The organism is Thermostichus sp. OS-CIW-29 (assembly GCF_054058195.1).
This window is the reverse complement of sequence record NZ_JBSSAB010000030.1, coordinates 1-43,669: the sequence shown is the minus strand read 5'-3', so window position 1 is coordinate 43,669 and position 43,669 is coordinate 1. Positions and strand designations below refer to the sequence as shown.

Here is a 43,669-nt window from a genome sequence, read left to right as displayed (position 1 = left end):
GAACTCGGACGTGAAACGCATCAGCGGCGAACCTACTGGCAGGGCGACCTGCTGGCAACCTAGCTCGGTGCCAGGCCCACCACCCTAACCCAATCAAGAGGAACCCAATCAATAGGGGGGTTGGCTTCCGTCAAGCCTCTCTACCTGAAAGCTGACACTATTGGGTGAAGGCAAGCTAGTGAGGTAACAGTTTTGTCGACCATTAGCTTGCCATGTTACCTGCTCTACACCAGTTGGCTCGTTCTGCCAGAGCGGTCTTCGTGTACGGCATGGGAGAGGGGGGGATGTAATCCAACTTCACGATCCCTATCCGTAGTTACTCTTGGCATCTATCGACATCTAGCAGCAGCAGTGAGCTTGCAGTCGGGGTTACGAGGGATCCTCAGCCCACAGGTGATCGACGAACCGAGGGGAGTGGGAGAATCCCTGGCGGACACGGAGGATTTGATCCAGGTTTGGCATGGACGCGGGGAGGGGCAAATTTACATCTGGGTCAGGTTCCATGCTCCTTATTCTGGCCATCCTGAGAGTTTTGTCCAGGGATCCGCTCTAGCCCAAAGGTATGGAGTGGGGCTGCACACCCACTTGGCGGAAACTCGCCGAGGAGTGGAAACTCTACAGGCTCGCTATGGATTGACCCCGGTGCAGTGTTTGAAACGCTGGGGATCCCTGAGTGCTCAGACCTTGGCCGCCCACTGTGTGCATGTGGGGGCTGAAGAAATCGAATCGAGGAGATGCGGTTGGCGGTGTTTCTGCAGCGGTTGGGATCGGGGGATGGAGCTGCTCTGCCGGCGCAACAGGCTTTGTGGATGGCTACACAAGGCAGTGCCGCCTGTCTGGGTCTGGAAGGGGAAATCGGCAGCTTGGAGGTGGGCAAAAAAGCGGATTTGATCTTGCTGGATTTGCGCGTGGGCACCGCTAACCGCTATGCCAAAAAGCTCGCCACCTGCTTGTGAGAACCTGTGGGCTGCATTTTGACCGTGACTCTATTGCACAGCTCAAAGCGGCCCTCGTCGGGCATATGCTCGAAGAATGTGTTAGGCGTCAGAGGAGCAGCGACAGCCTGGATCACAGATATAACCCCTGGTCATTCGTCAGTGGTGCGGAGCGAATTGGGGGCATCCTAACCCCGCCAGCGGGCTTTTGGAGCATCCTGTGAATAGCTCTCAGGGTGCTTGCACGGGCGGTGGGTTGTTGCGCAAAAACGGCTGTACGGCTACAAATCCCAACCCAAACGATCCAATGACTAAGACGACTGCAGCGGCCATCCAAAGTACGGCAGAGCCCTGGGATCCGTGATGTTGCTCCCGTACCCGCTGATAAATGCCGGTGGAATAGGCTGAGGAGTCTGCCTCGCCGAGATAGGGATCCGGGCCGCCCCTATCCTGCATCAACTCGTCCAGGGAAGGAACCTGGTAGCCAGTGCGGGGGTAGGGCTCGGCAGAGGTGTGGGTGGAAGGGTGGCGAAGGGAATCAAAGGAGGACGGGGCAAAGCCGTTGGATGAGAAGGAGGGGGTCTCGTTGCGGGTCTGTCGGCGCTTGAGGCGATTCAAAAAATCGTAGCTGGGAGGGGCTTCCGGTTGGCCGGGATTGGCAGTCGGGCTGTTCTGTTGGAAAGAGGCTTCAGAAGCTGCAGCAACTTGGGCAGCCTGGCCATTTGCGTCAGCAAGCCGTAGGCTGATTTGCTGCAGGCGCTTCAGGGTGTGGCCCAATTGCCCCTGGAACTCTCGGGTGATGGCAGCGAGCTCTCCAGACAACTGCTGATGCAGAGCGCGCAGGTGCTGGTTTTCCGAGGAAAGCAGGCTTACCTGCTGACGGGCAGACTCCAACTCTTCGGCCACTTGTTGATACACCTGAATCGGCACCACCCCTGGCCCCGTCTCCATTGCGGCAGGGGAGCGAAAGCCACTGGGGTTACTGTTGCTGTTGCGAGCGCCAGAGGGGCTAGAACCCCGAAAACCGTATTGCATAAATTGGGATCGACTCGGAAGGACAGGGGGCTGGGACAGCTTGACACAGAGGGATCCAAGATATCAGGGATCTCCAAGGATAGTGCTGAACACCGGCAATCTAAAGGCGTGCAGCTCTAGCTTTAGTGTAAGCCGCGATTGCTACCCCAAGCATACCGCTAAGCCTTTGGAATGGGCGATCCCTTCACAGCAATTTTTCCCGCCCACAAGCGCCATTTCCCCGCTGCTTCCAGGGAGGGCCGGCTTGCGCTGTCGTTCCCACGTCACGAATACTCCCCCACCAAGTCCGGGGAGCCTGAAGATTCGGAATCTGAGGCAGAGGAGTCCCGCAGCAGCCGCTCCAGATCCCGTCGCAGAGGTGGTTCCAACTGTTCCAGCTCATTGACAAAGTCTTTTATACCCTGAAACTGGCGATAAACGGAGGCAAAGCGCACGTAGGCCACCTCACTTAGGTGTTGCAGGCGCTCCAGCACCATCTCGCCGATGCGCAGGCTGGTTACCTCTTGGGCATCTTCCAATTGCAGCTTTTCTTCGATCTCATTGACCAGCTCTTCCATCTGTCTGACGGTGACGGGGGTTTTTTGGCAGGCACGCATCACCCCTTGCAGGATCTTGTTGCGGTTGAAACTTTCGCGGGATCCATCTCGTTTGATGACCATGATGGGCATGAACTCGATGCGCTCGTAGGTGGTGAAGCGGTAGCCACAGGACATGCATTCTCGCCGCCGCCGCACACTCTGGCCACCTTCTGCCGAACGAGATTCCAAAACTCGGATTTCTTGTTTGCTGCAGCGGGGACATTTCATGGCTTGCAGTCCTTACAAAGCGACAGGTGGGTAGGAGGGTGCCTCAATTTTACCGGATGCTTAATCTTCTGGTGCTTAGACAGATTGCGAATGAGATGGACTCTGTTCGTCGAGTGCAGATTGCAAGGGATCCCACCAAGCAGCGGCTTGCGCCTGGATCTGGGCCTTCAGCTCCGGTTCCATGCGATCCAAATGGATCAATACCCATTTCATTCTGCCCAAGGGGGCTAAGAGGGATCGCTGACGCAACAGGAAGTCCCAATACAACGTATTGATGGGGCAGGCTTGTTTGCCAACCTTTTCGCTGGGATTGTAGCGGCAATGGCGGCAGTAGTCACTCATTTTGCGGATGTACTGAGCAGAGGCGGCATAGGGTTTGGTGGAGAGCATGCCCCCATCGGCAAAAAGGCCCATGCCGATGACGTTGGGCTGCATCACCCAGTCGTAGCTGTCGATAAACACATCCTGAAACCACGCTTCTACTGCCTGGGGCTGAATGCCACTGATGAGGGCGAAATTGCTGAGCACCATTAGCCGCTGGATGTGGTGGGCATAACCATGACGGCGAATTTGATCCAGGGTGTGCTGCAGACAGGCCATGTCGGTTTTGCCCGTCCAAAAAAACTCTGGCAGGGGTCGCTGGTGGCCAAAAAAGTTGTTCTGGGCATAGCCGTTGGGCATCTGGTATTCGTAGAAGCCGCGCATGTACTCCCGCCAGCCCAGGATCTGGCGGATGAAGCCTTCGGCGGAGGGCAGGGGGATCCCGCCGCGATGGTAGGCTTGTTCGACGGCAGCGATGACTTCGTGGGGGGTGAGCAGGCCCAAGTTGAGGTAGGGAGAAAGCAGCGAGTGGAAAAGGAAGTCTTCCCCGGCTTGCATGGCGTCTTGCCAGGGGCCGAAGTGGGGCAGGCGCTCGTGGATGAAGTGATCAAGCACTTGCAGGGCTTGGGCGCGGGTGACGGCCCAGCCAAATCCTTCTAGAGATCCGAAGTGATGGCCGTAGTGTTGCTTAACTTTTGTGATCACGGCCTGGGTGATGGCGTCGGGGGGGAAGGTGAGGGGCTGGGGGTAGCGCATTCCGGGTTTGGGGGGATGGCGGTTTTCCCGGTCGTAGTTCCAGCGCCCGCCCAGGGGCTTGGGGCCATCCATGAGAATGCGGAAGCGTCTTCGCCCTTCGCGGTAAAAGTCTTCCAGAAGCAGGCGCTTGCGGCCTGAGGCCCACTCGATAAATTGATCAGCTGTCCAGAGGAAGTGGTTGTTTTCCAAGATCAGGAGGGGGCAAGGGAGGGTGGATCTCAGCTTTTCTATTTCATCTCGGACGGGAATATCGGCGGGCTGCATGAGGCGGATCTGCTGCAGTTGATGCTGCTTGGCCCAGGTTTGCAGCGGCTCGGCAAAGCCTTCCGCTTCCACATAGGTGACCGGGTAGCCCCGCTGTTGCAGTTCTTGGGCAAAGTGACGCATGGCCGACCAGACCAGCACCAGTTTCTGCTGATGGTGGTTGCGGGAGCTGGCCCACCGGTGAGATTCGATGAGAATGACGGGAACTCGGTCTGGGGATAGGGTCGAGAGGGAAGCGAGGGCGGATTGCTGGGGGTGGAGTTGATCCGCAAGGATCCAAACCCCTTCTGGGCCGGCAGATGGAGCGATCATGGGATGCTGAAGCTCTCGGTCTATGGGAGGAGCGCTGAGAATGACACAGGTTGAGTTTAGCTCTGGGGGGCAAGGCCAGGTGGCAGTTGCAAGGGATCCCAATGTCTGCTGAATCTCTGCGGATTGTTTTCAAAGCATGAACGGTACAGACGAGGAGAGAGAGACATTGCCGGAGAGACCCCACAGGCCGGGGGTCCCTTTCCTGCGGTGGTGGGCCGGGCTGGGGATGGTGGCCCTGCTGCTGCTGGTGATCTGGAATTGGACGGATCCCTTGCCGCCGGCGTGGGATGAGGCGCAGCATCTGCTGCAGGCGCAGGCTTTTGGGCTTCACCTGGGACGGTTTCGCTGGGATGGGCTGTGGGGGCAGCAGTTTTTGCATTTGAACCAGCGCTACCCCCCTTTGGCCTATTGGCTGGGGATCCCCTTGGCAGTTCTACATCCGTTCAGCCGGGCGGACGGGCAGTTGCTCAACTTGGGGTTGCTGGGGGTGCTGGTTCTGGCAACGCAGCGGCTGGGACAGCGGGTCTATCGCTCTGGGGAAGTGGGCTGGCTGGCGGCGGCGCTGCTGCTCCTCTATCCGGGGATCACGGCTTTGGCCCATGTCTACATGCTGGAGCTGCCGCTGGTGGTGGCGGTGACGCTGGCGTTTTGGGCGCTGTGGGCCTATGGGGAGAAGCCTTCCTGGTGGGGGGCGGTGGGGGTGGGGGCGGGGGTGGCGGCGGTGCTGCTCACCAAGTGGACAGGGGTGCTGTTTTTGCTGCTGCCTTTGGTGGGAGTTGCAGGTCAGGCCCTCTGGCGCTCTGGGAAAGCGGTGGGGTGGTGGAAAGGGATCCCTTGGCCGGCGCGGCTGGCCCACTTGGCCTTGGGGATGGGTGTGATGCTGCTTTTGTGCTGGCCCTGGTATGGGGCCAATTGGCTGTTTGTGCTCAGCAATGGCTGGGCTTACGCCGAGACTGCCCACTACTACATCACTTGCCCAGCGGGATCCCTGTGCTGGTGGACTGCCTACTTGCGCTTTCTGCCCCTGCAGATGAGCCCTTTTTTGTGTGGGTTGCCGCTGCTGAGCGGGTGGGGATCTCTGGACAGGCGAGAGGCAGTCTTGTGGGCCACCTACGGTTCGGGCTACCTTCTCTACACCCTGGTGGACATCAAAGATGTGCGCTTCACCCTACCCCTGCTGCCTCTCTTGGCCGTGTTATCAGCAGGCGGGATCCAAAAGGCTTGCCGGTGGTTGGAGGAACGCTGGGGTGCGTGGGCTTTGCAAAGGGGAGTCTGTGCAGGGCTAGTTCTGGGCTGCTTGGCCTTGGCCAATTTGGGTCGGCCCCTCACCCCAGGCGTGGCTCCTCTGTGGAAGGGGATCCAAATGCATTGGCAGGGGCAGCACCCCACACAGGAGCTGACGCAGTGGATCCAATCCTTGATCCAGCCAGGCTTGACCACCACGTTGGGAGTTCTCCCCAATACAGAGCTGATCTCTTCCGAAACCCTCACCTACTTAGCAGCTCTCCAGCGCTGGCCGGTCACATTCCGCGCTGCCGGGCAAACCCCCTGGCCGGAGCTGGAGCTCTCCTTGCTGGATGGGTTTGTGGATGCGGAAGGGGAACAGGGGATTATCGGCCCCTATGGCCCGACTAAGGAGCAGATCCGGCAGCACCTGCGCAGCAGCCCAGACTGGCGACAAGATCCGGCGGTGGAGTTGCCTACCTTGGGTCGGCTGCACACTTACTTCCCTCGCTTTTCAAAGGTGACGGTACAGGAGTGGCCTCTGGAAGCTGGGGAGGTGGAGCTGGTGGAGGTTGAGACGCTGTTGGAGCTGGGGATCCCCGCCTGGAAGTTACGCTGGCAAGGCCCAGCTCAGAACTTGGCCCAGACGCTGGTTTGGGCGCGGCTGGAAGATGGGCAAGGACGGGTTTTGGAGAAGCGGGCCTGGGTGCTGGGGCAGAATCGCCTGCAGCTCAACTCAACAGGCGGCTGGCTGGTGGAAGAGATCTTGACGCTGCCCACAACCGACTTCCCAAGAGGTGGCCTTCTCCACCTGGAATGGCAGTCGCCCAAAGGGATCCGCCATTCCCTACACCAATCCTGGAGAGGATCCCTGTCGAGCTTCCCGAAGGAGGGATCCCCCCTTGTAACGGATCCCTTGTTTCCTCTCCGCGAGGCGGCCAGAGCTGCTGCCGCTGGGGATCTGCAGGCCCTCTCCCTTTACCTCAATGCCTGGACAACCCTGCAATACCCGACTTTTTTGACGGATCCAGATCGCATCCTGGTACGGCAATTGCTGGAGAGGGAATGGCAACAGGCTGCTGCCCAAGGCCAACTGAGCCAGCAAATCCAGAGCCACTACCAACTGGGCTTGATGTTGGCGGCGCTGTTACAACCAGAAGCAGCTCAGTTGCATTTTCAACAGATCGTCGAGCTGGATCCGGAAGACGAGTGGGCGCGGGCTTACCTGGGGTTTTTGCGAGTATTGTTCACTCACGACTTTGAGGGGATCCGGGGGTTGCGACAAGAGCTCTCGGCTGTGCTTCAGCCTCTTTGCCAGAAAGCGGATTTGGATTGGGATTTGAATTGGATTTGTGCTGCTCTTTAGCCACAAAGTCCAGCTCCATTTGAGAAACCTGGGAAAGAAGAAAGTCGGCAAAAGCTTTGGCCACCACCGAAAGACGTTTAGAGCGCAAATAGACCAAATGCCAGAACCCCCGAATGGGAAACTCTTCCACATCCAAAATAGCCAGATGATGCTGCCACCCCCCCAAGGCCAACACATGCTGAGACAAAACCGAAATGCCCAATCCACCCACAATGCCCTGGCGAATGGCTTCGCTGCTGCCTATCTCCATGCGGATGTTGAGTTTCAGGTTATGCTTGTCGAAGAGCCGCTCTACAGCCATGCGGGTGCCGGAGCCGGGTTCACGGGCTAAAAAAGGTTCTTGGGCAATGCGCGCCAGAGGGATCCCCTTTTGGCCCACCAGGGGATGATGAATGGGGGCCATCACCACCAAAGGATTTTCCAGAAAAGGTTGTGCCACCACGTCCAGATCTTCTGGCGGCATCCCCATCACGTAGAGATCGTCCATGTTGTTGCTCATCCGCTCCAAAACCTGCTGGCGGTTGATCACCTTGAGAGCTACGTCGATGCCGGGATACTGCTGACAAAATGGCCCTAGAAGACGAGGAATAAAGTATTTGGCAGTGGTGACCACTCCAATGCTCAGCCGTCCCTGCTTTAACCCCTTCAGGTCGGCAAGGGTCATCTCAAATTGATTCAATTGTTCAAAAATCTTCTCGCAGGTTTGGTGTAAAGCTCGCCCCGCTTCGGTGAGATACAGCCGCTTGCCCACCTGTTCAAACAGCGGCAACCCTACAGCTTTGCTCAATTGCTTGATCTGCATGGAAATCGTGGGCTGGGTCAGGTAAAGCTCTTCGGCAGCGCGGGTAAAGCTCAAGTGACGAGCGGCAACCTCGAAGATTTGCAGTTGATGCAGGGTAATGGCCTTCATGGACAATCAAGAAAAGCTAAAGGTTTACTACTAAATCATAAGCGCTAATCTATGCCTTTTGGCGAGATCCCTAGGAGAACCTGGCTAACGGTCACAGTGGCGAAAGGGGCAAAACCGAAGAGCAAACCCCTGCCACTGGGATCGGAGGTCTAGTCATTCTAAACAGGAATGAAACATTTCTGTTGCACTACTCCCCAACTCCCCTCTCCCGGATGGAGAGGGATTAGAGGTGGCTGTAGAAGCGGCGCAGAGCGCTGAGAAGGTGTCTCAATCTAGATTGAAATAACTATAGAGATTGGCCAAGGGATTGCGCCGGTGTGGGCACGGGCGGCTGTTTTTTTTCAATAGCCGCTCTCTGGGCAGGAGAAGAGTACGATCGCAGACATTCTCGTGGAGGTTGAGAGTGCTAAGACTGCCAAAAAACAAAGGGAGCCGCTGGCTTGCGGGTGTGCTGGGCGCGCTGATGTTGCTGGGATCCGGAATCACGGCCCAGGCTCAGTTCTTGTGGCCCGGCCATTCCCTTTTCCCCAGCTCTGGTTCCGTAGACAGTGCGGAACAGAGGGGATCCCACTTGGCCGCTCGGCTCGACGCCTACTGCCGACAGCCGCCCGAGGAGGTAGCGCGCAAGGCTCAACTGCGCCAGCAGGCTGCCCAGTCGAATGCTGCTTGGGCCGAGTACACCCAAGTTTTGGCCGAACATGGCGCTGCCTTGATCGCCTGCCGCAGCCAACGCTGGCCCCAGATCCAGGCTATCTGGGTACGTCTGCATCCCTGTGATGCCAATCCGGGCGTGTTGGATCAGGTGTTCGACCAAGTGGTAAACCTGGGCTACAACCGCGTCTTTATCGAGACCTTTTACGATGGCCGCTCTATTTTGCCGGATGGCGCAGGGGGGATCTGGCCCAGCTTACAGCCCAACGCCGACTTGTTGGATCTGGCTCTGAAGGCGGCACGACGCCGCGGCTTATCTGCCTATGCCTGGGTGTTTTCCCTCAATTTCGGTTACAGCTACGGACAACGGCCCGATCGACAGGTGGCCCTGGCCCGCAACGGTCGTGGCATAACCACTGTTCTGGATCCGGCAACAGCCCTTGGGGAAGATTTGGGCAGCCCGGATGAGGTGTTTGTGGATCCCTTTCATCCCCTGGCACGGCGGGATTTTGCCGAGTTAGTCCGCCGCATTCTACAGCGACAGCCAGATGGGATCCTTTTCGACTACATTCGCTATCCGCGTGGCTCAGGGGGATCCAGCGTGGCAGCCACCGTCCGAGACTTGTGGATTCATGGAGAGGCCGCCCGGAAAGCCTACCTCGATTTGGCAGAAAATCCAGCGGGTCGGGCGCTGCTGGAGCGCTATTTGAGCCAGGGCTACATTGCAGTGGCAGATGTTCTCCATCTGGATGCCACCTATGCCGAAGAGCCCAGGTGGCGGCAGCCAGGGGATCCCTGGCCCAGCCCGACCGAGAAATGGGCGCTTTCCCCAGAGTTACTGGACTGGGCTGCCCAAGACATGGCCAGCAGGAATTGGCAGGGGGATCAGCTTTCCTCTGCAAAAGATTTACCAGAGAGTCTGGAGAAACCGGCGGATTCCAGTTCTGAGGCAGCAGCACCAACTCCTGCCCCTTCCCCCACCCCCAGCGCCGCCGTTCGCCAAGAACGTTGGCAGCAGCAGCTTTGGCAGCTGAGCGTCGAGTTTGCCCGCTACGGCGTTCTCGATTATCTACAGCAGGCCGCCCAACCCGCCCAGAGGCTGGGGATCCCGGTGGGGGCTGTCTTCTTCCCAGAAGGCAACCAAGCAGTAGGAGAAGGGTTTGACGCTCGTCTGCAACCCTGGGACCGCTTTGATCCGGGTATGGAATGGCACCCAATGGCCTATGCCAAGTGCGAGGATAGCTCCTGTGTGGCGCAGCAGGTGGAGCAGGTCCTGGCTGTGGCCTCTCCCCAAACCTTTGTCTGCCCGGCCATTGCCGGTCTATGGGGACAAGCCCAGCGGCAACGCCCCAGCCTGGAAACCCAAACAGCAGAGCTGGCCCGCCGCTTCCCGCAGTTGCCCTGTGTGAGTCACTTCGCCCTCTCCTGGATCGAGCCGGAGCTGGAGCGCAGCCGTCGCACCTGTCAACTCTAACGCCCATCCCAATCTGAAAGTTAGGAATTCTGAACTTATGAGCCCTGAGCAATTTGATCTGATTAACCGCCTGTTTCAACTGACCTTTCAGATTGGGGATCGCTTGGGCTGTGAATCCTCAGATCCTGCTCAATTGTTGCTGACCAACCGGCCCAGCCTGGAATCCAGTTGCACATTCTTTCCTTCCGATTTCACCTACGAAGCCTTGGATCCCCAAGTGTGGGCCGACTACATGGCGGAAGTTCCGGCCTTAGCGCAGATGGCGAATATTTTGCAACCTTATCCTTTCACCTGTGGCATTTATCGCCAAGACGAGGTTTCGTGGTGGATTTGCGCCTTTTGGGCAGCCCAAGAGGACTTGGGAACCAACTTGCTCTTGCGCGCCCACAGAGTCGAAACTTAGGCGCTTGAGCCCTATCTCCTCTCCCTCATCGAGACGGGGATCGGCGTTACCGGAATCAAAGGGGCTGATAGCAGTCGTGGTTTTTATTACCATCTATTTCAACTGATCGCGCTAGCGGGCCAGAGGCCTTAGCAGGAAGCAACCGGTCGTTTGTTTCACCTTGACGGTGAGATAAATGACTATGCGTTGTGGAACGGTTTATTGCAATTGACCTACTCGCGACCGCTATAGCTGGCTTCCGCCCAGAGCGTGAGCTGGGGGCCTTACGGCACTCCTTCGTAAATCACATAGACTCCGGCGCGCTCAGGCCGAGAATGCCGGTGAGGACGTTAAACAAAACCTGTCGGGTAGCTTGCACCAACTGAATGCGAGCCTGAGCCAAGGGGGGATCCTCTTTCAAGAGCGGCAAAATACGGCAGTTGTCGTAAAACTTGTTGAAATCGGCGGCGATGGCTTCTGCATAGCGGATGATCTTGTGGGGAGCGCGCTCTTCGGCAGCGGCGATCAGCTCATCCGGCAAGGCCAACAAGCGCAGCAGCAGGGCCCGCTCTTCTGGCTCTTTGTAGGGCAGTTTTTGTTGCTCCGTCAAAGGGACTTTGTTGGTTAGTTCAACCTTTTCTTCTTCCTGTAGCCGCCGCAGCAGAGTGCAACAGCGGGCATGGCTGTAGTGAACATACACGACCGGGTTATCGAAAGTTTGCTTGACGGCCAAATCCAAATCGAAGTTGATGGGACTGTCCATGCTGCTGCTAAGCAAAAACCAGCGGGCTGCATCGACCCCCACGCCAATTTCTGGATCTTCGATCAGGTCATTGAGTGAGACAAAGTTGCCGGTGCGCTTGGACATGCGCACTTCGGTTTTCTCACCGGTTTGCGGGTCGGTTTTGAACAATTTGACAAATTGTCCAATCAAGATTTCCAGCTTGACATCTGGGCTGAAGGCACCCACCGCCGCCTTTAAGCGGCCGATATAGCCATGGTGATCCGAGCCAAGAATGTTGATCAGCCGGTGATATCCTCGCTGCACTTTATCCCGGTGGTAGGCAATATCGGCGGCTAGATAAGTGAACGAACCATCGGCCTTTTGCACCACCCGATCCTTGTCGTCGCCAAATTCTTGGGTTTTGAAATAGACGGCCTCTTCGGCCCCTGGCTTGGGATCCTCACCCCGCGGCGCTTTGGCTTTGTAGAGAAAGCCGCGCTCTTGCAGCTCCTGCAAAGCTTGCTGGATGGCGCTCAGGCCTGTCTGGGGATCGGGGGTGTGCAGGCGGCGCTCGCTAAACCAGTGATCAAACTCGGTGCGTAGTTGTTGCAGGGTCTGCTTTTGCCAGGCCAGCATTTCCCCATAGGCAAAATCGGTGTACTCCTCTAGGGTGGTGGGCAGAGGGCGGATCCCGGCTTTCACCTGCTCCAAGAGACGTTGGGCCATCTCGATCAAGTAGGTGCCGTGATAGGCATCTTCCGGCAAAGCGATGTCTTCCCCCTGCAGTTGCCGCACCCGCACCTCGAGGGACTGGCCCAGGAGCCGCATTTGGTTGCCGGCATCGTTGATGTAAAACTCCCGCTCCACCTGGTGCCCCGTCCAGCGCAGCAGGTTGGCCACTGTGGAGCCGACGGCAGCCCAACGCCCATGGCCCACATGCAAAGGCCCCGTCGGGTTGGCGGAGACAAACTCCAGCAGAATGCGCTCGGGATGGGGGGTGGCTGTTTTGCCGAAGTGTTCTCCCAGATGCAGCAGCTCTTGCAAGCGCTTGGCCAAAAAGGGATCCCCCAGCCGGAAGTTGAGATACCCTCCTCCCGCCACCTGAGTTTCGATGTCCGGCAGATCCAAGTGTTTTTGCAGGGTTTGGGCGATCTGGGCCGGTGCTAGGCGGCAGAGCTTGGCCATGCCCAGGGGGGTGGGACAGGCGTAATCGCCGTAGCGAGGGTCGCTGGGGATCTGGATCACGGGGGCAATCGCTGTGGCTTGCTGGGGGGCCAGGGATCCCAGTTGCCCCGCCTCTGAGGCCCGTCGAATGCTCTCGGCTACGGCGGCGGTGAGAAACCGAATCAGCGAGGTGGATACGGGTTGAGTGGCCATGGCTGTTCGTGTCGGCAGACGTCGAGAGAGGTTCCAGGGATGCCTGGGGCAGTAAAAGCATCATCATATCGACAGCCAACCGGCTCTGACAAAATCTGACAAAAGATAAAGAATAGATGCTCCTCCAGCCAAACTTTGCTTTTGCTCGCCTGCTTTGCGAAGATGGCTCTGACAAATTGACGGGACAGAGCTTTAGGCCAAGCTTTTGGGTACAAAGTATCACCGAATACAAAAGTTTAACTCTGCTTTGCTAAGTTGTTTGGCGGTAATGCTCGCCTTCCCGCTTGCGGATTTCTGCTGAGACAGCTGCTGTGGAGTTTACTAGTATGTCCATCCCGAAATCGTCGCGTCGTCAATTCCTTCAATCTGCTGCTGCGGCTGCCTCTTGGGTTGCCGTTGGAGGGCTAAAGGCGAGGGCTCAGAGCCGCGGGCCGCTTCTGGTTTCCCAGGGACTGACGCCCCTGAAGTTTACCCTCTCTTGGTTGCCCTCTTCGATGGATACCCCCCTTGTAACGGCGATCTTGAAGGGCTACTTCGCCGAAGAGGGGCTGGAGGTCACCTACGAGCGCGGCTATGGCTCCGCCGATTCCATCACCAAGATTGCCGCTGGCCAGTACGACCTGGGGGAAGGGGATCCCTACTCCATGATCGAGTTCAATGCCAAAAATCCGGACGTGCCCTTGGTAGCGATTTATGTCCACTTCAATCGCTCTCCCTTTGGCATCTACACCTTGAAAGATAAGGGCATTGGGGAGCCGGCCCAACTGGCGGGCAAGAAGCTAGGAGCACCGGCAGGGGATGCGCCGCGTCGGCTCTGGCCGGTCTTTGCCAAGCAAGTCGGCATCGATCCGGGCTCGGTGGAGTGGGTAACTATGGAGCCGCAGTTGCGCGAACCTTTCCTCATCCAAGGTCGGGTGGATGCCATCAGCGGCTTTATGACCTCAGCCATGCCCAATCTGGTGCGGGGCGGCGTCAGCTTGGAGGACATCACGGCTTTCCTTTACAACGACTATGGCCTTGAGCTGTACGGCAATGCGCTCATCACTCGTGTGCAATTGCTGCAGGAAAAACCGGAGCAGCTCAAAGCTTTTTTGCGGGCGTATGTTAAGGGTTGGCAAGACACCATCCGCGACACCGATGGCAACATGTTGGCCCTTCTGGACAAAGCCAAAGCCGAGGGGCAGGTGCTGGATATGGCAACTGAGAAATTGCGCCTCGCCCTGGCCATGCCGCGCCTGTTTGTTACCGATGAGGTGCGAGAAATTGGCTTGGGGGATGTGGTGCCCGCGCGTATGGAAACCTCAATTGCTCAGGTGGTGGATGGCTTTGGCTTGCCCACTAAGCCCTCTCTAGAGCAAGTGTTTGATGGAAGTCTGCTCCCACCCAAGTCTGAGCGGATGATTGGATAATCTGGGTTAGGCCAGCAACGATTTTGAAGCCTCTGTCTATTGGCTTGCCGGTGCAGGCCAACTTATCCTGCTTGCTGGGAGGCTATTTCTGGCTGCAGGTGTGGTCTGCGTCCTTATTGGATCCCTCATCCGCGAATTATCCCCAAAGCTTTTCGTGGCAGGGATCCCAGGCTGCTCCTGAAAGAGGCCGACGGGAGACCTGTTCGCGTTGGTGGATGGGAGACCGGAAGCGGCATGGAGCAGTAGGGGAGTGTCTCGAACTTTGTTTAGGGTTACCCAAGAACGCCGTAAGGCCCCTGCCTTTGGGCATGGGGAGCATGTCAATGAAATCAAACCTGAGAAACAGATGTATTGGGAAGAGTAGCTTAGGGGTGCTTGAAGTCGAGATAGCTTTTCCGATCCCGAAAAAAAGCTGAATAAGTTTGTGGTGCCCAGGGATCCCTTTTAACCTGGAGGGGATCACTAGGGAGTTTAGGCCCTTGGAAACTTTTGTTCTGATTAAGCAAGTTCCCGATCAAAACGCCAAGGCCGGCATCAACAGTGACGGCACGATCGATCGCGCCAAGGCCAAGCGGATGTTAAACCCTTTTGATCGCTATGCACTGGAAGCAGCTCTGCAAACCAAACGGCAACACGGGGCAAGGGTAACGGCAATTACAATGGGGCCACCCCCGGCCATTGAGGTGCTCTACGAGGCCATTGCCCACGGGGTGGATCGGGGTATTTTGATGACCGACCGCCGCTTGGCCGCTTCCGATACCCTAGCCACTGCCTATACTCTGGCCCAGACGGTTCGCTATGCTGGCCGGCCCGATGTGATCTTCTGCGGGCTCCAGACCACCGACGGCGATACGGCCCAGGTGGGGCCGCAGTTGGCGGAGCGGTTGGGGATCCCTCAGGTCACCTATTGCGAAGCCTTCGAGATTCGGGATGGGATCCTGGTGGCGCGGCGGGCCATCGAAGGGGGATCCCAAATCGTGATGGTGCCCCTGCCGGTTTTGATTACGGTGGCCAATTCCGCTCGGCGTTTGGCCTACCCCACTCTACGGGGTGTGCAGCGGGTGCAGCGGCTAATGCGGGATGAAATGGCACGGGCCGAGGCAATCCAGATCCTCAACTTGGACGATGTGGGGGCAGACCCGGAGCGCTGCGGTCTCAAGGGATCCCCAACCATCGTGGCTGCCACCGAAAAAGTGGGGGAAATTGGCGGCAACTGTCAGGTCTTTCAGGGACAATCCGTCCCCCAACTGGTCAACCAACTGACCCAGGCCGTTGACCTCTCCCGCTACGCCGCAACCTCCTAGATCTTTACATCTTGCGTCCCACCGGCCCCCCATCGCCCCTCAATCATCACTGTCTGATCATCGACCCCAGGCCAGCTGGCTGGAGTGAAAAGTTGACCCAGAAGGACTCTGCTGACATCGTCGCAACCCCAACCCGATTCAATCCCGATCTCAACCTAGGAGTCACAGTTTTATGGATCGCAAGCGGATAGTGGTCTTCGCCGAGCAGGTGAACGGGGAACTGCAGCCCATCGGCTTAGAGTTGTTGGGGGCCGGGCGGCGGCTGGCCGATAAGCTGGGAGCCACCTTGAGCGCTCTTGTGCTTGGATACAACATTGCCCACTTGCCCCCAATTCTGATCGGCCACGGGGCAGATCAAGTCTTCATTGCCGATCATCCGGAGTTGGCCGAATACCGCACCTTGCCCTACCGCCGGGTGATCACGGACTTGATCAAAAGCTGGCCCCAACCACCCCACACCATCCTGCTGGGATCCACCACCACCGGGCGAGATCTGGCCCCCCGCTTGGCCGCCCACCTGGAGACCGGCCTGACCGCTGACTGCACCGAGCTGGACATTGGCCCCTTCGAGTACACCAACAGCAAAGATCCCAGCAAGTCCGGCCTCTTCCCCGACTGCCTTTATGCCATCCGGCCCAGCTTCGGCGAATCTCTCAAGGCTCGCATCCTTGGCCCCTGGAAAAACCCGCAAATGGCCACAGTACGACCAGGGGTGATGGTGCCCCTGCCCTGGGACAGATCCCGCCAGGGGGAAGTGATCCCGGTGCCGGTCAACTTGGATCCCGGCGATCTGCGCCTGCAGATTGTGGAAACGGTGCGCAACCTGTCCCAGGCGGTAGATCTCACCCGCGCCAAGGTAATTGTTTCCGGCGGCTACGGGCTGGGATCCCCAGAGGGATTTGAGCTGTTGAGGGAGTTGGCCGCTTGTTTCCCCAACAGCGCTGTCGGCTCCTCCCGCAAGGCCGTGGATTCTGGGTGGATCCCCTATGCCCACCAGGTGGGCCAAACCGGCAAGACCGTCCGCCCCCAGCTCTACATCGCCTGCGGCATTTCTGGGGCCATTCAACATCGCGTGGGCATGGACAAATCCCAGACGATCATTGCCATCAACAAAGACAGCGCCGCTCCTATCTTCAAATTTGCCCACTACGGCATTGTCGGGGATCTCTACCAGGTGGTGCCGGAGCTGATCCGGCAACTGCGACAGAGACAGGAGGAGCTCCGAGAAGGCGCCGAGGGCCAGCCTTTCCAGAGCCTCGGCGAGCGGATCCCAATTTTGCAGAGTCGATGAGAGATGGTTGGCAAAAACGCTCTCAGTGCAGGGCCATTGTCAGCAGCCCCTGCTGCCCCAGCAACACCTCCCGCAACAGGGTAACCAGGCCCACCCAAACCACAGGGGCCATGTCCACACCTCCCAGAGGCGGGATCAGGCGACGGGTCGGGCGTAACAGAAACTCCGTCAGGCCGACCACCAGCGAGTAGGGCAACCGGGAAGTATCCAGTTGTGGATACCACGACAGAAAGATGCGCAGCACAAACAGGAGGGTGTAGAGCGCCAACAGTGGGCCAAGCACCCAAGAGGTGAGAATTGGCAGCATAGGTTACTCAAAGAACAGGTTTACTGGTGGCAGTTCTCTCCATTCTGCTCTAATTGGGAGGGTCTGCTGGAGTCCAGAGATACCTCGGGGAATGCAGGCGCTCGGCCCAAGTCAAACCCCAACTTTTTTAAACTTTAACCCTCTTCCCGAAAATGGCCTTACCGGCGGGGCAGCAACAGTTAAAGACTAGCGTCATAATGGACGTATCTTGCTGGACTGCAGGCAGGGATCCCATGCAAGGAAAACTACAAGAGATCGATATCCGCAGCATCCTTCAGCTCATCGAGCTGGGCCAGCGCACCGGTGAGCTTTTTGTAGAGGCCAGCCCCTCTGTCTACTGGTTTGTCTTCTTCCTGAATGGGCGGATTATCTACGCCTCTGAAACCGAAGGGAACATTGCCCGCCTCAGAGACTATCTGCACCGCTTCAAGCTGGAAGCCGCCCTGGAGGAAATTCAAATTCCCCACAAAGCCGCGGTCAACGCCCCCGAATACAACCGCCTCTGGTCTTTGCTGGAAAGCCACAAGCTCAACCCCAACCAAGGCAAGCAAATCCTGCTGGGCATGGTGCGGGAAGTCCTCTTCGACCTGCTTAGCCTCCACCACGGCTCCTTCATTTTTGAGGCCGGATCCCCCCTGGCCCCCCAGTTGACCACCTTCCCCGTTACCCCCCTGCTCACCGAGATCGTAGCCCAAGTGCAGGAGTGGAAAAAGCTGCACCCCTACATCCAAGCTCCCAACCAAGCTCCCACCATTGTCAACCCCCTGCCGCTCCAGCAAAACCTGCCCGCCCCCGTCTTCAAAGCCCTGAGCGAGTGGTCAGACGGCAAAACCAGCATTCGCCAGATGGGTCGCTACCTGGGTCGAGACACCCTCACAGTGGCCAAGGCCATCTATCCCTACGTCCGCCAAGGGGCCATTCAACTGTCCGAGCCCGTCTTGATCGCGGAGCCCAAGCCCAGCCGTCCCCTCAAACCCAGCGATAAGCCCAGCCACATCCTTTGCATCGACGACTCCATGGCCATCCAAAAAACCGTAGAGTTCATCCTGCAAAACGAGGGCTACCAGGTCACCACCATCGGCAATCCTCTCAAAGCCTTGGGACAGGTGTTTCTCCTCAACCCAGATATGATCCTCTGTGATGTGGCCATGCCCAAATTGGATGGGTATGAGCTGTGCGCCATGTTGCGCAAATCCAGCCAGTTTCGCGAAACCCCCATGATCATGCTGACCGGCAAGGATGGCTTCACCGATCGGATTAAGGCCCGCATGGCCGGAGCGAACGAATTTTTGAGCAAACCCTTTGCGGAAAAGGAGTTGTTGACCATTGTCGAATCCTACGTGGGCCCTCCCCCCAAACGGGGCGGTGGCGAATAGGCGTTGGGGTAGCCAAAATGTTGGCACAGAAGACTGTGGGCGGGGTACTGGACAGAAGAGTGGCCTCACCGAAACAATAGGGGTAGCATGGCTGACTTGGAGCCATGGAGCCGGGTGAGGTTAGAAGGCGAAATCTCAGTCAAAGCAGCCCGACGGTTGCGCGGGAGTGCAAAAGGAGCAAGACGGCGATGAGCAAAGTGCTGGTGGTGGATGACAGCCGTACCTACCTGGAGACCATTTCCAGCTTGCTTTCCGAGAACGGTTTGGAAGTCTCCACAGCAACAGACGGCGTAGAGGCAATGGAGTGCATTCGCCAGCAGAAGCCTGATGTGGTGGTGCTGGATATTGTCATGCCGCGCATGAACGGCTACGAGGTATGCCGGGAAGTGAAGGGGGATGAAAGTACCAAACACATTCGCATCGTCATGTGTTCCACCAAAGACCAGACCTTTGATATCGAGTGGGCCAGGCGCAACCAGGCGGATGCCTATGTAACCAAGCCCTTTAAGCCCCAAGAGCTCCTGGCGACCATCAAACATCAATTGCGGGAGATGAATCGGAAATGAGTCGCGTTTTGGTGGTGGAAGATAGCCAATCCCAGCGGGAGATGATCAGCAAGCTGCTGCAGGAAAACGGCTTCGAGGTGATGACTGTGGAAGACGGGGTGGAGGCCGTAGAGGCGGTGAAGCAAAACAAACCCGACCTGATCGTGCTGGACATCGTCATGCCGCGCATGAACGGCTATGAGGTGTGCCGTCTTCTCAAGGCCGACCCTCTCACCCAAAAAACGCCCATCGTCATGTGTTCTTCCAAGGGCGAAGAATTTGACCGCTACTGGGGGATCCGCCAGGGAGCGGATGCCTACATTGCCAAGCCTTTCCAGCCCCAGGAACTGGTGGGTACGATTAAGCAATTACTGAGAGGCTGAGAGCTGCCCCTTCTGCTTCCACGCCTTTCGGTAGGTCCTGAGAACGACTCTGCGTTTTAAGCAGGGAGGGGGGCGGGATCAACAGTCCACAAGACTATCCATGCGGGGGAGCATCATGCTGGGGGATCTGGATTTATTGATGGGGGATGAGACCCAAGAGTTGCGGGAGATGGAGGCTCCCGAAGGTGAGCTATTCCTAAAGTTCAAGATTGCCACCGGGGAGGAATTTGCGCTGCCAGCGGTATCGGTTGTGGAGGTGATGAGCATTGGCCCAGAGAAAATCACCCCCATGCCCAATGTGGCCCCAGTTTTGCTGGGCACGCTGAATTTGCGGGGCGAGATCATCTGGGTTGCAGACCTGGGGCAATTTTTGGGGATCAGCCCGCCCCTGAACATCGACCGAGCCGAGATTCCTGTGGTGGCCGTGATGGATCAACAGGATTTGCTCATGGGCTTGGCTGTGGATTTAATTGTAGGCATGGAGTGGCTGAAGACTGAATTGGTGCGGCCTGCCCTCACGGCTCCTGAGTCCATGGCTCCTTTTTTGCGAGGGGAATGGGTGGTGCCCGGAACGGGATCGCGCTTGCCATTGCTGGATCAGTCGGCCATCCTGCGATCCAATCGTTGGGGTTGACAGACGGCCCCCTGGGAGCTCAGCGGGAGGAAAGTGTATAGTTCCTATCAAAGATCCAAGCTAACTCCAGCCACAATGGGGAAAGTTGGACCAAATCTATCCCCTACCGATGCGTGTCGAGGCTGTTGAGGGTAAGCCCTGAGACGGCGGCAGAAAGGCCCACTCTTGCTTGACTGAATGTGGAAAAGGGGGGATAGCCTGCATCCATGGGGTTTTGAGGTGTTGGGGGCGTTCCGTTTGCATCTGTGTTGACGCGTGAACAGAGGTAGGCAAGCAGTGAAGGGAGGATCCATGGTTCCGAGCGCGAACAGTCAGAGAGACTACACCGATGCGATGGCCGCCTTTTGGCAGGGAGACTACGTCCGGGCGGTGCGGTTGTTCAACCAAGTGGCCGCTGCTGAACCGCAAGATACTGCTGTCAAGCTGCTGCTGGCTTTGGCACAAAAACAAGCTGGGCAGTTGTTGGAAGCTCGCCAAACCTACAACACCATTTTACAAACAGCCAGTGATCCCGATGAGCTGGAGTCGGCCCGGAAGGGTCTAGAAGAGCTGTTGCAAATGGCACCGGAGCTGGCGGATCTTCCCGATTCCCCAGAAGCGGACGAGTTTCGCTCTCCAGATGAGTTTGCCCGTGGGTCGGATGCCTTTTCGGAAGAGGCTTTCTCTGCTCCCGATCCCTTCTTGCAGTTCGAGGAGATGGGGGAAGAGGAGGCGGATCCCTTTGCTCAAGATCCGTTTCCGCTGGAGGCGGACAGCCTTAGCGGCGATGGCGAAGTCTTCATGGGAGAAGAGAGATTCAGGGATCCCTTGGAGACCGGGCTGCAAATGCCGGAGGCTGATCCGCTGGGTTTATCTCACCCGATGCCGACCCATTCTCGGGTAACACCACCGGCCACCTCGCGACGGGTAGGCTCGGAAGAGGGCGGGCCTCAAACCGATCCGGTGGTCGAAGATGACTTTGCCTTCCTCAACGAGTTCGATCGAGAGCATCTGGAAGCCCTAGAAGGCGACTCCGACTCCATTACGCAGTTGGCCGGCGATGCCGATTTTCCCGATGAGATGGGCTTCTCCCTGCCCGGTCTTGAGGAAGAGGAAGGGGGATCCCTGGAAGAAGGCCTGCCGACCGAATTGGCTGCCCCCATGAGTGAGCCGATCCCCGCTCCCGACGAAGATACTGCCAGTCCCAGCCCTGGTCTTTTCGATCTTGACGAGCTAGACAGCCTGGATCGCGAACTTGCCGGCATGGATGGCGGTGAGCCGGTGGGGGCCTTCCGCCCAGATGAGGGGGCGACCGGGGGGATGAGCCCAATGGCGGAGACCGGTAGCGGAGCGGCCCAAGTTCTGCTGCCCACGGCCTCCCTCCCTATTCCCAGTGTAGGTGAACAAGGGGCAAGAACCTCTGCCGGGATCGCCAACCGACCGATTGGGGATCGGCAATTGGCCATAGCGCTTATCCAAGGAGCTGTGAGTTTGGCTGCCGGCTTGGCGATTGGCCTTGGGATCCCGGCCAATGGGGGAGCTCGCTTGATTGCCGGGGTGATTGGAGGCGGGCTGATCGGCACAGGAGCAGGGGTTATCCTCGGGGCCAGCAGTGCCAAACAAATTCGCTCCACCGCCCAAGAGCTGGCCGGCCACTTTGCCGCCTTGGCCCAGGGGAATTATTCAGTACGAGCCACAGCCAACACCCACGATGAGCTGGGGCGCTTGGCCGACAGCTTTAACCAGATGGCGGCTGCCCTTGAAGCCAACTTCGCCGAACTGAGCCAGCGGGCTGCCGAGCAAGGGCAAGCTAAGGAAGACCTACAGCGCCAGGTGATTCGCCTGCTGGACGACGTGGAAGGGGCTGCCCGTGGAGACCTGACGGTGCGGGCAGAGGTGACTGCCGACGTGCTGGGGGCTGTGGCCGACTCCTTTAACCTGACCATTCGCAGTCTGCGAGACATTGTCAGCCAGGTGAAGCGGGCCGCCGCCGCCGTGAACGATGCCGCCTTGCAGAACGAGGACTTTGCCCGCAGCCTCTCTGCCGACGCCTTGCGCCAGGCGGAGGAGATTTCCAACTCCCTCAACTCCATTCAGGAGATGACGGACTCCATTCAAGAGGTGGCCAGCAACGCCCGCGAAGCGGCCAACGTGACTGCCCAAGCCACAGAAGCAGCCGCTCGGGGTGGAGAAGCTGTGGATCGCACGGTAAGTGGCATCCTGGAAATTCGCGAAACCGTGGCAGAAACCACCCGCAAAGTGAAGCGATTGGCGGAATCCTCGCAGGAAATTTCCAAAATTGTGGCTTTGATCTCTCAAATTGCCTCGCGCACCAACCTGCTTGCCCTCAACGCCAGTATCGAGGCGGCACGAGCCGGGGAATCGGGACGGGGCTTTGCCATCGTGGCCGATGAGGTGCGACAACTGGCCGACCGAGCTGCCAAAGCCTCGAAGGAGATCGAGCAGATCGTGTTGCAGATTCAATCGGAAACCGGCAACGTGATGACGGCTATGGAAGAAGGCACCCAACTGGTGATCGAGGGGACGCGGCGGGCCGAGCAGGCCAAAAACAGCCTGGACGAGATTATCGAGGTCAGTCGCCGGATCGACGAGTTGGTGCGGGCGATCTCTCAGGCCACCGTGCAACAAACGGAAACCTCTCGCTCTGTGGCGCAGGTGATGCAATCGGTGGAGTTGACCGCCAACGAGACCTCTAAGGAGGCGCAGAAGGTGGCAGCTTCGCTCCAACAGTTGGTGAGCATCGCCCGCGAGTTGCAAACTTCTGTCGGTCGCTTCCGGGTTGGGGATGAATGAGCAAATTTGCTGTTTTGAGGGCATTCTAGGGGCAAGGATCCCCATGAAGGAGAAGTCCCCGCTCTTCAATGGCAGTGGGATCCCCCTGTTGCAACTGTTGGCCGGACTTTTCGCCCAGGCGAGCCTCACCCTGTCCGGTCTGTTATTACTGAATGAAAACTTGTGGGCTGTAGGAAGGGCCTCCTGCCATGAATGAAGAAGCACAGAAGCGGATCCTCAGTTATTTCATCGAAGAAGCCCGCGACCACTTGGCAACGATTGAACAAGTGCTCCTCAGCCTGCGGGACAGCATGAGCGATCCCGAGCTGATCAACGAGCTGTTCCGAGCTGCTCACTCCATCAAGGGGGGAGCTGCCATGCTGGGCCTCACCAGCATCCAACGGACGGCCCACCGCATGGAAGATTTTTTCAACATCTTTCGCTCTCGCCCAGGCGGAGTGCCCGTCGATCAGCACCTGGAAACCCTGCTGCTGCGGGCCTTTGATGGGCTTTCGATGTTGTTGGAGGAGCTGCAGAGCCCCCGCGGCCTCACCCAGGAAGTCAGCAACACCACCCTGGCGGAACTGGAGCCGGTTTTTCAAGAGACCGAAAGGCACATTCAAAATCTTCTCGGCGAGGGCCCTGTCTCAGCTCCCGTCTCGCCGCCGGCGGTTCGCACCCTGCAGCAGGACATGGCGGAGGTGGTGCCGCAGCAGTTGCGCCAGATGCTGGAGCTGTTTAAACAACGGGATCAGGCAGATGTCCGAGAGCGTTTGGTGGCGGCGAACGCCGTTCTCAAGGAGATCGGGCAAGTCCATCATCTGGCGGGCTGGCAACAGTTGACGGAAACCTTCGAGCAAGCCCTGGGCAACCCCGATGCCGACCTGCGAACTTTGGCTTTGGTTGCCTTGCGGGATTTGAAGCAGGGACAGCAGCTCATCCTAGACGGCAAGGCCGAACAGGTTGCCCCTTCTTCAGAACTGCAACAATTGGCTCGCCCTGCCGCCCCTCCTGCCCCGCCGGATCCCCTTGAGGTGGTGGTGCATCAGCAGATCCCGGCCCTGCTGCGCCAGATGCTGGAGCTGTTCAAACGTCCTGACGACCCGGCCACTCGACCGGCTCTGCAAGCTCTGGCCCAATCTTTGCAGGATTTGGGGCAATCTTCGGCTCTGGAACTGGGAGGCTGGACAGACTTGACCCGCTTGGTGGGCGAGATTTTGGCGGATCCCAGCCAGGATTTGCGGCAGTTGGCCCTGCCGGTGCTGCGAGATCTGAAGCAAGCCCACCAGGCTCTGGCCAATGGAGCGGCAAACACCATTCAGCCCTCGGCTGAGCTGCTGGCTTTCCGCCCTGTTCCGGCAGCCCCTGAAGAGCCAGAAGTCCCTGAGCCCTTCGAGCTTGGTCTGGCTTGGGAGTCTGAGGCAGAGCCGCTGTTCCCCCAACCCGAGGAGGGTGCCTCGGAGGATTGGGCTGTGGCTGCTGGGATCCCTGCGGAGGAAGGCGCTACCCCCGATCTGAGCTGGGAAGCGGTAGCCCTCGCCGAGACATCCTTTCAAGAGGATGAGCCCGGAGCTGCCCTGTCGCCGGAGCAGGAGAGCGCAGAGGCAAGCGGAGATCTGGCGGCGGAACAGCCCTCATCCCTATGGGAAGTGGGCACTGCTGAGGACTCCGTCCCGCTGGCGGGAACAGATTCAGAGCACCGATCTGCTCCCGCGGAAGAGGGGGATCTGGATCTGAGTTGGCCAGGGATCCGAGCCGAAGCGGCTTGGGAGGAAGACTGGAGGACAGCTGCCGTGCCGGCAGAAAGCCCAGAAGAGGACGGGCAGGGAGCTGACTTGGCCTCTGTTGCGGACGACTTCGGTCGCGTTAGCGGAGCGGAGCTCTATGCCACTCCCTTGGATCTGGAGGAAGAAGCCACCTCAGCCTTTGACGAGCTGTTTGCCAACGCAGAAGCGCTATCCGATATCGAAGAGTTCCCAACGGAGCTGATCCCCTCCTCTCCTGAGCCCCTCTTGCAGACCTTTGAGGATCTGAGCCCAAGGTTGGATGAGGAGAGAGCTGAGGCCGATCTGGCGGAGCTGTTTGCCGAAGTGGTGGGTGAAGGGGCAGAGGGGTTTGTCTCTGCTGAGCCTGCCTGGGATGCTGAACAGGAGCCGACTGCCCAGAGCGTTGCTGCGGAAATGGGCGAGGGATCCGGCTTTGTCCCAGACGAAGCCGCAAGTGCCGGGGTAGAGGCCCTATTTGAGCTGGAGGAACTTCCCGTAGAGAGTGCTTTCCGGCAGGAAGGGTCTCAGCTTCCGGACTTGGAGGCCGTTCCCGCTGGTGAGCCGGAGGCCGATCCTTGGGCGGCTGAACCGTCCCCACCCCTTCAGGAAGCCCTTGAGGATGGGGAAATCGCAGCAGATCTCTGGGCTGAATTTTCCGCGGATATCCAGCCGGAGGATTTTTCCATCCCAGCAGATTATCTGGCAGAGTCGGGATCCGACGAGGTGGGATCCTCAGAGTTCGCCGGCTCTGCTGCCTTCGATACTGCCGAAGACAGCCTGGAGAGCTTTTTTTCCACCCCTGCGGCAGAAGCCGATCCGGCTTGGTCGATGCCGGAAGCAAGTGAACCTTCCGTATTTTCTTTGGACATTGCCGAGGCTGAGCAGCTTGGGGATCTCGCTGTTGGCGAACCCTTCCCCACGTTGGACGAGCTTGCCTCTCTACCCGACATGGCCAATGAGCCGAGGGAATCGCCAATTCCAGACTTCGGAGCCGAGCTGAGCCTAGGGGATCTCTTCGCCGGCGAGACCCTCGAGGAGGCGTCCGATGGGGACTCCATCCCCCTGACCCAATCAGCAGCCGGGGACACAGCAGAAGCCCAGGAGTGGGCGCTTCTGGAGGATCTGTTCCCGGTCCAGGAGGAGTCTTTCGCAGACCTGCAACCCACGGCTGAGGAGGCAGTCGCCCCTTCCCCCGAGCTCTCCTTCGACCGTCTCGATGCCCTATTCACCCAGGAATCCGACCCAGAAGAACTGAGCCTGGGGGCCAGGGGATCCCTCTCGGCCATGGATAGCGACAGCCAGGTGGATCTGGATGAGTTGAGCCAGTTCTTTGCAGAAGGGGAAGCGCCCCAAGAAGAACCCCCCTTGGATCTTGCCACCTTCCTGGAGGACACAGAAGCTTTGCAAGCGAGCAGCCTGGCGGAAGTGCCCGTGTCTGAGCCAGAGCCGCCGGTTGCCGCACTGGAGGAAGAAAATGCCCTCCAGCCTGCGGAGGACGATCTGGAAAGCCAGTTGGCCAGCCTGTTTGCAGAGGATGAATCCTTAGCCGTTCCTGTTGGCGAGGCCGAGACCCCAGAGGAAGAGGCGCTGGAAGCTGCTCCGGCTCCCCGTTTGGACGATTTGGCCGCCCTCTTCGACGCTGCCGAGCCGGCGGTAACCCCTGAGCTAGAAAAGGCTATCGCCCCCCTTGTGGGATCCCCTGCAGCCGCGAGCGGCGAGGCTGCTGACGACTTTGCAGCCCAGCTGGAATCGCTCCTGGGCGATCTCGAGGTTCCTGCCCAAGCACCTGCCGCTGCTCCTACACCTTCACCATCTGTTGCTGCTCCCGCTCCGGCGGCAACTGGGCCGACTTCACGGCGAACTGCTGCCCTCAGCAACCCTGTGATGCGGGTGGAGGTGCGCCACCTCGACTCCATCAACAACCTGGTGGGAGAGTTGGTGGTCATCCGCAACAGCATGGAGCAAAACCAAACCCGTCTGCGCCAGTTTCTGGATGGCCTGTTGGGCCGTGTGCAACAGCTAGGGGATCTGGGCCAGCGCATGCGGGATCAGTATGACCGCTCCTTGCTGGAATCGGCTTTGTTCTCCAGCCGCAGCAGCTCAGCCTATGGCGGCACGGTAACGGTGGGCTTCGGTCGAAATGGGGAGGGGTCCAGCCGAGGAAGGCGGAGTCATTCCTCCGGCCAAGAGTTCGACAAGCTGGAGATGGATCAGTTTACGGCCTTCCACGCTCTGGCCCAGGAGATCATTGAGCTCATCGTGCGGGTGCGCGAGTCCTCCTCCGACATCGAGTTTGCCGTGGATGAGGCCGAGCAGATCACCCGCCAATTCCGGCAGGTAACCACCCAACTGCAAGAGGGCCTGAACCGGGCGCGCATGGTGCCCTTCTCGCAAGTTGCCGATCGGTTGCCCCGCGCCATTCGGGATCTCTCCATCAAAACGGGCAAGCAGGCCAGCCTGGTGGTGGAAGGCCGTGACACGCTCATCGACAAGGCCATCCTGGAGGAGCTCTATGACCCCATGACCCACTTGGTGAACAACGCCCTGGTACACGGGATCGAGACCCCTGAGGAGCGGCGGCGGGCGGGCAAGCCCCCTGAGGGCAAGATCACCGTCAAGGCCTTCTATCAGGGCAACCAAACCATCATCATCGTCTCGGACGATGGCGCCGGGATCCCGGTGGAGAAGGTCAAGGCCAAGGCCCAAAGGCTGGGGCTGCTGTCGGAGCAAGCCGACGAAGACGAAGTGTTCAACGTTCTCTTCCACCCCGGCTTCAGCGTTCGCGAGGCCAGCGAGGTGGACGATCTGGCCGGGCGGGGGGTTGGCTTGGATGTGGTGCGCCGCAACATCACCGATCTGCGCGGCAGTATCCAAGTGGATTCTGTGCGGGGCAAAGGAACCACCTTCACCATCCGCCTCCCCCTCACCCTGAGCATCTCCAAGGCCATGGTGTGTGTCAGCGACAAAGCCCTGATCGCCTTCCCCCTGGATGGCGTGGAGGAGATGCTGGATGTTCCTGCCGACGAAGTTCAGCCGGATGAGCAGGGGCGGCCCTCGATTCTCTGGCGGGATCAGCGCCTTCCCTTCCAGCCCCTCTCGAATCTGCTGGCCTACAGCCGCAGCCACAGCCGCAGCCGTTCTGAGGTGTACAGCATCACTCAGGATGAGGGCATCATTCCCATTGTCATCCTGCAAAGTGCCGGCCAGTATGTTGCCCTGCAGGTGGACAGCTTCGTGGAAGAGCAGGAAATCGTGATCAAGCAACTGCGCGGGCCTGTGCCCAAGCCGCCGGGCATTTCTGGGGCAACGGTGTTGGGGAACGGGCGGGTGCTGCCGATTGCCGACATCATCGAGCTGGTGGACATAGCCCACGGTCGCCGTCGGGATCTCAACCGCTTCTGGCTGGATCACCGGGATGAGGAGCCGACCCCGGAAGAGGTGCGTCAGACCACGGTGCTGATCGTGGACGACTCGATCACCGTTCGGGAGCTGCTCTCGATGTCTTTCCAGAAGGTGGGCTACCGGGTGGAACAGGCGCGGGATGGCCAGGATGCCTGGGAAAAGCTGCGCGGCGGCCTGCCCTGCGACCTCATCTTCTGCGACATCGAGATGCCGCGGATGGACGGCCTAGAACTGCTCACCCGCCTGCGGGAAGACAGCAACTTCAAGCATCTCCCGGTTGCCATGCTCACCTCGCGGGGGGCAGAACGGCACCGGCAAACAGCACGGGAGCTGGGAGCAACTGCCTACTTCACCAAGCCCTATCTGGAAGAGGAGCTGCTCAGCGCTGCTGCCCGCATGTTGAGGGGGGAACAGTTGTTGGCGCCCAACCCAACTTCCTAATCGCGACAGCGGTGCAGTTCCCGTTCAGTGTGGCGCAGCAACATAGGGTGCTGTAGGCATGGCACTCTCCCATCAGCGGGTGCCGAACAGGCGATCCCCTGCATCTCCTAGGCCGGGGAGGATGTAGCCGTGCTCGTCTAGGCCATCGTCTACAGCAGCGGTATAGATTGGCACATCTGGGTTCTGTTCGTGGAAATACCGGATCCCTTCTGGGGCGGCCACCAGGCAGATGAAGCGGATCGACTGGGGTCGGGTTTGGCGTAGGCGCGCTACAGCCGCTGCTGCCGAATGGCCGGTGGCCAACATCGGATCCACCACCAGCACCTCACGATCTTCGATATCGGTGGGCACCTTGAAGTAGTACTCGATGGGGATCAGGGTATGGGGATCCCGATATAGGCCGATATGCCCCACCCGTGCTGATGGGATCAGCTCCAGCATGCCGTCGAGGAGCCCTTGGCCGGCCCGCAGGATGGAGACAAGCACCAACTTTTTCTCTGCCGCCAACATCGGCGCCAACATTGGGGCCATCGGGGTTTGAATGGGCTGTAGCTTGAGGGGCAGATCGCGGGTCACCTCGTAGGCCATCAAGAGGCTGATCTCCCGCATCAGCGCTCGGAAGTCGGCGGTTGTAGTTTCAACACGGCGCATGAGGCTGAGCTTGTGCTGCACCAGAGGGTGATCGATGGTAATCACCTGGGCCACCATGCTGTGCTCCTGAAATAATCGGGATCCCGTGATGGATGCCAGAATAGCAGAAGCGCTTGTCCCCCCGGTGGGCCGAAGGCTCTATCTGCTTGCTGTTGTCAAGGGGAGTAATCCGTGCAGATCCGCTTTGCTGTGGTGAGCGATCCCCACGTCACCCTTCCTTCTACCCTTTGGGATCACCCCAGCCGGTTTCACTTGGTAGAGGTGAGCATTCCGGCTCTGGAACAGGTTTTGCAGCATCTGGTGCAGTTGCCTTTGGATTTTCTGCTGTTGCCGGGGGATCTGACCCAGCATGGGGAGCCGGAAAACCATGCGTGGCTGGCGGAGCGGCTGGCTCGGCTGCCCTTTCCGGCTTTTGTGGTGCCCGGCAACCACGATGTGCCCCAGCCCAAGGCCAACGGGCGCTCCATCGGTTTGGCTGATTTTCCCCGCTACTACCAAGCTTTTGGCTATGAGGACGGGCAGTCTTTGGATTACAGTCGGCTGTTGCGGCCAGGGATCCGTTTGATCGGCCTCAATTCCAACCATTTTGATGCTCAGGGTCAATTGGTGGGGTGTCTAACCCCAGAACAACTGACCTGGCTGGAGAAAGAATTGGCGGCAGCCGAGGAAGAGCTGGTGCTGCTGATGGTGCACCATAATGTGGTCGAGCATCTGCGCGGCCAGTCTCTCCATCCCTGGGGGCGTCGCTACATGCTGGAGAATGCCTCTCAGTTGCGGCGGCTGCTGCAAGCTTATGGGGTGCAACTGGTGTTCACCGGACATCTGCACATCCAGCACATCGCCCGACGAGGGGGGGTTTACGACATTACCACCGGCTCTTTGGTCAGCTTTCCCCACCCCTACCGCCTTGTCGAGATCCGGTCGGATCGAGAGACCGGAATCCAAGTCCATATCCAGAGCTACCGGGTGGGATCCCTGCCGGATTGGCCCGATTTGCAGGCGTTCTCGCGAGAATGGATGGCCCAGCGCAGTGAACCAGCGGTGGTTAAGTTTTTAACTTCTGCGCCGCTGAATCTGCCTCTGGAACAGGCACAAGCCTTGGCCCCACGATTGCGCTACTTTTGGGCAGCGGTGGCTGCCGGGGATCCAGACCTCACTTTCCCAGACTTTCCCCAGCCAGCAGGCCGATTTCTGGAGCGTTTCAGCCGTTGTTTTCGCTGCCCGCCTGATAACCAGGCCCAGCTTCAGTTCGCTTCCAATTTCTTTTCCAATTTCTTTTCCAATTCTTTTCCAATTTCTAGGGATCCCCCCGAAGGGGGAACATCCCCATCCTGAGCCGGTGTTTGGAGCGTACTGGCAAGTTTCCAATTTCTAGGGATCCCCCCGAAGGGGGAACTTGAGCAGTTAGCCTAACCTCAACTAACTGCTCAATCTCATCAAGTTTCCAATTTCTAGGGATCCCCCCGAAGGGGGAACTTTTCGTAGGGCCGCGGCCGTATGGCCACCAGCCTAAAGTCGTTTCCAATTTCTAGGGATCCCCCCGAAGGGGGAACCCTGCGGGGAGGTGGGCTGTGTAATGCGGGCTACCCCGGTTTCCAATTTCTAGGGATCCCCCCGAAGGGGGAACACGAAGCGCTCGACATGGCCAAAGCGGCCTACGAGTGTAGTTTCCAATTTCTAGGGATCCCCCCGAAGGGGGAACCCACACTGGGCGATAGCCTGTGCGCTTGAATAAATTGTTTCCAATTTCTAGGGATCCCCCCGAAGGGGGAACTTCGGGGCAGTAGCTGACCTTCTCGATGTGGCTAGCAGGTTTCCAATTTCTAGGGATCCCCCCGAAGGGGGAACGTTCCCCCTCCTCCTCCGTCACCGCCCGTTGTGCCCTGAGCTGGGTTTCCAATTTCTAGGGATCCCCCCGAAGGGGGAACCACCCCTGTGGGTGCCGTGCCTGTAACACCTAAATCAAGTTTCCAATTTCTAGGGATCCCCCCGAAGGGGGAACTTCATCCCAATAAAGGGAGGTAGTTATGGAACCAGTGAGTTTCCAATTTCTAGGGATCCCCCCGAAGGGGGAACACGCCAGAACGTAGTCCGTAAGTCTAAGGCGTTAACCGCAGTTTCCAATTTCTAGGGATCCCCCCGAAGGGGGAACCAGTCTAACTCTGGAGTGTCCCCAAGGCATCACCAGAAGTTTCCAATTTCTAGGGATCCCCCCGAAGGGGGAACGTCGAGTGCACGTCTCGCACATACCCTACCAACAAGAGTTGTTTCCAATTTCTAGGGATCCCCCCGAAGGGGGAACAAGACTCTACCCTGGAGGGTACTATGATTTCTAAAGTGTTTCCAATTTCTAGGGATCCCCCCGAAGGGGGAACATTCATTCTGCAGGGAAGTGGTATCCTAATCCACCCTGTTTCCAATTTCTAGGGATCCCCCCGAAGGGGGAACGCTCTGCGTTAGCGTGACCAGATAGGTTTAACTTGACGAGTTTCCAATTTCTAGGGATCCCCCCGAAGGGGGAACACCATCCGGGAAGCTCTCCGGATGGTCCAGCTAATCTAGTTTCCAATTTCTAGGGATCCCCCCGAAGGGGGAACGCGATGCAAATCTTCTCCGCCGGGGGCTTTGTGCAATGGTTTCCAATTTCTAGGGATCCCCCCGAAGGGGGAACAACTCAATGACAAACAAATTCAGTTGGCTAAGAGCTGGCTGTTTCCAATTTCTAGGGATCCCCCCGAAGGGGGAACGGATGTAGAAAGAAACGGCTATAAAGCCGCCCTTGAGGTTTCCAATTTCTAGGGATCCCCCCGAAGGGGGAACTGAGGCCAACGAGATCTTGTACACTTTGGGTATCCGAAAGTTTCCAATTTCTAGGGATCCCCCCGAAGGGGGAACCCTTATCAAAGAGGAAGGAACGGCCAGTGGCGAGGTGATGTTTCCAATTTCTAGGGATCCCCCCGAAGGGGGAACCCTCTAGCTGAGGTCCTCCAACCAAACCCCCTCGACCTCTCATGTTTCCAATTTCTAGGGATCCCCCCGAAGGGGGAACTGTAGTCGATGGGAGCACCCCAATGGTCAAAATTACCGTTTCCAATTTCTAGGGATCCCCCCGAAGGGGGAACTCGGTATATCAGGTTACAGTCTTCCGGCACCTAGAAACCGGAGCCTGTTTCCAATTTCTAGGGATCCCCCCGAAGGGGGAACATGGGCGGGGACTTCGACGGGGACCCAGTAAACCTCCTCTTGTTTCCAATTTCTAGGGATCCCCCCGAAGGGGGAACAGGATACTGGGTGTGAGAGAAGTGTGGTACTATTCAAGTTTCCAATTTCTAGGGATCCCCCCGAAGGGGGAACTTGGCTGCCTTAATATTACGTTGACCGATGATTATCAGGTGTTTCCAATTTCTAGGGATCCCCCCGAAGGGGGAACGGTATTTAATCCCCTGCTTGGTGTACACTGTATGAAGTTTCCAATTTCTAGGGATCCCCCCGAAGGGGGAACGTGGCAGCCATTTTTGGCCATTCCAGTAGCGGGCGCGAGTGTTTCCAATTTCTAGGGATCCCCCCGAAGGGGGAACTCCACCCCTATTAAAGCCAAGCAGGGCAAGGGATGCAAGACCCGTTTGCGAGGGATCCGGAAAAAAGGGGGCAAAAAGAGTTTCGGCGAGGGGGTTTTGGGGCCGGAAAGCCTTGTGGCACAAGGCGTCGAGGGATCCGACGAAAGAATGGGCTTTTCCGAGATTTTGAGGGACGCTCGCAGAGGCGTTGATACCGTTTTGGTGTTCTTTTGGAAACATCAGGATTCCTGAGGTTTGGCTAGGCTATCTGTTGGCAGGTGGCAAGCTCTCGCTAGGGTTGTTCGATATGGGAGCGGGGCTCCAGGTGGATGAGGATCCGCGCTGGCCCGTAGCGCTCCTGCAAGAGGCGTTCAACTTCCTCAGTGAGGCGGTGGGCGGACTCGATATCCTGCGGCTCCACCACCAGGTGCATCTCGATAAAGACCATTTCCCCGGGGATGCCGCGGGAAGTGATGTCATGGCAGTCGAGCACGCCTGGCACGCTCAGGATCAGATCCCGCAGGGCCTCAGAGGGGATCGCCACCCGGTCGGTGAGGTAGGGAAGATTCTCCTGCAGCACTTCCCAGCCGCTTCGGAGCACCAGCAGCGCCACCGGCAAAGCCAGGGCTTGATCCAGCCAAGGGATCCCCCAGTAATGCACGCCGGCCAACCCCAGCAACACCGTCAGCGTTACCCCAACGTCGCTGAGGGTATGGCGCGCATCGGCCAACAGCAGCGAGCTGGACAGAGCTTTGCCCCAGCGGTGCTCGTAGAGGGTGACAAAGACATTAATGCCCAGCACGCCCACCATCATCCCCAAGGTCAGCTCATCGATCTGCAGGTGGGGCTGGGGCTCCCAAAACCGCTCCACGGCTGTGCGCAGGATCTCCAGGCTGGCCATCCCCAAAAAGGCGGCGATCCCCAGCGCTCCAATGGCTTCAAACTTGCGATGGCCGTAGGGATGGTCGTCATCGGGCTCTGGCGAAGAAAAGCGCACGGCCACCAAGCCCAAAATGTTGCTGGCGCTGTCGGTGGAGCTGTGCAGGGCATCGGCAATTAGGCTTAGGGATCCCGTCGTCAGCCCCAGGATTAACTTGATCAGAAACACCAGGACATTTAGCCCTAGCGTGACGTACAGCACCCTCTGCACTTGGCGCTGACGGCGGCTGGCTATGGCAGCAGAATCCAGAAAGCTCACTGCAGCTCGAGCGGGGATCCACAGATATCCTGCTTTATTCTGTCACCGACCTCAATAGGGGTAAGGGAGGGTACCCTAAAAGCAAGCTGCTAAGGCTTAGTCAAGTGGCCGCCGATTGGGGAGCGAACTCTGAGTATGCACGTTGCTGTGGTAGGCGCTGGCTATGTGGGCCTGGTAACAGGGGCTTGCCTGGCTCACCTAGGAAATAGCGTTATCTGTGTGGACAACAACTCCGCCAAGATTGAAGGGCTGCAGCGGGGTCGCCTGCCCATCTACGAGCCCGGCCTGGAAGAGCTGGTGCGGGAGGGAACTGCGGCGGGTCGGCTGCACTTTAGCACCGATCTGGGCTCTGGGATCCAGGCCAGCGAGGTGGTGTTTATTGCCGTGGGCACCCCGGCCCTGCCCAGCGGGGATCCCGATCTGCGCTATGTGGAAGCGGTGGCGCGGGAAATTGGCCAGCATCTGGACGAGCACTATCGAGTCATTGTCAACAAATCCACTGTGCCCATTGGCTCTGGGGACTGGGTGCGCATGCTCATTTTGGACGGGGCCGCCGAAGCCGCCAAGCAGCGGCTGAGCAGCCGAGAAGTGGGGAGAGATCCAGAGGCCAGATCCCTGACCTTGGAGCTCTCGCCTTGGACGCCGCAGTTTGACGTGGTGAGCAACCCCGAGTTCCTACGGGAGGGCAGTGCCATCCAAGATACCTTCTACCCGGATCGCATTGTGATTGGCTCCAACAGCCCCCGCGCCATTGAAATCATGCGGCAGCTGTATGAACCCATCCTCAACCGCCAGCAGGGCCTGCAAGGGGATCCCGTGCCTTTGCTGGTGACCGACCTGGCTTCTGCCGAAATGATCAAGTATGCCGCCAACGCCTTCCTGGCCACCAAGATTAGCTTTATCAACGAAATGGCCAACATCTGCGAGCGCACCGGTGCCGACATAACCCAGGTGGCGGAAGGGATCGGCCTAGATAGGCGCATTGGCCGCGCCTTTCTCAACGCCGGCATAGGGTGGGGCGGAAGCTGCTTCCCCAAAGATCTGGCGGCTCTTATCCAAACCGCTGCTGACTATGGCTATGAGGCCAAGCTGTTGCAGGCCACGGTGGAGGTTAACCGAGAACAGCGGCAGCGCCTGGTGGAAAAGCTGCAGCAGGCCCTCAAGGTGCTCAAGGGTAAAACCGTTGGCCTTTTGGGCCTCACGTTTAAACCCCACACCGACGACCTGCGGGATGCCCCTTCCCTGACTTTGATCGAACAACTCCACCGTCTGGGGGCCAAGGTCAAGGCATATGATCCGATTGTATCCGCCTCGGGGATGCGGGAGGGGCTAGCCCATGTGGTGGTGGAAACGGATGTGTTTCGGCTGGCCCAGGACTGCGATGCCCTGGTGTTGGTGACGGAGTGGCCGGAGTTTTTGTCGCTGGATTACCGACGGATTGCAGAGCTAATGCGGCGGCCCTTGCTCATCGATGGCCGTAACTGTCTGGATCGGGAGGCGGTGCGGCAGGCGGGCATAACCCTCATTGGAGTGGGCTGGTAGGTGCTGGGGAAATCAGGGGAAATCATGAAGATCCTGGTTACGGGTGGCCTCGGATTTATCGGATCCCACTTGGTAACCCGCCTTCTGCAAGAAGGCCACTGGGTCATTTGCCTGGACAATGGCTCCACAGGCCGGCAGCTGAATGTCCAGGCCCATCTGGACAACCCCGCCTTTCAGCTCATCTGGCACGACGTGGCGGATCCCTTGCCGCCCGCTTTGGCAGAGGCTGGGATCCAGCAGATCTACCACCTGGCCTGCCCCGCTTCCCCCCCCCACTACCAAGCGGATCCCATCCGCACCATCCGCACCAGCGTCTGGGGCACCTATCACCTGCTGCAACTGGCCCAGAAAACAGGGGCTAGGTTCCTGCTGGCCTCCACCTCAGAAGTGTACGGGGATCCCCAAGTGCATCCCCAACCGGAAGACTACTGGGGCCACGTCAACCCCATCGGCCCGCGGGCCTGCTACGACGAATCCAAGCGCTTGGCGGAAACCCTCACCTTCGACTGGCAGCGGCAATACCAAACGGAGATCCGGGTGGCCCGCATCTTCAACACCTACGGCCCCGCCATGCGGGAGGACGATGGCCGCGTGGTGAGCAACTTTATCGTCCAGGCCCTGCGCGGGGATCCCCTGACGGTCTATGGGGATGGATCCCAGACCCGCAGCTTTTGCTACATCTCCGACCTGGTGGAAGGCTTGATCCGGCTGATGAACAGCCCCTACCCCGGACCCTTTAACTTGGGCAACCCAGAGGAGTTCACGATCCTGGAGCTGGCCCAGCAGGTGCTCGCCCTCACCGGCAGCCCTTCTCCCATCGTTTACCGGCCTCTGCCGACGGACGATCCCAGACAACGGCAGCCGGATATTGGCAAAGCCCGCGCCCTCTTGGGTTGGGAGCCTCGGATCCCGCTGCAAGTTGGGCTGCAACAGACCATCCCTTACTTTCGTCAGCGGCTGGGGCTGGACTAATCATCAGGTGCTCCCGACAACCCCAACCCGTTTGAGAACCATTTTCGCCTCAGCTCGATTGACCTGGGTGAATGGCTGCCAGCGGCTCCAGTTGGCGGGCTTGCTGTTGTAGCCGACTCACCAACTGCCGACATACCACTTCGCACAGCTCAAAGCACATGGGATCCGCAATTTGGTAATAAACACTCACCCCCTTGGGCTGACGGCTGACGATCCCTGCCTGGGTCAGGATCTTGAGGTGCTTGGAAACATTGGCCTGGCCCATACCCGTAGCTTCCAAGATTTGGGTGACGTTCTTGGGCCCCGAGCGCAACTGACACAGGATCTGCAGGCGGCTGGGTTCCGCCAAAACCTTGAAGTACTCTGCCACGCTGTCGAGAACCTGCGGCGTCAGGATCGTGCGACACTCATTCACATCCGCTCTGCTCACCGGCTTTTCCCCAATCAACAAACCTGCTTGCGCCGTTCGTCAACTTGATTTTAATTTTAACACTAGATAGTTATATAGTGTTCCTAGAAAGTCCAAGTTCACGTCGGGCTTTCGATACCAGACAGGAGGGCACTATGCTATTTCGCCAACTGTTCGACGCAGAAACAAGCACCTACACCTATTTAATCGCGGATCCGGCAACCCGCGAGGCCGCGCTGGTGGATCCGGTACTGGAGCAGGTGGAGCGGGATTTGAAGTTGATTCGGGAATTGGGTCTAACCTTGAAGTACTGCCTGGAAACCCACGTTCACGCCGATCACATCACGGGAACCGGGAAGCTGCGGGAACTGACCGGTTGCCAAGGGGTGGTGCCAGTACAGGCCAAGGCTCAATGTGCAGATCGTTTCATCGGTCATGGGGAAACGCTGCAAGTGGGATCCGTCGTCATTGAAGCCATCGCTACCCTGGGCCACACCGACAGCCACATGACCTACCGCGTGAATGGGGATCGCGTCCTGACCGGAGATGCCCTGCTGATCCGCGGCTGTGGGCGCACGGATTTCCAAAGCGGGGATCCCGGCCTGATGTACGACCATGTTACCCAGCACTTGTTTACGCTGCCCGATGAGACGCTGGTCTATCCCGGCCACGACTATCGCGGGCACACCGTCTCCACCATTGGCGAGGAGAAGCGCTGGAACCCGCGCTTTGTGGATCCGGAAACGGGCAACCTGCGTTCCCGTGAGAGCTTCATTGCCCTGATGAACAGCCTCAACCTGCCCCAGCCCAAGAAGATCCAGGAAGCGGTGCCGGCCAACGAGCAGTGCGGCCAAGTGGCAGCAGCGGTTTAATTCCTTCTGGGCAGCGAGGTGCAGGGTAAGCCCCCGCCGGCTGGGGAGCCCATGTGAAACTCCGATGGTGAGGGCCCGCTGCTCTGGGTAACCTTCTCTCAATTGGCTTGCCAGAAATGGAGAGTTTGAGCGTGGATCGAGAAAGTCTCTATGAGAGCGATTTCTACGCTTGGATCCAGCAACAAGCTCAATTTCTGCGGGATCGGGCCTGGGAGAAGCTGGATCTGCCCAATTTAGTCGAGGAGATTGAATCGTTGGGCAGGCAACAGCGGCAGGAACTGCGAAACCGACTTGCAGTTTTGGTTGGGCATCTCCTCAAGTGGGAGTACCAGCCAGAGGGGAGATCCGCAAGCTGGCTCCTCACCCTCCAGCTGCAGCGGCAGGAAGTTCTGGAGCTTCTTGAAGAAAGCCCAAGTCTCAAGCCCTATTTGCCAGAGGCCATCTCCAAGTCTTACTTGGGAGCGCTGAAGCTGGCCCTGGAGGAGACCAAGCTGCGCAGAAAGATTTTCCCCAAAGCCTGCCCTTATTCCTCAGAGCAAATCCTGGATAGCCGGTTTTACCCCGGTGAGCCCAGTCATTTGCTTGAGGAGGGGGATTAATCCCAAAAATCGCTGCATTTTGCATTTTAGACAACGCTAGAAGCAAGGAGACAACCATGACCGTAACCCAACAAAACCCTATCCCTTCCGCTTCGCAAGAACGGGATCCCCGTCTCAAGGAGATCGATGCCCTGACCTTAAAACAGTGGCTGGATCAGGGGCGAGTCCAGCTCATTGATGTGCGGGAGCCGGGAGAATATGCCGATGAGCGGATCCCGGGGGCCATCAACATGCCCCTATCTACCTTTGACCCGGCCAAAGTGCCTGCTTCCACGCCAGAGAAGCCGGTGGTGTTGCACTGCCGCATGGGCAGCCGCTCCATCCGCGCCGGTTGTCAGTTGCTAGACCGCGGTTGGCCGGAGGTGATTAGCCTTAAGAGAGGGATCGAGGCTTGGAAAGCGGCCAAGCTGCCCGTTACCCGCACCCAAAATGCGCCCATCTCCATCATGCGGCAGGTGCAGATTGCGGCGGGATCCCTGGTGCTCACCGGAACCCTTCTGGGGGCCTTTGTCAACCCCTGGTGGCTGCTGCTGAGTGGCTTTGTGGGCGCTGGGCTGGTGTTTGCGGGTGTAACCAACACCTGTGGTCTGGCGCTGCTTTTGGCCCGCATGCCCTGGAACCGAGGTCAGGCCCTATGAGCGGGATCCCTTCTGCTTCCTCTTCGGGGCAAGGGATCCTGGCGCGGTACCTGCCCTTTGCTAAGGAGTCCCTTTGGGTCTTCCACTATCAGCGATCGGATTTGCCGGGAGATCTGATCGCCGGCCTTGTGGTGGCCATTCTGTTGGTGCCCCAGAGCATGGCCTATGCCCTGTTGGCCGGGTTGCCCCCCCAAGTGGGCCTGTACGCCAGTATTTTGCCGGTGATCGTCTATGGACTACTGGGATCCAGCCGCGCCTTGGCGGTAGGGCCGGTGGCCATCATCTCCCTCTTGGTGGCGGCAGGGTTAGAGCCGCTGGCCGGTCGCGTCAGCGGGACGGAGTCCTTGCCGGGCAGCCCGGAGTATGGACAGTTGGCTTTGGGGCTGGCCTTGGAGGTGGGTCTGGTCCAGGGGGCCATGGGGTTGTTGCGGCTGGGGTTTTTGGCCAATTTCTTAAGCCACACGGTGGTGACTGCCTTTGGCAGCGCGGCGGCCTTGATCATCGGCTTCAGCCAGCTCCGCCACCTCCTGGGGGTCAAGATCGCCAATACGGAGTCCTTCTTGCTGTTGGTGCAGCGGCTGTGGCAAAGCCTGGACAAGGTGAACTGGGCAACCTTTGGCCTAGGGCTGCTGGCCGTATCCCTGCTGGTGTACGCTCAGCGAAAGTTGCCCCACCAACTGCGGCGTTGGGGTGTGCCTCCAGGTTGGGCCTTGATTTTGACCAAGGGGGCACCGCTAGCGGCTGTGCTCGTGACCAGCCTGTTGGTCTGGGGCCTAAACCTCTCGGAGAGGGCAGGGGTATCCGTTGTTGGCTCCATTCCTTCCGGGTTGCCCCCCTTGGGCTTTCCCTCGTTGAGCTGGGGACAGTGGACAGCGCTTCTGCCCACCGCCTTGGCCATTAGCTTGGTGGGCTTCACGGAGAGCTATGCCGTGGGGCAGTCCTTGGCCAGCCAGCGGCGGCAGAAGGTGGATCCCAACCAAGATCTAGTGGCTTTGGGGGCAGCCAACTTGGCAGCAGCCTGCAGTGGCGGCTATCCGGTAACGGGCGGCATTAGCCGGTCGGTGGTGAACTTTCAAGCGGGAGCCAACAGCGGCCTGGCCTCCCTAATCACCGGCCTGTTGGTGGCTTTGACGGTCATCTGGCTGATGCCCCTGTTCACCTTCTTGCCCCAGACCACCCTGGCGGCCATTGTTCTGGTGGCGGTGCTGGCCCTGGTGGATTTTCACCCCCTGCTGCAAAGCTGGCGCTACGACCGTGGCGATGCCCTGGTTTGGTTGGTAACCTTTGCCAGTGTGCTGGGGATCGGAGTGGAGCAGGGGATCGGAATAGGGGTGTTAGTCTCCATCCTGCTCTTTCTTTGGCGGGCTAGCCGTCCTCACATTGCCATCGTGGGTCAGGTGCCCGGTACGGAGCACTACCGCAACGTGCAGCGCCATGAGGTGATTACCGATCCCCGTATCTTGGCAGTGCGGGTGGACGAGAGCCTGTTTTTTGCCAACGCAGCCTACTTGCAGGAGTATCTGCTGCGAGAGGTGGCGGCGCGACCCACAGTGGAGCAGGTGCTGCTCGTTGCCAGCGCCATCAACTTCATCGACGGCAGCGCCCTGGAGGTGTTGCTCCAGTTGGTGGAAAGACTAAGGCAAGCAGGGGTGGGCTTTGCCATGGCCGAGGTGAAGGGGCCGGTAATGGATCGCCTCCAAAAGGCTGGGTTTGTGGAGAAAGTGGGCGCTGAGCGCTTCTTCCTCTCCACTCACCAGGCGATGCAAGCCCTCGGATCCCAGCAGAGCCTCAGTCAGGTGTCATCTTCCTGATCAGCACAAGGGGGGTTTGTTCAGCGGCATTGCCGGCCGGGTTCTTGCCCAGGGCTTGCTCCACCAGCTCCCGCTCTACGCCGGGGCTGGCTGCCAGGATCTTGACCTGCCCCAGATCGTTGGCATCCACGATGGCCACTTCGTAGCCCGTCTGCCGATGCAGATCCCCCACCAACTTGGCCGGATCCCGCGGCCCCAGCACAATGAACTGGTCGTAGGGAGGCAAAGTGCCAGTAACGTCGTCGATGAGATCGGCCTGCTCCCCCGCCAGGGCATAAAAGACCCCAGAGATCCCCAGCAGTTTGGCCAGGGATCCCACCACAAAAGCCCACACCACCCGCCAGGCCCCGGAGCAGTCGATCAAAGTCTGCATCCCGTAGCAGCTTGAAAGACTGGTCTTGGAGGGGAAGAAGTAGCACAGGGTGCGGGCGAGCCAGCCGGGTTGGACTTGGAGAGGATGGCGGAAGTTGCCCTGCACAATGGCCACGGCACTCTCGGAAATAGCCACCACATCCCCAGGCTGGACGTGAGGGCTCACGTACCGCTGCAGCACCTCGGCCAAGTCATCGCTGGGGGTCAGTAGGTGGGTGGGAACGGCGGCCCAAAGGAGGGATCCCTGCTGCTGCCAGTTCAGCTCCGGCAAGGGATCCACCTCTTGCAACGGCAGGATGAGGTGGCTGGTCTTGAGGGTGCGCCGCTGCCGCCCGTACTGAATGTAGTCCAGCTGGAGCCAGGCCGAGCGCAGATCCGCTAGCCCTTTCCCCTTCAGCTCGATCTCGACTTCTAGGCCAGTCTGGCTCTGGGGGGTGAGGATATAAGCCTGCCAGTAGTTGTCTTGCCGGGGGGGAAGATCCGGATGGCGAGAGCGCAGGCGTAGGCGGGTGTCAATGCCTTCTAGGGATCCGGCGCTGAGCAAATGCAGTCGCGGCTCCACCTGGGCCAAGGTGACCTCAAAGAGGGGGTTGAGGTTGCGAGCCACAAACTCCGCTTGAATGACCCAGTGCTCGGGGGTGTGGCGGCCTATGCCCCAGCCCTTGGGTTCCACCACCAGCTGGTCAGCGGGGCGGGTCTTGAGCCAGTAGAGCAAGCTGCCCAAACTCAGCAGCAACCCGGCCACTACCTGAGCCCAGCCCCAGGGATCCCACAGCCAACGCCAAGCCCCCCATAGGCTGAGTCCTACCCCGGCCAGCACTGTGGCCAATACGCCACGATTCACCATGCTGCTACTTGTTGCCATTGGGATCCCACTCCTCCAAGTCCTTAAACCCTGCTAAAGTCTGCCCCTTTGTCCACCACAACACCCTAGACTACGGGTACGCTCTAGCTCTTCTCCTGAACCCTAGCCATCCTACCGGGAAACCGAAGCAGGCCGTAGCGGGATCCCTACCTAATTTTTAGTCTCAAACAGTTAGCTTACAAATAGATTTCATTTCAGGCTTTTCAGAACACTCTGGGAGTTTCCTATGGCGCACAAACAGCAATTCAAAAGTTTTGCCGACATGATTCAGGGATCCAAAACCCCGATCCTGGTGGATTTTTATGCTTCCTGGTGCGGCCCTTGTCAGGTTATGGCGCAAGTGTTGGAGCAGGTAAAACCTCAGGTGGGGGATGCGGTTACTTTTGTGAAGGTTGACACCGAAAAGTACCCAACCATCGCTGCTCGCTGGGGCATTCAAGCGGTGCCAACGCTGATCCTCTTCAAAGATGGGAAGCCGATTGACCGCATTGAGGGGCTGTTGCAGCCGCGGGCCCTGTTGGAGCGGTTGCGGGCGCAGGTTAACTAAACCTGTAAGCTAGGTGAACTTTTCTGGATCCCCCGTGCAACTGCCGCTTCTGCAGGTTCACCTGCCGGGTGAAGTGCCCTACCGCACTGCCTGGGCTTGGCAGCAGGCAAGACTGGCCCATATGATCCGGGATCCCCAGTTGCCGGACGGATTACTGCTGCTCACCCATCCTGCGGTTTACACCTTGGGGGCAGGAGCCGATCCCAAGTTTCTCAAGAGCCTTTCTCAGCCGATAGGATCCCCGGCTATCCACCCGGAATCTCCTTCTGAACAAGAGCCGGAAATCCTACGGGTGGAGCGCGGCGGCGAAGTGACCTACCATGGGCCGGGGCAGTGGGTGGGCTATGCGATGCTGAACCTAAAGCGCCACCGCCCAGATCTCCACGAGTACCTACGCCAGCTAGAAGAGGTGGTCATCCAGACCTTGGCCCACTTCGGCCTACAGGGGGAGCGGATCCCTGGCTTGACAGGAGTTTGGGTGCAGGGCCGCAAAGTGGCGGCCATCGGCATCAAGGTCTCCCGCTGGGTGACCTACCACGGCTTTGCCCTCAACGTCTGCCCGGATCTAGCTGCCTTCGAGGCCATCGTGCCCTGTGGGATCCCTGATCGCCCGGTGGGATCCCTGGTGCACTTTTGTCCGGAGGTAACGATGGCTGCCGTAGCTCCGGTGCTGGTGGAGTCGTTCTGTCAGGTCTTTGGGCTGCAGGCTCAGGCAGTTTCCCTGGCCGAGTGGTTGGGAGAGCCTCGGCTTTCTGACAAGTTGCTGGGAGAATCAACCGCTCAGACGCCTAAGCGCAAGTGAGGGGAAAGACCAGACAGGTTACCCAACTTCGAGGTGGCCCTAGGTTTAATCCAAGGGCGGCTACTCCACCCCCAACTGGCGCAGCAGTTGCTGCAGGATGGCCTGGTTGGCAAAGTTGCCACTCTTGGAGAAGAGAGCCAACGCCTGGCGAAAGTCGGCCATCGCCGCTTCTCGATCCCCCAACTGAAGATAGGCCACCCCGCGGCTAAAGTAGGCTTCTGGGATCCCTGCATTCAACTGAATGGCCCGCTCCGCATCGGCCAGAGCTTCTTCCGGCTGGCGCAACTGGTTGTAGACGTAGCTGCGGTTCACATAGGCCGGCGCATAGCTGGGATCCAACTGCACCGCCCGATCCAGATCCGACAGGGCAGCCACGGGATCCCCCCGCAGCAACTTGAGGGATCCCTGCCAGTTGAACTCGGAAGCGGTGTTTGGGGCCGAGGTCTTCTCAGGAGGAGGTGGGAAGGCAGGCAAAGAGATGGCAGGGGCAGGAGCGAGGAATGCTGCCAAGAAACCTATCAGAGCTATCCTTCCCCATCGACACTTGATTGTGCTCCGCACCGCTAATGACGTCCTGATACATTTACGCTGAACACTGCTGAACATCACTGTTCAACTATGCAGCGATAGCATTCTGTTTGTTTCCATTCGCGTTAGCGGGACGGAG

At 58.8% G+C, this 43,669-nt stretch carries 32 protein-coding genes, 2 pseudogenes and 1 CRISPR repeat array; of the genes and pseudogenes, 23 read left to right on the top strand and 11 right to left on the bottom strand.

All coding sequences use genetic code 11. From position 1 onward, the window contains the following. Positions 1–192: 192 nt before the first annotated feature. A pseudogene (locus ACVWZJ_RS10795) lies at positions 193–666 on the top strand (hypothetical protein); the annotation flags it as partial. 80 nt (positions 667–746) lie between these two features. Next, complete coding sequence (locus ACVWZJ_RS10790) at positions 747–956, top strand: amidohydrolase family protein (protein ID WP_457396039.1); 210 nt, start codon at positions 747–749, stop codon at positions 954–956. A gap of 210 nt (positions 957–1,166) precedes the next feature. On the opposite strand, the gene ACVWZJ_RS10785 is transcribed toward ACVWZJ_RS10790, so the two are convergent. From ACVWZJ_RS10785 to ACVWZJ_RS10775, 3 genes are all read right to left on the bottom strand, one after another. Further along, on the bottom strand, positions 1,167–1,970 hold the full coding sequence (locus tag ACVWZJ_RS10785; RefSeq protein ID WP_457388050.1) for a hypothetical protein: 804 nt from the start codon (positions 1,968–1,970) through the stop codon (positions 1,167–1,169). A gap of 263 nt (positions 1,971–2,233) precedes the next feature. After that, positions 2,234–2,776 (bottom strand): transcriptional regulator NrdR, encoded by a 543-nt coding sequence (nrdR, locus tag ACVWZJ_RS10780; RefSeq protein WP_414374563.1) that lies wholly within the window; start codon positions 2,774–2,776, stop codon positions 2,234–2,236. Between the two features lie 75 nt (positions 2,777–2,851). After that, positions 2,852–4,429, bottom strand: a complete 1,578-nt coding sequence (locus ACVWZJ_RS10775) for a cryptochrome/photolyase family protein (RefSeq protein ID WP_457396037.1) — start codon at positions 4,427–4,429, stop codon at positions 2,852–2,854. A 136-nt stretch (positions 4,430–4,565) separates the two neighbouring features. On the opposite strand from ACVWZJ_RS10775, the gene ACVWZJ_RS10770 reads away from it, so the two are divergent. Continuing rightward, positions 4,566–7,019 (top strand): hypothetical protein, encoded by a 2,454-nt coding sequence (locus ACVWZJ_RS10770; RefSeq protein ID WP_457396035.1) that lies wholly within the window; start codon positions 4,566–4,568, stop codon positions 7,017–7,019. Here ACVWZJ_RS10770 and ACVWZJ_RS10765 read toward each other — a convergent pair. Beyond that, positions 6,901–7,929 (bottom strand): LysR substrate-binding domain-containing protein, encoded by a 1,029-nt coding sequence (locus ACVWZJ_RS10765; protein WP_457396033.1) that lies wholly within the window; start codon positions 7,927–7,929, stop codon positions 6,901–6,903. The genes ACVWZJ_RS10770 and ACVWZJ_RS10765 overlap by 119 nt on opposite strands. Before the next feature lie 448 nt (positions 7,930–8,377). Here ACVWZJ_RS10765 and ACVWZJ_RS10760 point away from each other — a divergent pair, with 448 nt between their 5' ends. After that, positions 8,378–10,054, top strand: a complete 1,677-nt coding sequence (locus ACVWZJ_RS10760) for a hypothetical protein (RefSeq protein WP_457396032.1) — start codon at positions 8,378–8,380, stop codon at positions 10,052–10,054. Positions 10,055–10,091: 37 nt separating this feature from the next. After that, the gene (locus ACVWZJ_RS10755) at positions 10,092–10,457 is read left to right on the top strand and encodes a hypothetical protein (protein WP_011433539.1); all 366 of its coding nucleotides are present in this window, start codon (positions 10,092–10,094) and stop codon (positions 10,455–10,457) included. Positions 10,458–10,740: 283 nt separating this feature from the next. Here ACVWZJ_RS10755 and argS read toward each other — a convergent pair whose 3' ends face one another. Further along, positions 10,741–12,537 (bottom strand): arginine--tRNA ligase, encoded by a 1,797-nt coding sequence (gene argS, locus ACVWZJ_RS10750; RefSeq protein WP_457396031.1) that lies wholly within the window; start codon positions 12,535–12,537, stop codon positions 10,741–10,743. Between the two features lie 326 nt (positions 12,538–12,863). Between argS and ACVWZJ_RS10745 the strand changes: the two genes are divergently transcribed. The 3 genes from ACVWZJ_RS10745 (at position 12,864) to ACVWZJ_RS10735 (ending at position 16,541) form a co-directional block, all read left to right on the top strand. Then, positions 12,864–13,946 (top strand): ABC transporter substrate-binding protein, encoded by a 1,083-nt coding sequence (locus tag ACVWZJ_RS10745; RefSeq protein ID WP_457396030.1) that lies wholly within the window; start codon positions 12,864–12,866, stop codon positions 13,944–13,946. Between the two features lie 479 nt (positions 13,947–14,425). Then, positions 14,426–15,250 carry an electron transfer flavoprotein subunit beta/FixA family protein gene (locus ACVWZJ_RS10740; RefSeq protein ID WP_011433536.1) on the top strand — a complete coding sequence of 275 codons (825 nt, stop codon included), beginning with the start codon at positions 14,426–14,428 and terminating at the stop codon, positions 15,248–15,250. A 172-nt stretch (positions 15,251–15,422) separates the two neighbouring features. Continuing rightward, on the top strand, positions 15,423–16,541 hold the full coding sequence (locus ACVWZJ_RS10735; protein WP_414342633.1) for an electron transfer flavoprotein subunit alpha/FixB family protein: 1,119 nt from the start codon (positions 15,423–15,425) through the stop codon (positions 16,539–16,541). A 22-nt stretch (positions 16,542–16,563) separates the two neighbouring features. Here the strand turns inward: ACVWZJ_RS10735 and ACVWZJ_RS10730 are convergent, their stop codons facing one another. Next, positions 16,564–16,848, bottom strand: a complete 285-nt coding sequence (locus ACVWZJ_RS10730) for a YggT family protein (protein ID WP_011433534.1) — start codon at positions 16,846–16,848, stop codon at positions 16,564–16,566. 233 nt (positions 16,849–17,081) lie between these two features. On the opposite strand from ACVWZJ_RS10730, the gene ACVWZJ_RS10725 reads away from it, so the two are divergent. The 6 genes from ACVWZJ_RS10725 to ACVWZJ_RS10700 all read left to right on the top strand — a co-directional run bounded on the left by ACVWZJ_RS10725 (position 17,082) and on the right by ACVWZJ_RS10700 (position 28,167). Then, the gene (locus ACVWZJ_RS10725; protein WP_011433533.1) at positions 17,082–18,224 is read left to right on the top strand and encodes a response regulator; all 1,143 of its coding nucleotides are present in this window, start codon (positions 17,082–17,084) and stop codon (positions 18,222–18,224) included. 188 nt (positions 18,225–18,412) lie between these two features. Continuing rightward, positions 18,413–18,790, top strand: coding sequence for a response regulator (locus tag ACVWZJ_RS10720; RefSeq protein WP_011433532.1), 378 nt, complete (start codon positions 18,413–18,415; stop codon positions 18,788–18,790). Beyond that, positions 18,787–19,152: a response regulator transcription factor gene (locus tag ACVWZJ_RS10715; protein ID WP_011433531.1), complete on the top strand. Its 366-nt coding sequence runs from the start codon at positions 18,787–18,789 to the stop codon at positions 19,150–19,152. The genes ACVWZJ_RS10720 and ACVWZJ_RS10715 overlap by 4 nt, the downstream gene beginning before the upstream one ends. Positions 19,153–19,267: 115 nt before the next feature. Further along, complete coding sequence (locus tag ACVWZJ_RS10710) at positions 19,268–19,786, top strand: CheW domain-containing protein (protein WP_011433530.1); 519 nt, start codon at positions 19,268–19,270, stop codon at positions 19,784–19,786. 291 nt (positions 19,787–20,077) lie between these two features. Then, positions 20,078–22,579 carry a methyl-accepting chemotaxis protein gene (locus ACVWZJ_RS10705; protein ID WP_457396028.1) on the top strand — a complete coding sequence of 834 codons (2,502 nt, stop codon included), beginning with the start codon at positions 20,078–20,080 and terminating at the stop codon, positions 22,577–22,579. A 188-nt stretch (positions 22,580–22,767) separates the two neighbouring features. Continuing rightward, positions 22,768–28,167 carry a response regulator gene (locus ACVWZJ_RS10700; RefSeq protein ID WP_457396026.1) on the top strand — a complete coding sequence of 1,800 codons (5,400 nt, stop codon included), beginning with the start codon at positions 22,768–22,770 and terminating at the stop codon, positions 28,165–28,167. Positions 28,168–28,239: 72 nt separating this feature from the next. On the opposite strand, the gene upp is transcribed toward ACVWZJ_RS10700, so the two are convergent. Continuing rightward, complete coding sequence (upp, locus tag ACVWZJ_RS10695) at positions 28,240–28,875, bottom strand: uracil phosphoribosyltransferase (protein ID WP_414329961.1); 636 nt, start codon at positions 28,873–28,875, stop codon at positions 28,240–28,242. 114 nt (positions 28,876–28,989) lie between these two features. On the opposite strand from upp, the pseudogene ACVWZJ_RS10690 reads away from it, so the two are divergent. Next, positions 28,990–30,024: pseudogene (locus ACVWZJ_RS10690) on the top strand (metallophosphoesterase family protein); the annotation flags it as partial. Positions 30,025–30,104: 80 nt separating this feature from the next. Then, positions 30,105–32,396: direct repeats of the CRISPR family, unit length 36 nt; unit sequence GTTTCCAATTTCTAGGGATCCCCCCGAAGGGGGAAC. 271 nt (positions 32,397–32,667) lie between these two features. Here ACVWZJ_RS10690 and ACVWZJ_RS10685 read toward each other — a convergent pair. Then, on the bottom strand, positions 32,668–33,573 hold the full coding sequence (locus tag ACVWZJ_RS10685) for a cation diffusion facilitator family transporter (protein ID WP_457396025.1): 906 nt from the start codon (positions 33,571–33,573) through the stop codon (positions 32,668–32,670). A gap of 135 nt (positions 33,574–33,708) precedes the next feature. Between ACVWZJ_RS10685 and ACVWZJ_RS10680 the strand changes: the two genes are divergently transcribed. Continuing rightward, entirely contained in the window at positions 33,709–35,115 is a 1,407-nt protein-coding gene (locus tag ACVWZJ_RS10680; RefSeq protein WP_414390658.1) for a UDP-glucose dehydrogenase family protein, read from the top strand. Positions 35,116–35,139: 24 nt separating this feature from the next. Beyond that, positions 35,140–36,087, top strand: a complete 948-nt coding sequence (locus ACVWZJ_RS10675; protein WP_457396023.1) for a UDP-glucuronic acid decarboxylase family protein — start codon at positions 35,140–35,142, stop codon at positions 36,085–36,087. 49 nt (positions 36,088–36,136) lie between these two features. Here the strand turns inward: ACVWZJ_RS10675 and ACVWZJ_RS10670 are convergent, their stop codons facing one another. Beyond that, the gene (locus tag ACVWZJ_RS10670) at positions 36,137–36,517 is read right to left on the bottom strand and encodes an ArsR/SmtB family transcription factor (protein ID WP_414424660.1); all 381 of its coding nucleotides are present in this window, start codon (positions 36,515–36,517) and stop codon (positions 36,137–36,139) included. Between the two features lie 134 nt (positions 36,518–36,651). On the opposite strand from ACVWZJ_RS10670, the gene ACVWZJ_RS10665 reads away from it, so the two are divergent. The 4 genes from ACVWZJ_RS10665 to ACVWZJ_RS10650 all read left to right on the top strand — a co-directional run bounded on the left by ACVWZJ_RS10665 (position 36,652) and on the right by ACVWZJ_RS10650 (position 40,416). Beyond that, complete coding sequence (locus ACVWZJ_RS10665) at positions 36,652–37,368, top strand: MBL fold metallo-hydrolase (protein ID WP_011433521.1); 717 nt, start codon at positions 36,652–36,654, stop codon at positions 37,366–37,368. Positions 37,369–37,499: 131 nt separating this feature from the next. Further along, positions 37,500–37,967 (top strand): DUF29 domain-containing protein, encoded by a 468-nt coding sequence (locus ACVWZJ_RS10660; protein WP_457396020.1) that lies wholly within the window; start codon positions 37,500–37,502, stop codon positions 37,965–37,967. 56 nt (positions 37,968–38,023) lie between these two features. Then, positions 38,024–38,605, top strand: coding sequence for a rhodanese-like domain-containing protein (locus ACVWZJ_RS10655; protein WP_457396018.1), 582 nt, complete (start codon positions 38,024–38,026; stop codon positions 38,603–38,605). Continuing rightward, entirely contained in the window at positions 38,602–40,416 is a 1,815-nt protein-coding gene (locus ACVWZJ_RS10650; RefSeq protein WP_457396016.1) for a SulP family inorganic anion transporter, read from the top strand. The genes ACVWZJ_RS10655 and ACVWZJ_RS10650 overlap by 4 nt, the downstream gene beginning before the upstream one ends. On the opposite strand, the gene ACVWZJ_RS10645 is transcribed toward ACVWZJ_RS10650, so the two are convergent. Continuing rightward, positions 40,394–41,653: a hypothetical protein gene (locus ACVWZJ_RS10645; RefSeq protein ID WP_457396015.1), complete on the bottom strand. Its 1,260-nt coding sequence runs from the start codon at positions 41,651–41,653 to the stop codon at positions 40,394–40,396. The two genes, ACVWZJ_RS10650 and ACVWZJ_RS10645, sit on opposite strands and share 23 nt — an antisense overlap. Positions 41,654–41,879: 226 nt before the next feature. Here ACVWZJ_RS10645 and trxA point away from each other — a divergent pair, with 226 nt between their 5' ends. Continuing rightward, complete coding sequence (trxA, locus tag ACVWZJ_RS10640) at positions 41,880–42,200, top strand: thioredoxin (RefSeq protein ID WP_011433516.1); 321 nt, start codon at positions 41,880–41,882, stop codon at positions 42,198–42,200. Positions 42,201–42,213: 13 nt separating this feature from the next. Next, complete coding sequence (lipB, locus tag ACVWZJ_RS10635; RefSeq protein ID WP_011433515.1) at positions 42,214–43,002, top strand: lipoyl(octanoyl) transferase LipB; 789 nt, start codon at positions 42,214–42,216, stop codon at positions 43,000–43,002. Between the two features lie 60 nt (positions 43,003–43,062). Here the strand turns inward: lipB and ACVWZJ_RS10630 are convergent, their stop codons facing one another. Continuing rightward, positions 43,063–43,512: a tetratricopeptide repeat protein gene (locus tag ACVWZJ_RS10630; protein ID WP_049749587.1), complete on the bottom strand. Its 450-nt coding sequence runs from the start codon at positions 43,510–43,512 to the stop codon at positions 43,063–43,065. Positions 43,513–43,669: the final 157 nt, after the last annotated feature.

Bases quoted from the DNA above. Each gene is read 5' to 3' on its own strand.
- ACVWZJ_RS10785 (WP_457388050.1), bottom strand. From the start codon at position 1,970: ATGCAATACGGTTTTCGGGGTTCTAGCCCCTCTGGCGCTCGCAACAGC.
- nrdR (WP_414374563.1), bottom strand. From the start codon at position 2,776: ATGAAATGTCCCCGCTGCAGCAAACAAGAAATCCGAGTTTTGGAATCT.
- ACVWZJ_RS10775 (WP_457396037.1), bottom strand. From the start codon at position 4,429: ATGATCGCTCCATCTGCCGGCCCAGAAGGGGTTTGGATCCTTGCGGAT.
- ACVWZJ_RS10770 (WP_457396035.1), top strand. From the start codon at position 4,566: ATGAACGGTACAGACGAGGAGAGAGAGACATTGCCGGAGAGACCCCAC.
- ACVWZJ_RS10765 (WP_457396033.1), bottom strand. From the start codon at position 7,929: ATGAAGGCCATTACCCTGCATCAACTGCAAATCTTCGAGGTTGCCGCT.
- ACVWZJ_RS10755 (WP_011433539.1), top strand. From the start codon at position 10,092: ATGAGCCCTGAGCAATTTGATCTGATTAACCGCCTGTTTCAACTGACC.
- argS (WP_457396031.1), bottom strand. From the start codon at position 12,537: ATGGCCACTCAACCCGTATCCACCTCGCTGATTCGGTTTCTCACCGCC.
- ACVWZJ_RS10745 (WP_457396030.1), top strand. From the start codon at position 12,864: ATGTCCATCCCGAAATCGTCGCGTCGTCAATTCCTTCAATCTGCTGCT.
- ACVWZJ_RS10735 (WP_414342633.1), top strand. From the start codon at position 15,423: ATGGATCGCAAGCGGATAGTGGTCTTCGCCGAGCAGGTGAACGGGGAA.
- ACVWZJ_RS10730 (WP_011433534.1), bottom strand. From the start codon at position 16,848: ATGCTGCCAATTCTCACCTCTTGGGTGCTTGGCCCACTGTTGGCGCTC.
- ACVWZJ_RS10725 (WP_011433533.1), top strand. From the start codon at position 17,082: ATGCAAGGAAAACTACAAGAGATCGATATCCGCAGCATCCTTCAGCTC.
- ACVWZJ_RS10720 (WP_011433532.1), top strand. From the start codon at position 18,413: ATGAGCAAAGTGCTGGTGGTGGATGACAGCCGTACCTACCTGGAGACC.
- ACVWZJ_RS10715 (WP_011433531.1), top strand. From the start codon at position 18,787: ATGAGTCGCGTTTTGGTGGTGGAAGATAGCCAATCCCAGCGGGAGATG.
- ACVWZJ_RS10710 (WP_011433530.1), top strand. From the start codon at position 19,268: ATGCTGGGGGATCTGGATTTATTGATGGGGGATGAGACCCAAGAGTTG.
- ACVWZJ_RS10705 (WP_457396028.1), top strand. From the start codon at position 20,078: ATGGTTCCGAGCGCGAACAGTCAGAGAGACTACACCGATGCGATGGCC.
- ACVWZJ_RS10700 (WP_457396026.1), top strand. From the start codon at position 22,768: ATGAATGAAGAAGCACAGAAGCGGATCCTCAGTTATTTCATCGAAGAA.
- upp (WP_414329961.1), bottom strand. From the start codon at position 28,875: ATGGTGGCCCAGGTGATTACCATCGATCACCCTCTGGTGCAGCACAAG.
- ACVWZJ_RS10680 (WP_414390658.1), top strand. From the start codon at position 33,709: ATGCACGTTGCTGTGGTAGGCGCTGGCTATGTGGGCCTGGTAACAGGG.
- ACVWZJ_RS10675 (WP_457396023.1), top strand. From the start codon at position 35,140: ATGAAGATCCTGGTTACGGGTGGCCTCGGATTTATCGGATCCCACTTG.
- ACVWZJ_RS10665 (WP_011433521.1), top strand. From the start codon at position 36,652: ATGCTATTTCGCCAACTGTTCGACGCAGAAACAAGCACCTACACCTAT.
- ACVWZJ_RS10655 (WP_457396018.1), top strand. From the start codon at position 38,024: ATGACCGTAACCCAACAAAACCCTATCCCTTCCGCTTCGCAAGAACGG.
- ACVWZJ_RS10650 (WP_457396016.1), top strand. From the start codon at position 38,602: ATGAGCGGGATCCCTTCTGCTTCCTCTTCGGGGCAAGGGATCCTGGCG.
- ACVWZJ_RS10645 (WP_457396015.1), bottom strand. From the start codon at position 41,653: ATGGCAACAAGTAGCAGCATGGTGAATCGTGGCGTATTGGCCACAGTG.
- trxA (WP_011433516.1), top strand. From the start codon at position 41,880: ATGGCGCACAAACAGCAATTCAAAAGTTTTGCCGACATGATTCAGGGA.